58 protein-coding genes and 4 pseudogenes are annotated in these 57,671 nt (G+C 35.0%); 35 read left to right on the top strand and 27 right to left on the bottom strand.

What is annotated here, in order from left to right:
* A pseudogene (locus tag V179_RS28825) lies at positions 1-448 on the bottom strand (IS6 family transposase); the annotation flags it as partial.
* 117 nt (positions 449-565) lie between these two features.
* Between V179_RS28825 and V179_RS0125700 the strand changes: the two are divergent.
* From V179_RS0125700 to V179_RS0125720, 5 genes and pseudogenes are all read left to right on the top strand, one after another.
* Positions 566-1,147, top strand: coding sequence for a TetR/AcrR family transcriptional regulator (locus V179_RS0125700; protein ID WP_028394001.1), 582 nt, complete (start codon positions 566-568; stop codon positions 1,145-1,147).
* Between the two features lie 166 nt (positions 1,148-1,313).
* Positions 1,314-1,838: pseudogene (locus V179_RS0125705) on the top strand (fructose-bisphosphatase class III); the annotation flags it as partial.
* 41 nt (positions 1,839-1,879) lie between these two features.
* Positions 1,880-2,461: a histidine kinase dimerization/phospho-acceptor domain-containing protein gene (locus V179_RS0125710; protein WP_028394003.1), complete on the top strand. Its 582-nt coding sequence runs from the start codon at positions 1,880-1,882 to the stop codon at positions 2,459-2,461.
* 846 nt (positions 2,462-3,307) lie between these two features.
* On the top strand, positions 3,308-4,126 hold the full coding sequence (locus V179_RS0125715) for a purine-nucleoside phosphorylase (RefSeq protein WP_028394004.1): 819 nt from the start codon (positions 3,308-3,310) through the stop codon (positions 4,124-4,126).
* 53 nt (positions 4,127-4,179) lie between these two features.
* Entirely contained in the window at positions 4,180-5,436 is a 1,257-nt protein-coding gene (locus V179_RS0125720; RefSeq protein WP_028394005.1) for a nucleoside permease, read from the top strand.
* Positions 5,437-5,714: 278 nt separating this feature from the next.
* On the opposite strand, the gene V179_RS0125725 is transcribed toward V179_RS0125720, so the two are convergent.
* Positions 5,715-6,932 carry an ROK family transcriptional regulator gene (locus tag V179_RS0125725; RefSeq protein ID WP_028394006.1) on the bottom strand — a complete coding sequence of 406 codons (1,218 nt, stop codon included), beginning with the start codon at positions 6,930-6,932 and terminating at the stop codon, positions 5,715-5,717.
* Positions 6,933-7,269: 337 nt separating this feature from the next.
* Here V179_RS0125725 and V179_RS0125730 point away from each other — a divergent pair, with 337 nt between their 5' ends.
* The 5 genes from V179_RS0125730 (at position 7,270) to V179_RS0125750 (ending at position 12,667) form a co-directional block, all read left to right on the top strand.
* Positions 7,270-8,088, top strand: coding sequence for a purine-nucleoside phosphorylase (locus tag V179_RS0125730; protein WP_028394007.1), 819 nt, complete (start codon positions 7,270-7,272; stop codon positions 8,086-8,088).
* Between the two features lie 77 nt (positions 8,089-8,165).
* A complete protein-coding gene (locus tag V179_RS0125735) occupies positions 8,166-9,098 on the top strand; it encodes an EamA family transporter (protein WP_028394008.1) in 933 nt (310 codons plus the stop codon).
* A gap of 231 nt (positions 9,099-9,329) precedes the next feature.
* Positions 9,330-10,517 carry a phosphopentomutase gene (gene deoB / locus V179_RS0125740; RefSeq protein WP_028394009.1) on the top strand — a complete coding sequence of 396 codons (1,188 nt, stop codon included), beginning with the start codon at positions 9,330-9,332 and terminating at the stop codon, positions 10,515-10,517.
* Positions 10,518-10,546: 29 nt separating this feature from the next.
* Positions 10,547-11,179: a deoxyribose-phosphate aldolase gene (gene deoC / locus V179_RS0125745; RefSeq protein ID WP_028394010.1), complete on the top strand. Its 633-nt coding sequence runs from the start codon at positions 10,547-10,549 to the stop codon at positions 11,177-11,179.
* An 879-nt stretch (positions 11,180-12,058) separates the two neighbouring features.
* A complete protein-coding gene (locus V179_RS0125750; RefSeq protein ID WP_028394011.1) occupies positions 12,059-12,667 on the top strand; it encodes a recombinase family protein in 609 nt (202 codons plus the stop codon).
* A 938-nt stretch (positions 12,668-13,605) separates the two neighbouring features.
* On the opposite strand, the gene V179_RS31875 is transcribed toward V179_RS0125750, so the two are convergent.
* Positions 13,606-13,905, bottom strand: coding sequence for a hypothetical protein (locus V179_RS31875; protein WP_235179265.1), 300 nt, complete (start codon positions 13,903-13,905; stop codon positions 13,606-13,608).
* A gap of 917 nt (positions 13,906-14,822) precedes the next feature.
* Positions 14,823-15,914, bottom strand: a complete 1,092-nt coding sequence (locus V179_RS0125775; RefSeq protein ID WP_028394013.1) for a carbohydrate kinase — start codon at positions 15,912-15,914, stop codon at positions 14,823-14,825.
* Positions 15,915-16,193: 279 nt separating this feature from the next.
* On the opposite strand from V179_RS0125775, the gene V179_RS0125780 reads away from it, so the two are divergent.
* The 5 genes from V179_RS0125780 (at position 16,194) to V179_RS0125800 (ending at position 21,759) form a co-directional block, all read left to right on the top strand.
* A complete protein-coding gene (locus V179_RS0125780; RefSeq protein WP_028394014.1) occupies positions 16,194-17,102 on the top strand; it encodes an EamA family transporter in 909 nt (302 codons plus the stop codon).
* Between the two features lie 368 nt (positions 17,103-17,470).
* The gene (locus V179_RS0125785) at positions 17,471-18,565 is read left to right on the top strand and encodes a carbohydrate kinase (RefSeq protein WP_028394015.1); all 1,095 of its coding nucleotides are present in this window, start codon (positions 17,471-17,473) and stop codon (positions 18,563-18,565) included.
* Complete coding sequence (locus tag V179_RS0125790) at positions 18,566-19,483, top strand: pseudouridine-5'-phosphate glycosidase (protein WP_028394016.1); 918 nt, start codon at positions 18,566-18,568, stop codon at positions 19,481-19,483.
* 139 nt (positions 19,484-19,622) lie between these two features.
* Positions 19,623-20,804: a NupC/NupG family nucleoside CNT transporter gene (locus V179_RS0125795; protein ID WP_028394017.1), complete on the top strand. Its 1,182-nt coding sequence runs from the start codon at positions 19,623-19,625 to the stop codon at positions 20,802-20,804.
* Positions 20,805-20,829: 25 nt separating this feature from the next.
* On the top strand, positions 20,830-21,759 hold the full coding sequence (locus tag V179_RS0125800) for a nucleoside hydrolase (protein WP_028394018.1): 930 nt from the start codon (positions 20,830-20,832) through the stop codon (positions 21,757-21,759).
* A gap of 487 nt (positions 21,760-22,246) precedes the next feature.
* Here the strand turns inward: V179_RS0125800 and V179_RS29405 are convergent, their stop codons facing one another.
* Positions 22,247-22,489: a metallophosphoesterase family protein gene (locus tag V179_RS29405; RefSeq protein ID WP_028394019.1), complete on the bottom strand. Its 243-nt coding sequence runs from the start codon at positions 22,487-22,489 to the stop codon at positions 22,247-22,249.
* A 634-nt stretch (positions 22,490-23,123) separates the two neighbouring features.
* Here V179_RS29405 and V179_RS0125815 point away from each other — a divergent pair.
* Positions 23,124-23,396, top strand: a complete 273-nt coding sequence (locus V179_RS0125815; protein ID WP_028394021.1) for an HU family DNA-binding protein — start codon at positions 23,124-23,126, stop codon at positions 23,394-23,396.
* A gap of 147 nt (positions 23,397-23,543) precedes the next feature.
* Here V179_RS0125815 and V179_RS0125820 read toward each other — a convergent pair whose 3' ends face one another.
* Complete coding sequence (locus V179_RS0125820) at positions 23,544-24,344, bottom strand: DeoR/GlpR family DNA-binding transcription regulator (protein WP_028394022.1); 801 nt, start codon at positions 24,342-24,344, stop codon at positions 23,544-23,546.
* Between the two features lie 717 nt (positions 24,345-25,061).
* On the opposite strand from V179_RS0125820, the gene V179_RS28840 reads away from it, so the two are divergent.
* From V179_RS28840 to sigH, 4 genes are all read left to right on the top strand, one after another.
* Positions 25,062-26,276 carry a metallophosphoesterase family protein gene (locus tag V179_RS28840; protein WP_034302689.1) on the top strand — a complete coding sequence of 405 codons (1,215 nt, stop codon included), beginning with the start codon at positions 25,062-25,064 and terminating at the stop codon, positions 26,274-26,276.
* Between the two features lie 58 nt (positions 26,277-26,334).
* A complete protein-coding gene (locus tag V179_RS30350) occupies positions 26,335-26,511 on the top strand; it encodes a twin-arginine translocase TatA/TatE family subunit (protein WP_082625281.1) in 177 nt (58 codons plus the stop codon).
* 71 nt (positions 26,512-26,582) lie between these two features.
* Positions 26,583-27,335: a twin-arginine translocase subunit TatC gene (gene tatC, locus V179_RS28845; protein ID WP_034302692.1), complete on the top strand. Its 753-nt coding sequence runs from the start codon at positions 26,583-26,585 to the stop codon at positions 27,333-27,335.
* Positions 27,336-27,853: 518 nt separating this feature from the next.
* Positions 27,854-28,504: an RNA polymerase sporulation sigma factor SigH gene (gene sigH, locus V179_RS0125840; RefSeq protein WP_028394023.1), complete on the top strand. Its 651-nt coding sequence runs from the start codon at positions 27,854-27,856 to the stop codon at positions 28,502-28,504.
* 447 nt (positions 28,505-28,951) lie between these two features.
* Here the strand turns inward: sigH and V179_RS0125845 are convergent, their stop codons facing one another.
* The gene (locus tag V179_RS0125845; RefSeq protein WP_028394024.1) at positions 28,952-31,027 is read right to left on the bottom strand and encodes a helix-turn-helix domain-containing protein; all 2,076 of its coding nucleotides are present in this window, start codon (positions 31,025-31,027) and stop codon (positions 28,952-28,954) included.
* A 164-nt stretch (positions 31,028-31,191) separates the two neighbouring features.
* Here V179_RS0125845 and V179_RS0125850 point away from each other — a divergent pair, with 164 nt between their 5' ends.
* From V179_RS0125850 to V179_RS0125880, 6 genes are all read left to right on the top strand, one after another.
* Complete coding sequence (locus tag V179_RS0125850) at positions 31,192-32,427, top strand: MFS transporter (RefSeq protein ID WP_028394025.1); 1,236 nt, start codon at positions 31,192-31,194, stop codon at positions 32,425-32,427.
* A gap of 90 nt (positions 32,428-32,517) precedes the next feature.
* The gene (locus V179_RS0125855) at positions 32,518-33,942 is read left to right on the top strand and encodes an amidohydrolase (RefSeq protein WP_028394026.1); all 1,425 of its coding nucleotides are present in this window, start codon (positions 32,518-32,520) and stop codon (positions 33,940-33,942) included.
* Between the two features lie 383 nt (positions 33,943-34,325).
* Positions 34,326-35,006, top strand: coding sequence for an RHS repeat domain-containing protein (locus V179_RS29415; protein ID WP_235179266.1), 681 nt, complete (start codon positions 34,326-34,328; stop codon positions 35,004-35,006).
* Positions 34,997-35,254 (top strand): hypothetical protein, encoded by a 258-nt coding sequence (locus V179_RS0125865; RefSeq protein WP_028394028.1) that lies wholly within the window; start codon positions 34,997-34,999, stop codon positions 35,252-35,254. The genes V179_RS29415 and V179_RS0125865 overlap by 10 nt, the downstream gene beginning before the upstream one ends.
* A 332-nt stretch (positions 35,255-35,586) precedes the next feature.
* Positions 35,587-35,952, top strand: a complete 366-nt coding sequence (locus V179_RS0125870; RefSeq protein ID WP_152534830.1) for a hypothetical protein — start codon at positions 35,587-35,589, stop codon at positions 35,950-35,952.
* Positions 35,953-36,514: 562 nt separating this feature from the next.
* On the top strand, positions 36,515-37,318 hold the full coding sequence (locus V179_RS0125880) for a cell wall hydrolase (RefSeq protein ID WP_028394031.1): 804 nt from the start codon (positions 36,515-36,517) through the stop codon (positions 37,316-37,318).
* 520 nt (positions 37,319-37,838) lie between these two features.
* Here the strand turns inward: V179_RS0125880 and V179_RS0125885 are convergent.
* The 11 genes and pseudogenes from V179_RS0125885 to V179_RS0125945 form a co-directional block, all read right to left on the bottom strand.
* Positions 37,839-38,510: an SOS response-associated peptidase gene (locus V179_RS0125885; protein WP_028394032.1), complete on the bottom strand. Its 672-nt coding sequence runs from the start codon at positions 38,508-38,510 to the stop codon at positions 37,839-37,841.
* Positions 38,511-39,328: 818 nt separating this feature from the next.
* Positions 39,329-40,033 carry a purine-nucleoside phosphorylase gene (gene deoD / locus V179_RS0125895; protein ID WP_028394033.1) on the bottom strand — a complete coding sequence of 235 codons (705 nt, stop codon included), beginning with the start codon at positions 40,031-40,033 and terminating at the stop codon, positions 39,329-39,331.
* A 26-nt stretch (positions 40,034-40,059) separates the two neighbouring features.
* Entirely contained in the window at positions 40,060-40,719 is a 660-nt protein-coding gene (gene pnuC, locus V179_RS0125900; RefSeq protein WP_028394034.1) for a nicotinamide riboside transporter PnuC, read from the bottom strand.
* Between the two features lie 110 nt (positions 40,720-40,829).
* On the bottom strand, positions 40,830-41,510 hold the full coding sequence (locus V179_RS0125905; protein ID WP_028394035.1) for a Crp/Fnr family transcriptional regulator: 681 nt from the start codon (positions 41,508-41,510) through the stop codon (positions 40,830-40,832).
* A gap of 265 nt (positions 41,511-41,775) precedes the next feature.
* A pseudogene (locus V179_RS28855) lies at positions 41,776-42,018 on the bottom strand (transposase); the annotation flags it as partial.
* 108 nt (positions 42,019-42,126) lie between these two features.
* On the bottom strand, positions 42,127-42,339 hold the full coding sequence (locus V179_RS0125915) for a hypothetical protein (protein ID WP_028394036.1): 213 nt from the start codon (positions 42,337-42,339) through the stop codon (positions 42,127-42,129).
* 1,203 nt (positions 42,340-43,542) lie between these two features.
* On the bottom strand, positions 43,543-43,956 hold the full coding sequence (locus V179_RS0125925; protein ID WP_051405151.1) for a DUF6678 family protein: 414 nt from the start codon (positions 43,954-43,956) through the stop codon (positions 43,543-43,545).
* 233 nt (positions 43,957-44,189) lie between these two features.
* Positions 44,190-44,417, bottom strand: a complete 228-nt coding sequence (locus V179_RS0125930; protein WP_028394038.1) for a hypothetical protein — start codon at positions 44,415-44,417, stop codon at positions 44,190-44,192.
* Between the two features lie 200 nt (positions 44,418-44,617).
* Positions 44,618-44,773, bottom strand: a complete 156-nt coding sequence (locus V179_RS30885; protein ID WP_235179268.1) for a DUF4083 domain-containing protein — start codon at positions 44,771-44,773, stop codon at positions 44,618-44,620.
* Positions 44,774-44,976: 203 nt separating this feature from the next.
* The gene (locus V179_RS0125940) at positions 44,977-45,462 is read right to left on the bottom strand and encodes a DUF4825 domain-containing protein (protein ID WP_028394039.1); all 486 of its coding nucleotides are present in this window, start codon (positions 45,460-45,462) and stop codon (positions 44,977-44,979) included.
* A gap of 181 nt (positions 45,463-45,643) precedes the next feature.
* A complete protein-coding gene (locus tag V179_RS0125945) occupies positions 45,644-46,219 on the bottom strand; it encodes a hypothetical protein (RefSeq protein WP_028394040.1) in 576 nt (191 codons plus the stop codon).
* Between the two features lie 190 nt (positions 46,220-46,409).
* On the opposite strand from V179_RS0125945, the gene V179_RS0125950 reads away from it, so the two are divergent.
* The 3 genes and pseudogenes from V179_RS0125950 to V179_RS32600 all read left to right on the top strand — a co-directional run.
* Positions 46,410-46,691, top strand: coding sequence for a helix-turn-helix domain-containing protein (locus V179_RS0125950; protein ID WP_028394041.1), 282 nt, complete (start codon positions 46,410-46,412; stop codon positions 46,689-46,691).
* A gap of 53 nt (positions 46,692-46,744) precedes the next feature.
* Entirely contained in the window at positions 46,745-47,053 is a 309-nt protein-coding gene (locus V179_RS30890; protein ID WP_028394042.1) for an IS3 family transposase, read from the top strand.
* A gap of 20 nt (positions 47,054-47,073) precedes the next feature.
* A pseudogene (locus V179_RS32600) lies at positions 47,074-47,553 on the top strand (IS3 family transposase); the annotation flags it as partial.
* 120 nt (positions 47,554-47,673) lie between these two features.
* Here the strand turns inward: V179_RS32600 and V179_RS31160 are convergent.
* Both V179_RS31160 and V179_RS0125965 read right to left on the bottom strand, forming a co-directional pair.
* Positions 47,674-47,838 carry a hypothetical protein gene (locus V179_RS31160; protein WP_154664028.1) on the bottom strand — a complete coding sequence of 55 codons (165 nt, stop codon included), beginning with the start codon at positions 47,836-47,838 and terminating at the stop codon, positions 47,674-47,676.
* Between the two features lie 157 nt (positions 47,839-47,995).
* On the bottom strand, positions 47,996-48,385 hold the full coding sequence (locus tag V179_RS0125965) for a hypothetical protein (protein ID WP_028394043.1): 390 nt from the start codon (positions 48,383-48,385) through the stop codon (positions 47,996-47,998).
* A 128-nt stretch (positions 48,386-48,513) separates the two neighbouring features.
* Here V179_RS0125965 and V179_RS30355 point away from each other — a divergent pair, with 128 nt between their 5' ends.
* Positions 48,514-49,122, top strand: a complete 609-nt coding sequence (locus V179_RS30355) for a TetR/AcrR family transcriptional regulator (protein WP_028394044.1) — start codon at positions 48,514-48,516, stop codon at positions 49,120-49,122.
* A 148-nt stretch (positions 49,123-49,270) separates the two neighbouring features.
* Here the strand turns inward: V179_RS30355 and V179_RS0125975 are convergent, their stop codons facing one another.
* Entirely contained in the window at positions 49,271-49,738 is a 468-nt protein-coding gene (locus tag V179_RS0125975) for a thioredoxin family protein (RefSeq protein WP_028394045.1), read from the bottom strand.
* 141 nt (positions 49,739-49,879) lie between these two features.
* On the opposite strand from V179_RS0125975, the gene V179_RS0125980 reads away from it, so the two are divergent.
* Entirely contained in the window at positions 49,880-50,533 is a 654-nt protein-coding gene (locus tag V179_RS0125980) for a hypothetical protein (protein ID WP_028394046.1), read from the top strand.
* A gap of 39 nt (positions 50,534-50,572) precedes the next feature.
* On the opposite strand, the gene V179_RS0125985 is transcribed toward V179_RS0125980, so the two are convergent.
* The 3 genes from V179_RS0125985 to V179_RS0125995 form a co-directional block, all read right to left on the bottom strand.
* Positions 50,573-50,932: a hypothetical protein gene (locus V179_RS0125985; RefSeq protein WP_028394047.1), complete on the bottom strand. Its 360-nt coding sequence runs from the start codon at positions 50,930-50,932 to the stop codon at positions 50,573-50,575.
* A 313-nt stretch (positions 50,933-51,245) separates the two neighbouring features.
* Positions 51,246-51,803 (bottom strand): GNAT family N-acetyltransferase, encoded by a 558-nt coding sequence (locus tag V179_RS0125990; RefSeq protein ID WP_028394048.1) that lies wholly within the window; start codon positions 51,801-51,803, stop codon positions 51,246-51,248.
* A 285-nt stretch (positions 51,804-52,088) separates the two neighbouring features.
* Complete coding sequence (locus V179_RS0125995) at positions 52,089-52,550, bottom strand: GNAT family N-acetyltransferase (RefSeq protein WP_028394049.1); 462 nt, start codon at positions 52,548-52,550, stop codon at positions 52,089-52,091.
* Between the two features lie 566 nt (positions 52,551-53,116).
* Between V179_RS0125995 and V179_RS0126000 the strand changes: the two genes are divergently transcribed.
* The 3 genes from V179_RS0126000 (at position 53,117) to V179_RS0126010 (ending at position 55,437) form a co-directional block, all read left to right on the top strand.
* Positions 53,117-53,698, top strand: a complete 582-nt coding sequence (locus V179_RS0126000) for a TetR/AcrR family transcriptional regulator (protein ID WP_028394050.1) — start codon at positions 53,117-53,119, stop codon at positions 53,696-53,698.
* Between the two features lie 25 nt (positions 53,699-53,723).
* Positions 53,724-54,926, top strand: a complete 1,203-nt coding sequence (locus V179_RS0126005; protein WP_028394051.1) for an MFS transporter — start codon at positions 53,724-53,726, stop codon at positions 54,924-54,926.
* Between the two features lie 250 nt (positions 54,927-55,176).
* Complete coding sequence (locus V179_RS0126010; protein WP_028394052.1) at positions 55,177-55,437, top strand: hypothetical protein; 261 nt, start codon at positions 55,177-55,179, stop codon at positions 55,435-55,437.
* A gap of 86 nt (positions 55,438-55,523) precedes the next feature.
* Here V179_RS0126010 and V179_RS0126015 read toward each other — a convergent pair whose 3' ends face one another.
* Both V179_RS0126015 and V179_RS0126020 read right to left on the bottom strand, forming a co-directional pair.
* Positions 55,524-56,048, bottom strand: a complete 525-nt coding sequence (locus tag V179_RS0126015) for a DUF3916 domain-containing protein (RefSeq protein WP_028394053.1) — start codon at positions 56,046-56,048, stop codon at positions 55,524-55,526.
* A gap of 84 nt (positions 56,049-56,132) precedes the next feature.
* Positions 56,133-56,384, bottom strand: coding sequence for a DUF1871 family protein (locus tag V179_RS0126020; RefSeq protein ID WP_028394054.1), 252 nt, complete (start codon positions 56,382-56,384; stop codon positions 56,133-56,135).
* A gap of 580 nt (positions 56,385-56,964) precedes the next feature.
* Between V179_RS0126020 and V179_RS30360 the strand changes: the two genes are divergently transcribed.
* A complete protein-coding gene (locus V179_RS30360; protein ID WP_084552497.1) occupies positions 56,965-57,117 on the top strand; it encodes a YjcZ family sporulation protein in 153 nt (50 codons plus the stop codon).
* Positions 57,118-57,330: 213 nt separating this feature from the next.
* Here the strand turns inward: V179_RS30360 and V179_RS0126035 are convergent, their stop codons facing one another.
* Positions 57,331-57,585, bottom strand: coding sequence for a hypothetical protein (locus V179_RS0126035; RefSeq protein WP_084552498.1), 255 nt, complete (start codon positions 57,583-57,585; stop codon positions 57,331-57,333).
* Positions 57,586-57,671: the final 86 nt, after the last annotated feature.

Consider the following 57,671-nt stretch of genomic DNA (forward strand, 5'->3'; position numbering starts at 1 on the left):
CACTGGATAAGCCGGATTTTTATACACCGTAATGACGCAAGGTTTGAGGCACATGGGAAGGAGCCAAGGATTTCTTGAAAAAGCGCTTAGCTGATTTCGCATCTCTAGTATTGCTTAGGTAAAAATCAATCGTGTTCCCTTCAGAATCTACTGCACGATATAAATACATCCACTGTCCTTTTACTTTTATGTAAATTTCGTCCACCCTCCAGGAGTCATTGGTTCTCCTTAAATATGGACGAATGCGTTTATCAAGTTCTGGTCCATATTGATGAACCCAGCGCATAATCGTAGTATGTGCTATGCATATTCCACGCTCTTCCATCATCTCTACGAGATTACGAAGACTCAGACTATACCGGAGGTACCAGCGTACTACATGTAAGATAACTTCGGGTTCGTAATGTTTCCACTTAAATTCTGTTGGCTTTTTTATACGGATACACATCCTTTTTAGATTGATAACATCAGTATGTCCAAGCTTCCTAGATTTTTTGCACCAGAACCACATTTTGTTTTATATTCGACACAATAAAGGCAAACCAACCGTTAGGGTGATGATCAAATGAGAGCTGATAAAATAAAACAAGTCGCAATGGATCTTTTTGCTAAAAAGGGTTATGAAGGAACTTCTTTGGTTGATATAGCCGAAGCAGTGGGGATAAAGAAACCCTCAATTTATGGCCATTATAGTGGGAAAGATGAACTTTTTCTTCAGATCGTAAAGGATGTTTTTGATGAGGAAACCAAGAATATGTATCACTTTTTTGAAGAAAACGCTAAACTTCCATTGGAGAGCAAGCTTTATCGGATTCTTTATCAATATAAAGACCGATATGGAGAAGATGAACGCTTAAGATTCTTGGTTAGAATGTTATTTTTTCCTCCCGCACATTTACAAGAGGAAGTTGTGACAGTATATGTATATCCATTCTTGGATTGCTGGGAAAACCAACTTGTTGGATTGTTCAAGCAGGCTGCTTTGGAAAATCAAATCAGTCAAATTGATCCTAAATTAGCGGCATCCGCATTTATGGGGGTAATGGATGCGGTAATGGTGGAAATTGTATACAGTGATCCTGTGCGATTCTTGAAGCGACTAAATGCTTCTTGGCCTATGTATTGGCTCGCATTAAAGCCTAAATGAAAGTCTTTTTGCACCAGAACCGTTTTTTGTGAGGCTGAGAGGGTCAATAAGTCTGATGTGATTCATTTGGCATTAACCGACTTTCTAGAAAAATATGAAATGTGACAAAGAAACAAAAAGGATTGGGTATCTAAGAGGGTACCCAATTCTTTTCGTTTACAGATAATATTCATCACTCTTTGGAAAAAGAGAAATGACAACCTTTGAGAGGTACTTTATTAAGGATAAGGAAACCCATAGAGAGAGAAAGAACCCATACTACTATTTACGTGAAAATGAGGACATTTGCCGTAAAATTCTAACTGAATTTGATCTCAGTCCTGATCAAGGTCATATTATAAACGGCCATACACCAGTTAAAGAAATTAATGGTGAAAATCCAATTAAGGCAAATGGGAAAATGATTGTCATCGATGGAGGTTTTTCAAAAGCTTATCAATCAACAACAGGTATAGCTGGATACACTCTACTAGACAATTCCTTCGGCATGCAATTGATCGCCCATAAACACTTTAATTCAAAAGATGATATTCTATGTAACGGAACGGATGTATTATCAGTAAAAAGATTGGTGGATAAAGAATTAGAGAGAAAAAAGGTTAGAGAAACGAACTTTGGTGAGGAATTATTAAAGGAAATCTATATTTTAAATAGTCTGAGAGAATATCGTTATATGAAAGGACATCAGTAATTTCCCCTCAAGTGAGTTAAAAAAGAGAACAGCTAGTCTGTATGAATCTGGTATTTCCGCTAGTTAGAAAAGTGAGAAAAAAGACTGAAAAAACTACAGGTCATCAGCTCAAAGGAAAACATTTATCGGTGCTGCCTCTTAAATATGATCAAAAGGATTTCCTATCTTTACACACCTTACATACGGACCTTCCTGGAGAAGAGAAGGAGACTTATATTATTGATGCAGAAGGACAGAAGCATATTGTCAAAGTAGTGACCTCCAAATTTTATAATGAACGACGAGAAAGTATTGGTATTATCACCGTGCTGCAGGATATTTCACAACTCAAATTATTGGAGGAACATGTCAAGCAAAGCGAAAGACTTGCCTTAATCGGACAGGTTACAACCGGTATCGCCCATGAACTAAAGAACCCTCTTGCTGTATTGGCCAGCTCTGCTGAGTTATTAAAGAAGGTGTTAGAAGGACAGCCCAAATCTGAAATGGCCGATATGCTGGCAAGCGATATTTATGAAGAAATCAAGCGGATGAGCGGCATTGTCAGTGAATTTCTATCTTTTTCCAAAACGAAAAATGAGGAAGAGAAATGGATTGAGATGGATCGATTGGTGGACAATTAATCAATCCTTATTTCAAAGCTACATAAAAAACCTTCTTTGGGCGGCAGCACTACAGCCTGTAAGAAAGGGAAAATCGCCCTTTCTAACATTCTGTAGGTTCCTGTTCCGTTTACCTTCGGCCGTACCCCACGAGCCGAAAACCTAAAACCAAGTAAACAGCTTTTGGGGGCATCGAACCCCAAAAAGCTAACCGGTTTTGTAACCGGTGCTAAAGACTAAACTAGCTGCAACTGCAGCTAGTTAGTCTTTAGCTTTTTTTATGCCCAGACCATGCTTTCCTTCTTTGTTCTCCTAATTGTAATCGTTTGCTCCATAAGGCCAGTCAAGGGATGCTTCGCTATTCTCCGCAAAGTTTGTGAACTTTTTTAAGAAAAGCGCTTAATAACGGGACAAGGTTTCTTTCTTTACCGTTGTTATTTCGCATAATCCTGACGCTACCCCTCGAAGGAACAGTTACTAATCATGAATCCTTTAATAAGAGTATTGCTAAGAATAATAGGAATATCCTGTTTCAATATACAAATATTTTTATAATCCCATATTTTATCTTTATAATCGTTTTTATGCCATAATCAACGTTAATAGTTTTTGTATATATATGAAAAAAGTCTATGTAAAATACCCCTTAATACGTTTATTGAAACGTTTTACATCTATTATTCTGGATAACTTTTTATCAAAATGAATTTTATTCTATTTACAATTGCTATAAAATCTATTAAACTTCTATTGACGAAGTGTTAAGAAATATTATTTTTACAAAAAGTATTCATACATAACATTTTGTCTATCATCAAATTAAATTTAAGTAACACTTTTTATTTCATTCAAGGAGGAATTATAGTAATGCATAATTTACAAGATATTTTAGAAGCTAGGGAATTCATTTTGAGTAAGACAGATTATCGTCCTGCGATTGGTATGATTTTAGGATCAGGATTAGGAAATCTTGCTGATGAAATTGAAAACCCTTTCAAGATTCCTTATAGTGAGATTCCTCACTTTGCAAAATCTGAAGCAATTGGCCATGCAAACGAATTGGTAATTGGAGAATTAAAGGGAAAGACAGTTGTAGCTATGAAAGGACGCTTCCATTATTATGAGGGATATACTTTAGATGAAGTAACTTTTCCAGTACGTGTAATGAAGGCACTTGGCGTTGAAAAATTACTAATTACAAATGCATGTGGCGCCATCAACACTTCATTCCAACCTGGGGATTTAATGTTAATCACAGATCACTTAAATCTTGTAGCAAACAACCCATTAATCGGACCAAATAACGACGAACTGGGCACACGTTTTCCAGATGTCTCTGAAGTTTACAACAAAGAATTACGCAATATCGTATTAGAAGTTGCGAAAGAACAAAACATTACCTTACAACAAGGTGTTTATGCTTGGTGGAGTGGACCAGCTTACGAAACTCCAGCTGAAATTCGCATGATTCGTACATTAGGAGCAGATGCTGTAGGTATGTCAACAGTCCCAGAAGCTCTTGTAGCTATTCATGGAAATATGAAAGTACTTGGTATTTCCTGCTTAACAAATATGGCATGTGGAATTTTAGATCAGCCATTAAGTCATGATGAAGTCATTGAAGTGGCTGCTATGGTAAAAGAGAAATTTATCAAATTAGTAAAAGAAACGATTGCAAGAATGTAGGACAATGTATTTTTGCGCTGTGCTTTTGCACATCATCTTAGGAGGAAGTAGAAATGACGATAAAATCACGGCTTAGAATCATGGTTTTTCTTCAATATTTCATTTGGGGAGCTTGGCTTGTTACACTCGGCTCTTATATGATTAATACTTTGAATTTTACTGGAGCACAAGTCGGGCTCGTTTATAGTACAAAAGGACTTGCTGCGCTACTTATGCCAAGTATTGCAGGGATTATTGCGGATCGCTGGGTAAAAGCAAATAGATTATATGGAATCTTTCATTTTCTTGGAGCGATCGCTTTATTCCTGGCCGCACAAGCTTCAGACCCTACGTACATGTTTTGGGTAATGTTCTTTAATGCAATGGTTTACATGCCAACCCAGTCTTTATCTAACGTAATTTCTTACGCTTCTTTAGAAAAAGCAGGACTCGATACAGTAAAAGACTTCCCGCCTGTTCGTGTTTTTGGAACAGTTGGTTTTATTGCCGCAATGTGGGCGATTAGCCTTCTAAGAATTGAATTAAGCAGCATCCAATTATACGTTGCTTCTGGTGCTTCTCTCTTGCTTGCGCTGTATTCATTAACCCTTCCTGACTGTCCACCATCAAAGGTGAAGAAGGATAAGTCATGGGTGAGTCTTTTAGGGCTAGATGCTTTCGTACTATTTAAACAAAAGAGAATGGCTATCTTTTTTCTATTTGCGATGTTATTAGGAGCTGTGCTGCAGATTACCAATACATTTGGAAACCCATTTTTACATGACTTTGGGTTGAATCCTGAGTTCAAGGATAGTTTTGTTGTTAAATACCCATCTATTTTATTATCAATGTCACAGTTTTCAGAAGTATTCTTTATCATTCTTATTCCATTTTTCTTGCGTAAATATGGAATAAAAAAGGTCATGTTAATCAGTATGATCGCATGGACATTACGTTTTGTATTCTTCGCTTATGGAGATCCATCTTCTGAAGGATTTATCTTATTACTATTATCAATGATCGTGTACGGTTGCGCATTTGATTTCTTTAATATTTCTGGCTCGATTTTCGTAGAAAAAGAAGTAGACCCTCGAATTCGTGCAAGCGCGCAAGGCTTATTCATGACAATGGTTAACGGAGTTGGTGCCTATGTAGGCGCAATTGTAAGTGGAAAAGTCGTGGATTATTTTACAGTAGACGGTATAAAGGATTGGCAGAGTATCTGGTTAGTTTTTGCAGCGTATGCGCTCGTTCTCGCAATTGTTTTTGCGGTAAGCTTTAAATACAAACATGATCCTAATGAAATGAAGAATGTTAAGGTAAGTGCTTAATAGTAGTTTTTATCATGTTGTTTCAGATATCTGGAATCGTTTTATGGCGTGAACCTATGTATGATAACAATTCTTAAAATATCAAGTTCCAAAACAATGCATCTTTTTTATAAACGGTTCCATTTTGAAAGCGGAAACACCGAAACAGGAAATTGTTACTCGCTGGTGCAAAATTATCATAATCCAAAAAAGTACGGCTAAAATAGTATATTTCAGCCGTACTTTTTTTGTAGTTATAAGAATATGAGACAAATTCTCTTATAATACCCTATCAATATTCATGGAAGTATCTCTTCAGTGAAATAATCTAACACCATACATCCAGCTCCCTGAGCTACAATATTGTATGCTGCAGTTGATTTAATAATCTGGACACGGCTATTGGGATAATAATTCATTCGCTTTTTTGCTGTTTCAGAGGCCACTTCGTAGAAGAGCGGTTTTGGTACTAGGGTTCCTCCGCAAATTACTATATCAGGGCGTAAAAGGAAAATTAGATTAGTAAGGCCGATGCCAAAATAATAAGCTGCTTCCTTCACTATCTCTAGACAAAGCGGATCTTCCCTCTCTAGGGCATCTAAAATATGGTGAAAATCTATATCTTCCACATCATTAACCTTTTCTTGAAGAAGAGAGATTTTACCACGTTTCATCCGACGGATTACTTCGTTACGAATGGCCGGCAGGCTACTGTATGCCTGCAGACAGCCGTATGATCCGCATGAACAACGTTGTCCATGTATATCGACTATAATGTGCCCAAAAGCATCTTCTATTTCGTTTTTATTACTAATCAATCTGCCTTGGAGGATAATGCCGCAGCGAATTCCTATATCACTGGAGACAAAAACTAGATTATCCGTTTCTTTCCAATAGTTATTACGGTATTCAGCTAACGCTGCCAAATTTGTTCCATTATCTAAACATACGAGGGTATTATTTTTTTGTTTTAAATAGTTGACAATGTTTAGGTTTTTCCAACCCTCTGCAGGGAACACATGAGGATTTATGATAACTCCTTGTTCTTGATCAATTGGATCAAGAACTCCGATGCCAATTCCAAGAAATTTTTCCCTTTGAATTTTATGTTTAGCCAGTAGCTCATCGACGCATCGCGACACAAAATTTAAAGTGTACTCTCCCGTACATTGTGAATCCATCTTTAATTTTTCTACGCCCAGGATACCTAAATTTAGATCGAGGAGCAACACTGTCGTGTATAAACTGGTAATTTCTACTCCAATTAAATAATAAGTGTCAGGCTTGATAACGTACATCAAGGGTTTTCGTCCACCACTTGATTCTCCACTTCCACTATCGTATATAAGTCCTTCCTGTACAAGTTCGTCTAGTAAACGTGAACAAGTCGTATGTTTGTATCCAGTCAGTTCAGATAGTGTATTTATCCTCACAGGTCCTAACTTACGAATTAAACTATATAAAAGTTTTAGGCTTTTCGCCTTTGGCGATGTTAAGCCAACAAATTGCCTTAGCATAGATTTCCTCCAAAACATAATTTTAATAAATCACCAATATATTAATATTTTACCCGATTTATTAAAAAAGAAGAAGCTAGGTCTACTATTCTTTTTGTTAAATATGTAAAAAGAACTGTTTTTTTTACTGTTTTTAATGTTAATTAAGATTATTATTGATATCTTTTTACCAAAATGAATTTTATTCTATTTACAATAGCTATAAAATCAATTAAACTTTTATTGACGAAGTGTTAAGAAACATCAATTTTTACAGAAGGTATTGCATGATTTAACAGTTTGTCTATTAGCAAATTAAGTTTAGATACGTTTATATTCATTCAAGGAGGAATTAGTAATGCACAAAGTACAAGACATCTTAGAAGCTAGAGATTTCATTATGAGTAAGACAGATTATCGTCCTATGATTGGAATGATTTTAGGCTCAGGCTTAGGAACTCTTGCTGATGAAATCGAAAACCCTTTCAAAATTCCTTATAGTGAGATTCCTCACTTTGCAAAATCTGAAGCAATTGGCCATGCAAACGAATTGGTAATTGGAGAATTAAAGGGAAAGACTGTAGTAGCCATGAAGGGTCGTTTCCATTATTATGAGGGATTTACTTTAGATGAAGTAACTTTCCCAGTACGTGTAATGAAGGCACTTGGCGTTGAAAAATTAATTATTACAAACGCATGTGGCGCCATCAATACTTCATTTCAACCTGGGGATTTAATGTTAATCACAGATCACTTAAATCTTGTAGCAAACAACCCATTAATCGGACCAAATAACGAAGAACTGGGCACACGTTTTCCAGATGTCTCTGAAGTTTACAACAAAGAATTACGCAATCTTGCTTCTAAGGTAGCTGAAAAACAAAATATTACCTTACAACAAGGTGTTTATGCTTGGTGGAGTGGACCAGCTTACGAAACTCCAGCTGAAATTCGCATGATTCGTACATTAGGAGCAGATGCTGTAGGTATGTCAACAGTCCCAGAAGCTCTTGTAGCTATTCATGGAAATATGAAAGTACTTGGTATTTCCTGCTTAACAAATATGGCATGTGGAATTTTAGATCAGCCATTAAGTCATGATGAAGTCATTGAAGTGGCAGGTAGAGTTAGAGCAACATTTGTTGAATTAGTTAAGGGCATTTTAAAAGAAATGTAATAGAGAGAAAAGAAGTAAAGGGTGTTTTACCTCTCTTTACTTCTTTTAAAACTACACTAGAAAAATGAGGTGAGGTTTTGAAAGGTATCATTTACATCATATTAGGAGCCTGTAGCTACGGAGTATTGTCCACTTTTGTAAAGTTAGCTTATAAAGACGGATTTATAGTTAATGATGTTGTTGGAATACAGATGTTCATAGGGGCACTACTGTTATGGGGAGGAGTGCTTTTGGGTAGTAAAAAGCGTACAATCACACATAAGTACTTAAAGCCGAATAAAAAAGAAATTCTGCTGCTGACTGTTGTTGGATCTACAACAGGATTAACAGGAATGTTTTACTATCTTGCCCTCCAATACATTTCTGCTTCATTAGCAATTGTACTTCTGTTTCAATTTACATGGATGGGAGTTTTAATAGAAGCTCTTATAAATCGTAAGATTCCGGGGAAGGGAAAAATACTCTCATTAATTCCCTTATTTATAGGGACACTTAGCGCTACCAATATATTTACAACTGGATTAAGCAGCGTTCATTGGCTCGGATTTTTATATGGGTTCCTAGCAGCTGTGTCGTATACTATCTTTATTCTTCTTAGTGGAAAGGTTGCTGTGCAAGCAAACCCTGTTACAAAAACAGCACTTATGATTTCGGGTGGTTTTGTAATTTGTGCGCTCATCTTACCACCCACGTTTTTTACAAATGGAAAATTACTAATAGAATTAGCTTTGAAGTTTGGCTTTGCCTTAGCTTTTTTTGGCCCATTTTTTTCAACCTTAATGTTTTCCAAAGGAGTTCCACTAATAGGAGCTGGATTAGCATCTATCTTAGGAGCTATGGAGCTTCCTACAGCAATTTTAATGTCTGCAGTTGTATTAAAAGAACATGTAGGAACTTCTCAATATGTAGGTATACTCCTAATTTTAGTTGGTATAGCGTTTCCGGAATTATGGAGAAAAGGTTCCTCTCATATAGGATCTCTTAAGTTTAAAAAAATGAAAGCAGGGTAAGGTCAATTATTTTGATATAAAAAAATAATCAACTCTTTGTTTACCATTATGAAATAAAAACTTATCTCTTTAAGTATAGATTAGGCAAATGTTGTCGTACCACTAAAAAAGGTTAAGGTTTACATTAGATAAAAAATATAATGAAGTTAATCATTTTTATAAAGTAGATAGAACAGAATGTACGTATCAAACTACTATACATTACTTTCATGAAAAAAGGAGTCCTTCAAAATGAAAACTACTTTAGATTTTAAACGTATATTTTTAATTGTAATGGATTCTGTGGGAATTGGTGAAGCTTCGGATGCTGAGGATTTCCGGGATGAAGGCGCTCATACTTTATTGCACATAGCAGAGGAAATGAACGGGTTGAATATGCCTAATATCGCGAAGTTAGGTTTGAGTAATATCGAAGAAATTCCAGGTATAGAAAAGGCAGAAAATCCATTAGCTTACCATACAAAAATGCAAGAGTCTTCAAATGGTAAGGATACGATGACAGGACACTGGGAGATTATGGGTCTTAATGTTGAAACACCATTCCGTGTGTTCCCAGATGGTTTCCCAGATGCGTTAATTCAAGAGCTTGAAGAAAAAACAGGTCGTAAAGTAATCGGTAATAAACCAGCTAGCGGAACAGGAATTCTAGATGAGCTTGGCGAAGAACATATGAAAACAGGTGCATTAATTGTATACACATCTGCTGATTCTGTTATCCAAATTGCAGCGCATGAAGAAATTGTTTCTCTTGAAGAGCTGTATAAGATTTGTAAAATTGCACGTGAAATGACATTGCGTGAAGAATATATGTTAGGTAGAGTAATCGCGCGTCCATTCTTAGGAGAGCCAGGAAACTTTACAAGAACAGCAAATCGTCATGACTACGCATTAAAGCCATACGAAAGAACGGTAATGAACGAATTAAAAGATTCAGGCTATGATGTATTAGCAATTGGTAAAATTTCAGATATTTATGATGGAGAAGGTGTAACGAAATCTCTCCGTACAGTGTCTAATATGGATGGTATGGATAAGCTTATGGAAACAATCCATACAGATTTTACTGGCTTAAGCTTTTTAAATCTTGTAGATTTTGATGCTTTATTTGGTCACCGAAGAGATCCTATTGGTTACGGAAAAGCGTTAGAAGAGTTCGACGCTAGACTTACAGAAGTGCTAAAAGAATTAAAAGATGATGATTTATTAATGATTACGGCTGATCACGGAAATGATCCAATTCATCACGGAACGGATCATACACGTGAATATGTTCCATTACTTATATATAGTAAGAAAATAAAAGAACCAAAAGAACTTCCAGTAAGCAAAACTTTTTCAGACATTGGAGCAACTATTGCAGATAATTTCAACGTGGTACTACCTAAGTTTGGGAACAGTTTATTATCAAAGTTAAATTAATGCTTTTTTAAATTAAGGAGGAATATTAAATGAATTACAATAAAATAATTGATCATACAATTTTAAAAGCTGATACAACAAAAACGGCTGTAGAAAAGACATTACGTGAAGCATTAGATCATGACTTCGCATCTGTATGTATTAATCCATATTGGGTTCCATTAGCGGCTGAAGTATTGAAAGGTTCTGATGTAAAAGTATGTACAGTAATCGGATTTCCATTAGGGGCTAATACTACTAATACAAAAGTATTTGAAACAAGAGATGCAATAGCAAATGGTGCTAATGAAATTGATATGGTAATTAACATAGGTGAATTAAAAGCGGGTAATTACGATGTAGTCCAAAAAGATATTGAAGCGGTTGTGGAAGAATCAAAAGGTAAAGCGCTTGTTAAAGTAATTATAGAAACTTGTCTATTAACAAAAGAAGAGATTGAAAAAGTAAGTTACATTGTACGTGATTCTGGTGCTGATTTTATTAAAACATCTACAGGCTTTTCAACAGGTGGTGCAACTGTAGAGGGTGTAGCCTTAATGAGAAAACATGTAGGTGAAAATGTAGGTGTTAAAGCTTCTGGCGGTGTTAGAACTCCGGAGATTATGAAAGCAATGGTAGAAGCAGGAGCAACTCGTATTGGTACAAGTAACGGCGTATATTAAATGAAGACAAGTGGGTGAAGCTAATATAAAGTAGTTTATATCCCAACAATATTAATATTAGAAATAAAGTTGGTAATTAAATCAAGTAAACACGAAATGGTATAATCACTTCGTGTTTACTTGATTATTTTTATGGAAATAAAATAAGCGTTACACTCTTCTATAGTATGTAAATCCTTTAAGTCCAAGTATCCTAAATCACGTATACATACATCGTTCGGTTGAAGGGACGTTAAACAAATAGAGCCATTTTATACTAGTATAGGCAAATCCATATAAAAAAATAATTGGAAAAATAAAATTAGCAAGTTCAGAAGCTATCAAAATGGTTTATAGTAACACCAAACAATCTTAGATTTCTTAATGCAGGAACCATAATATAATAAGCTCAATAGCTTCTTACTAACGATCCGTTTTTTAGAAGAAAAGCACCTGGGTACCAAGAAGGTGCCGATTTTATATTGTTGAGTGAATATTCTAGTGAGGAACAAATGTTTCATTGTGCGGTTTAATTAAGGTTAGAATGTGTGATATTCTCATGTAAAACCCTACAATCTATGGGCGGCATGATGTAACCTTACTGTTTTATATGAACGTAGTGGAGTATTAAGTTCCACCTTCAAATTTAACAAAATATGTACAGTTAAGAATTTATGTATCAATTTGGTTTATATTTATAATTGATATTATAAGTTCCTATATTTTTAACGTTCATAAAAGTACACTTTTACGAACGGGTTATTTTTACTATAATTCAGCTGTTTTTTACGTTCGTAAAACATCTAAAAATATTTACGAACGTTCACTCATTTTCATATACTTTTATGAACGTTTTTTAGTAGAATAATAGAAAATGGAATGAAAATGAGGTAGATACAGATGGATGATCGAAAGTTTGGATACATAAGAGTTAGCAGCAAGGATCAAAATGAGGGACGACAACTCGAAGCTATGAAAGAAAAGGGGATAGGCGAACGAGATATTTTTATGGACAAACAAAGTGGCAAGGATTTCAATCGAACCCAATATCAGTTGCTTAAACGAATGTTGAGAAAAGGAGACGTGCTATATATCCATTCCTTGGATCGCTTTGGCCGGAACAAAGCAGAGATTCTTCAGGAGTGGAATGATATCACAAAAAATATTCAGGCGGATATCGTGGTCATGGATATGCCGTTGTTGGATACTACACAGTATAAAGATAGTCTAGGTACATTCATTGCGGATTTAGTTCTGCAAATTCTTTCCTGGATGGCGGAGGAAGAACGGGACCGCATCCGGAAACGGCAACGTGAAGGAATTGATATGGCATTGAAAAATGGTGTACCCTTCGGCCGACCGAAAGCTCAAATAACGGAAGAATTTAAAGAAGTCTATGAGTTTTGGAAAGTAGGAGAGATAACAGCCGTAAAAGCCATGGCGAAATTGGGCGTTAAAAAGACAACTTTTTATAAGCTGGTAAAGGAATATGAAGAAGACTTTCAATAGTACACTATATAATGGAAGAAACTCGTCAAAAAAGTAACTTTTTCCACGGGAGAAAGGGGAGTCGGGTGTATTTTTAATGAACCAGAAGTGGCTCGGCATTATTACCGAGTTAATACCCGAAGAGGAATGGTTCAAGTTAAAATTGCGATAGATGGCTTCTTCAACTAAAGGGTGCTTGTGCGGCCGAGCCTAGGTCGTATCATATAGCGGGTGGGATTCCCGTCGAGAAAGAACTAGCCATTCACTCGTAGCGAGTCTTGGAGGGCTAATGGTAACATTAGCCTTTAAGCGTAGACAGTTAGGTGGCGGGCCGAAAGCCAAATGGTTGAAGGGATTGAGCTCCATAATGTTAGTAAATCGAGAGGGCTGATGCCTTAAGCACAGCAGAAAGCTATATTTTATCCATCGTTAAAGGCAAGAAGGATAAAACCTCTCTGGAGTCAGAGACCTTGGCACGTCACACATTGATATGATACGGCAACTCGGGAGTTCCTACCGGTCTTTTCTTCTTATAGAAGAGTATGGTGTACAAGCGATAATAAGCAAGGAAGCCAAATGCCGTTGTAGGGAGTCGGATAGCAGCGTAGTACCAATGAAGTTGGGTAATGCCGATGGAGGAAAGGCTGCTATCAAGTTATCACCCTTACTAGGGACACATTTACTACACGCAGAGGTAGGGATAATAAATGGAAACAAAACTATTAAGGATAGCAGAATTAGCAAAATCTGAACGGAAGAGATTAGCTATATTTTGTGAATGGTGACTAGGAGGAGCCGTGTGCGTAAATAGCGCAAGCACGGTTCTGTGAGGGGGGAGGAACACAATCTACCGCAAGGTAGAGAGGTTCCCTTCTACTCGACTAGTGAAAAAAAAGACAGTCTTTTTGACGATCCTTTTTTGGTGAGATTAACACAAATACATTTTTGTAAAGTGCCTGCTACTTATTTATAGAGTTATTATTGCTCTCATCATGATTTTTGGAAGCTGTTTTGTCATCGACTTCAGCCCCCTCTACAATCTGGTTACCAATAGCACCGCCTGAAACACCGCCTATTACAGTACCAATTAGTCCAAATTGAGCACCTATCATAGCACCCGCAACGGCTCCATTAAGAGTTCCTGCTGTTGCTGCTTCACCAAAGTCACTCGTACCTTGATTAGCATTACTACCAGCTCGATTGTTGCCACTTTCTTCTACATTTCCACCAAAGTTATTGCGTTCGTTACTCTGATTCATCTATTCACTTCCTTGTTTATTAATGGGGAATATGCTAATGATGAAAGCACACCATCCTAAACATATACTACCCAGCTGAAGTAGTTTTACTCACTATATGTTGGTTCAAGATATGGTTGTTTTATCGGCAGCCATTTTTTCTTGTTCAACTAACGGGTGCTTAGTTAAGTAAGAATTAAGAAATCGTTATCATGTTTCAGTTCTTCCATTAAAGTGCCATTTAAGAATCTCAAGCAAAATTGAATAATTATTGTAATGCTAGTGTGGTGTTTGTGAAATTTTGGCGAAAAGAGGGTCTCAAAAGTCTATCTGAACGATACCAAACTTTACGTCACATTTAATTTGAACCGCCGTATACCGAATGGTACGTACGATGATGTGAGAGGTCGGGGGTTAGTCACCCCTCTCCTACTCGATTGATTAAATTCACAAATCTCATTCGAAAGATTTGGAAAGGAGGGCGGGGCGCTCGTCACGTTGGGTGTTTGCACCAAACCTAAAGAAACGGTCATATTTTTACTCCAAATCCCGATTTTAAGGATTGTCCAAGGCACGTTTCAGAAAATTTTGTTACACCATAGTATTCCACGGACGGTACTCATACGTAAGAAAAGGAGAGCAATCACAGTGATCAGCTCTCCTTTTTAGTATTTTGTGAGGGAAAAATCAATACTATTAGCAACTAGATAAAGTGGATGGTGAATGAGAAGTCTTTGAATAGGAGTTAAATGATGATTGGCTACAGTCATTCGAGGTTTTTAACGAGTGTTTTCATATCCAGAAAAGTTGATAGATTTTTATAGAAGAAACTAGTTAAAAAAGGGCATCCGCTTAGGAAGAGGCAGATGCTTTTTCAACGAAGTAATTCCTTCTACGTAATGAAAAGGAGGTATTTCTACGGTGAAAAGGTGAATTCATTACGAAAAATCCTTTACTATTTCATGAATTTTTTCAGGTTTCAAAAAGGAGGAGATTGATTCTTCGGTTTGAAGGGTAAGTGAAGCACCAGCAAGACCTAATTGGCAAGCACTAAAAAGCGATTCTTCGTTTAATATTCCATAGATTGCACATGAAGCAAATGCTTCCCCCGCCCCTGTGACATCAACAACATCCGTTTTAAAAGGAGGCAAGTGTCCAGATTCCTCAGTAGAAAAATAATAGCCCCCCTGATTACCAAGTGTGATAATAATTTTTTTGACGCCACGCTGGCTAATTATTTCACAAGCTAATTGACAATCCTCGATTGAGTCGATTTTTATGTCAGCAAGTATTTCTGCCTCTTCTCGGTTAGGTAGAATCATTTCTACACCGTCAAGACGTAATGGAAGTTTTCGTGCTTTGGCTGTTGATACCGGATCAATGTACATCGGAATGTTTTCATCACGGCAGCGATTAATTAAATAATCGAGGCATTTCTTAGGGATATTCATATCCAAAAAAACAGCTTGAGCGGAAACAATATAGGACCATTTTTCCTCAAACATGGATGTTGTCATTTTTTCATAAATATTCATATCAGCCATAGAGACAATACTTTCACCATTTATATCTAATAAGGTGGTAAAAGTCCCTGTTCGTTCTGTTGGTAACACCCATACTTGACTAACATCGACTCCTTGACTTTTCGTTTCATTCAGTATCCAATTACCTTCTTTGTCATCCCCTACGCAAGTCATAAGAGTAGTGCTACAACCAAGTCGACTTAAATTCCCGGCAAAGTTGCGTGCTACACCACCACAAGTTTCAGTAATTTTTACTGGATTAGATGAATATAAACGCACCTCCTGATTTGATCGTGCTTTCCGGTCTGTGTTTGCCCCTCCGATACAGACGATCGACGATTCTTCTTGGAGAATATAGGCACGTCCCTTGATTTCCCCGCGTCTTGTCAGGTTAGCGATATAATTGGCGACTGCAGGTCGTGATAAACCAACTTTACTTGATAATTCTTGCTGTGAAATGTAAGGATTCATTTTTATGTAATGTAAAATTTGTTTCTCTTTATCCATAGCACAACCTCCCCCCCTTATTGAACTTTAGTTTATTATATAAACAAATGTTTGTAAATGTGTATTTGCAAATAGAGTAATAATAATTTTACCTTCTGCCTGTTTACACAGATTGAAGAAAGTTTTACAGACAAATGATAGGTTAAACTATAATAACCAAAAAAAAGAGATTGTAAATACGTCTATCTTTGAATTATATTGAAGACTATGATTTTTTGAAGGTTTTCTAAAAATCATAGTCATAATTGAGCGGATAATAAACATGTAGGAGGAAATATAATGATGAAAACGTATTTGTACCCTTTGTTGGTCGTTATAGCAGCTAGTAGTTATGGTGTCGTTTCAACGATCATAAAACTAGCCATGCGCAGTGGTTTTTCAGTTTCTGAAGCAGTGACAAGTCAATTCTTCTTTGGTTTTTGTATCGCGGTGTTTATTTTCATTGTTACAAATCGAACAAAATTAAGCTTTAATGGGATTAAAATTCTGATCTTTGCTGGTGTTTTTACAGGGTTGACTAATATTTTATATGGTCGTTCTTTGAACTATTTACCTGCTTCTTTGGCCGTTGTACTGTTGTTTCAATTTACATGGATCGGCATGTTGATTTCTTGTATAACCAAACGCCAATTTCCCAGTCGAATTGAAACGATATCTTTACTAATCTTGGTCATTGGGACGATACCAGCGGCTGGTTTAATAGATGTTGATGTATCTCAAATACCTTTTCAAGGATGGTTATGGGGGTTAGCAGCAGCACTTTGTTATTCCTTATTTTTATTTGTTAACGGGAAGGCCACAACAAATATGAATACCTCTAATCGTTTAGTATTGGTTTCATTCTTTGCTTTGATGATGTCCGTTGTTTTTCAATCACCGGAAGTGATTTGGAATGGCACTTTGTTTAGCGGGGGACTTTGGATGTATGGGTTGGCATTAGGGTTATTTGGGATGATTATTCCGGTATACTTATTCACGATTGCAATTCCTAAAGTTGGATTAGGTATGTCATCCATATTGGGTGCTATTGAATTGCCAATCGCTGTTATGGTGTCCGTCATCTTGTTAAGTGAACATGTTACTACACTGCAAATAGTTGGGATTGTAACCATTCTTCTCGGAATGACCTTACCAACAATGCTTAATAGTAATATATTGTTAATTAAAACCAAAGTTAAGCAACATTAGTACTAAGTAAAACTTACATGGTGTTGAATTTAAAAAAACATATTAGTAGGTGTTTGCATTTCCGTTATACGAAATAAAAACCACACTGATAAGTTGGCATTTTCAACATCATGTCATTGCTAATAAAAATATTATTTTAAGATGATTGACAATTTGAAAAGTAAGCGTATACTAAACACATGTTGGTTATGAAAACAATTGTTTTTTGATGTTTCAACCGACAAGTTGGCATCTTTAAACCATGTCATTGTTAATAAAAATATCATTTAAAAGATGATTGACAATTTGAAAAGTAAGCGTATACTAAACACATGTTGGTTATGCAAACAATTGTTTTGGAGAAGAGAGGTGTAAAAATGGCTATTGATATTAATGAAAATGAAGAGATGATTTTAGGTATGATTCGAGAAAATCCATTTATCTCTCAACAGGAGTTATCAGAAATTTTAGGTTTATCAAAATCATCGATTGCTAATATTATCTCTGGATTAATCAAGAAAGAGTATGTCTTTGGCAAGGCTTATGTTTTGAATGAAACAGCTCCTATTGTTTGCATAGGTGGAGCTAACGTGGATAGGAAATTCTATACCAAAAGTAAAATAACGAATGAAACGTCTAATCCAGTGAAGTCTTCTAGATCAGTTGGAGGAGTCGCGAGAAATATTGCTGAAAACTTAGGTAGATTAGGTGAGGATGTAACATTAATTTCAGCAAGTGGACATGATTCAGAGTGGCAAGAAATTTATGATTTATCATCTCCTTTCATGAATTTAGAACATGTTTATCAAGGTGACAATTTGACGACAGGATCTTATACAGCCGTTTTAGATATGAAGGGGGATTTATCCATTGCATTAGCAGACATGGACGTTTTTGAGAATATTACCCCTGAGTTGTTAATCAAAAATACTAATATACTAAAAAAAGCAAAATGTATCGTAACGGATTTAAATTGCCCAAGTGAAACGATTGATTTTCTGTGCTTTTTCGCATCGAAACATGATATTCCATTAGTCATTATTCCTGTTTCATCTCCAAAAATGGATAGGCTTCCAAAATCTTTGAATGCAGTAAGTTGGCTTATCGTAAATAAAGATGAAACAGAAACGTTTATGAATATTAATATCAGTGATGAAGAAAGTTGGAAAAACTCAGTTGAAAAATGGCTTGAGTTAGGTGTCAAAAATGTGATTGTAACGAATGGCTCAAAAGGTGTCATGACAGGTAGTCAAAATGGAGAGGTTCATTATTTTCCAGCTATCGAAACACCGATGGTTGTTGATGTAACAGGTGCAGGCGATTCATTTTGTTCAGCTGTAATTTATTCCTGGCTACAGAAAAAGGAAATCGATTACATCGTCAAATCTGGCTTGGTCAATGCCCATAAAACGATTATGTCAAAGTATACAGTTAGACAAGAATTATCAAAAAAACAATTTATCTTAGATATGGAGGCAATTTAAATGAAAAACTATATTGAATTATCACAAGAGGTACAACAAGCAAAAGCAGAAGGAAAAGCAATCGTTGCATTAGAGTCTACTATTATTTCTCACGGTATGCCGTATCCACAAAACGTAAAAATGGCTCGTGAAGTTGAACAAATTGTTCGTGATAACGGTGCTGTTCCAGCAACTATTGCCATCATTGATGGAAAAATTAAAATTGGTTTAACAGATGAGGAATTAGAATTATTCGGTAAAAGTTCAGGTGTTGCTAAAGTATCAAGACGTGACTTAGCTCATATTGTTGCTACAAAACAACTTGGTGCTACGACTGTTGCAACAACAATGATTTGCGCAGATTTAGCAGACATCAAAATCTTCGTAACTGGTGGTATTGGTGGAGTTCATAAAGGTGCAGAAACGACGATGGACATCTCTGCTGACCTTGATGAATTAGCTCAAACGGATGTAGCTGTCATTTGTGCTGGAGCTAAATCAATCCTAGATTTAGGACTTACTCTTGAATACCTTGAAACAAAAGGGGTTCCTGTAATTGGATATGAAACAGAAGTTTTACCAGCATTCTACACAAGAAGTAGTGAACATAAATTAAATATCTCTACGGATTCAATCGACGTAATTGCAGAAACATTAAAAACGAAATGGGAATTAAACCTTAATGGTGGAGCAGTAATCGCTAACCCAATTCCTAAAGAACATGCTATGGATGAAGACTATATCAATGGAATAATTGCTCAAGCAATCAAAGAAGCAGAAGAAAACAATATTATTGGTAAAGATAGTACACCATTCTTGCTTGGAAAAATAAAAGATTTAACGAATGGTACAAGCCTTGTGGCCAATATTGAATTAGTAAAACACAATGCTAAAGTAGGAAGCCAAATTGCAGTTAGTTTCAATAACCAAACTAAATAAATAATAAACAGAGTTCGTCATTAGTTTAGACTTAACTTCTATAAAGTTAGCTGTCTTAGATTCTTATTAGCAACTAAACTTTATAGAAGTTGTTTTTCTTAAACTATGAAAACGCTACCATAAAAAGGGAGTGAAACATATGAAATTTATTTTCTTACTTACAGGACTTTTACTTGTTTTTGTTGTTGGTTTTTTAGTAAGTAACAATAGAAAACAAATAAAGTATAAACGTATTCTGATCATGTTGGCTGTGCAAATTATTTCCGTGTACTTCATGATGCATACGAGTATTGGGTTAATTGCGATTACTAAAGTAGGCGGGTTCTTTGAGAAATTAATGAAAATCGCTAATTCAGGAATCGAATTTGTATTTGGAAATTTGGTGAATGAAGGTGGATTTACATTTTTCCTTTCCGTGTTATTACCGCTTGTTTTCATATCCGTATTAATAGGGATACTAAATTATATAAAAGTATTACCGTTCGTGATCAAATATATCGGCTTGTTTTTAAGTAAAATAACAGGAATGGGTAAACTAGAAAGCTATTTTGCTGTATCTACAGCTGCACTTGGACAACCAGAAGTGTTCTTAACGATTATTAAACAAATTCCGCTTCTATCTCCAAAAAGACTTTATACGATTTGTACGTCAGCAATGAGTGCAATCAGTATGGCGATGGTTGGGTCTTATATGACCATGTTAGAGCCTAAATATGTGGTAACGGCAGTAGTATTGAATATTTTTAGTGCACTCATCATTGCTAATATTATTAATCCATATGATTTAGCTGATGATGAAGATTTAATTCAAATTGAAGAAAAAGAAAGACTTCCATTCTTCCAAATGATTGGTGAAAGTGTAATGGATGGCTTTAAAATTGTTATTATTGTTGCTGCTATGCTACTAGGATTTATTTCCTTGATGGAATTGATTAATGTTGTCTTTGTAGGCGTATTTCATGTTTCTTTCCAGACAGTTATTGGCCATATTTTTGCACCAATTGCTTTCTTAATGGGTGTTCCATGGGCAGATGCTGTACAAGCAGGTGGAATTATGGCGACAAAACTAATTACGAATGAATTTGTTGCCATGTTAAATTTCGGCGATATTTCCAGCCATCTTTCTAATAAAACGATTGCTATTGTATCTGTTTATTTAGTTAGTTTTGCAAACTTTGGGACTGTCGGTATTGTAGCTGGTTCAATCAAGTCAATCAGTGAAAAACAAGGGAATTATGTTGCAAAATATTCTTTAAAATTATTGTTAGGTGCGACATTAGCATCTGTCATTTCAGGAACAATAATAGGTATTGTAATGTAAACATATAAACTAGGAGTGAATGATGATGACGACAAGAAAAATTATTATGGATTGTGATCCAGGACATGATGACGCAATTGCGATTATTTTAGCAGCAGCAAGACCAGAATTGGAAATTTTGGCGATTACAACTGTTTCCGGAAATGCAGAGATTGAAAAAACGACGATGAATGCATTAAAAGTTTGTGATTTAGTTTCACGACCGGATGTTGTGGTTTCAAAAGGGGCAAGCGAACCATTGATTCGAATCAGAGAAACCGCACCTGGTATTCATGGCGATTCAGGTTTAGACGGTCCAGAATTGCCCGAACCTTCTCGTAGTTGGAGTGAGGAGCATGGAGTTGATACGATCATAAGACTGGTAAAAGAATCAAAAGTGCCTGTTACTATCCTTCCAACAGGACCATTAACAAATATTGCTCTAGCTTTAACAAAAGCACCAGAAATTAAGGATAATATAGAAGAAATTGTTCTTATGGGTGGAGGAACATTTGGTAACTGGACACCAACGGCTGAATTTAATATTTGGGCGGATCCAGAAGCTGCCAAAAAAGTATTTGATAGTGGGCTTCCAATCGTCGTTATGGGGCTAGATATCACGCATCAAGCTTTGGCAACAAAAGAAGTAATCGATCAAGTGAATCAAATTGATAATAATGTAGCAAAAATAGTAGGTGAATTATTGGTATTTTTTGCCTCTACTTATAAAGAGATGTTTGATTTTGATGGGGCACCTGTACACGATGTATTAACTGTAGCTTATTGTGTTGCACCAGAATTGTTTAAGACGAAAGATGTAAACGTTACCGTGGAAACGAAAGGTGAGTTTACTGCAGGAACCACATTAGTTGATCTACACGGAGTCACTGGTAGAGAAGTGAATGCTAAATTTGGATTAGAACTTGATGTAGAAGGTTTTTGGAAACTAATGATTGAAGCGCTTAAAAAATACTAAGGAACACGGGGACAGGCACCTCGTCCCGATTTTTTAGGATTGATACCAGATGTGTTTTTCGAAAATTTTGTTACTCAAAATATTCCAAGAATAATAATATTTATATGTAAGGGAGAGCGGTCATAGTGATCAGCTCTCCTTTTTAGTATTTTGTAAGGTTTAACCAATACTACTAATATAGTAGTCGTTAAACCTTACCGAAATCCCCAATTATCATTTTAGGCGAGAAGACACTCACTTCAATTTTATGCAGGGCAACACTCTAAATAAGTGGAAATGAATCGCCTTTTTCGGATTGGATGATAAGGGTGTTGTTTATAAGGACAGATTTGTTAAGACGGTTAGGGGTATGTGCACTCAACAATACATCAATTCCTTTAACTTAAGAGGCAATCTTGACTTCAATAGGGAATCCTAAGTGTGAAAGAACCACTATGAGATTGACTTTATCACACTACATAACTTATCAATTTGCGAAGGCAACTCCTCATTCCCAAGTGTAAAGTTGATGCCAAAGGAGAAGTGGAGGCATTGTCTTATCTACAATATGACAAGCAATCCCAATCACGCCGATTTTCAAGCCTGCTCTCTCGATTACAGTATGTGTTGGGAAAACAGGATGTTTGCTACCCTCAGCGTAACAGTTATTCGCCAACAATGGGTAATCAAGTAATGTTGATAGTTTTTTAAAATGGTTTGGACTATAGGTAAACTCCCAGTGAGCAGTCATACCGTCGATCCCCATCGGTTTAGGATAAGGATAAGGGACTCACCCATGGTTGCAATAGCTGATAAGTTCCGTGAAAAGTGTCACTATTATCTAAGAACAGTACCCCACCAAAATTCTCTGCCCGAGCTTTATTAAAAGAGGCAATTCGAGCATATCCACCGACATTTCTAAAGAGGGCCTCACCTTTACCTTCAAGGAACATCTCAGGATGAAGATCCAAGTAAGCGTGAGTGTCGTTCATCTGTAAAATGGTCAAATGATTTATTCCACTTATAAATAACCTTCCTTCATAATTAATAAAACGTTTTGGTGTGATCCATCCTCTACAAGACGTCCATTGATTATTATTCCCGTTTAAGACGTATTTATTAGGGAAGTAGGCGTCTCTATACCGCCTATATCTCAGTAAAAGTTATGCCAGGATATCCAGCCAGATTTTGACGCTCGTACTTAATATAAGTAAGTTTACATAATACTCCTTATCGGAATTTGCAAAGAGGGAATCCAATAATGACAGAAATATAGCTACCTATTATATTCTCTAGCTTTACAAGTGACAGACACACCGAACGTATGTTATGTTTAGGGAGAAATACTACATACTTTTTAGAATAAAGGACGAGGTGTTTGAACGATGAACAAAACGGATCTAGTGAATGCTGTGGCAACACAAGCAGAACTAACAAAAGAAGACGCTAAAAAAGCAGTGGATGCATGGATTGAAACGATCTCTACTACGCTTGCTAAAGAGGAAAAGATCCAATTAGTTGGATTTGGAACATTTGAAGTGCGCGACCGGGCAGCTCGTACAGGTAGAAACCCACAAACAGGAGAAGAAATACAAATTGCAGCTTCCAAAGTTCCTGCTTTTAAACCAGGTAAGGAATTAAAAGAAGCTGTTAAATAGCATGAATAGCTCGTTATGATAGTGTAAAAATACTCTGGGGATGAGTACTCTCCAGAGTATTTTCTATTTAAATAAGTATCATTTCTGTTTTTTTCAATAGATATGAATTTGAAAAAAGTTTAATCATCTTCAAGATGAACATGGTAATCAATTTTCATACATATTACCTACTTTTATCCATTTTAGGTTTCTAACCATAGCATCTTTAGACCAATCAGCGGGCATTTCTTGATCTGTAATAACACAATCAATTGATGAGAATGACCCTATATCAAAAAGAGCTTTCTGATTAATTTTGGAAGAATCAGTTACAACATAAACACTTCTTGATCTTTTCATCATAATAGTAGATGCAGTTGCTTCATCAATATCGAAATCACATATTCCATCTTTGCTTATTCCTCCACATGAAATAAACGCTTTATCAAAATAAAAGTGTTCTAATAAATGATTGGTTAATGGTCCACTGATTGAACGTTGCAGTGGATTAGTTGTTCCTCCAAGGACGATTACTTTGCCATCAAATAGTTGGTTTTCTAATCGATTATTTAAGATTTCGGCTGCTGCTAATGAGTTGGTCACAATCGTGATATTTTTTACATTTTTAATTGAACTCGCAATATGTAAGGTTGTTGATCCAACATCTAGTGCAACTGTTTCTCCATCCATAATGAAAGTTGCGGCAGATTCCCCTATCATTTTTTTTTGATGATGAGAGATGCCGATTTTTTTATTAAAATGAGGTTCTTTAATCAAACCAAAATAATGAATAGCCCCGCCGTGAATTCTGCGTAATTTCTTTTTCTCCTCAAGCGCACTTAAATCTTTTCGAATCGTTTCTGGTGTTACGTTTAATTTTATTGCTAAATCTACTACATTAATTTTATTTTTTAGCTCAAGTTCTCTAGTTATTACTCTATATCTTTCTGTAATTAAATACTTATCCATATAATCTTCCCAAGGCCTCCATCATTTTGATTTGTTTTGTTTTCATATATTATAAGAAATGAAAATAAAAATAAGACTAAGGAAAAATTAAGTTTTGTAAATTATTCAAAAATGGAAAGTAAAACAATATCAAAAAGCATCTTTTTAATCTATCTTATCTACTATAAAGTGAAACTTCACTCAGTGGGGGTTTCTTCATCCCCCACTGAGTGTTAGTTGCAGCCCACAGGAAAAGGAAGGCTTCGGAAGCTTATACATCGCACGAAGGAAAAGCGGTAGCTTTTACGAGGATGTGGGTTACACAGACGTTGCCACAGGACGTGGCGGTCTTAGTCTATGTTCCTTTAATTGGGCCTTGACGGATAGTTAACCTCCACTTATCCTCATCGATCTCTCTAAGTCTTTTCGTTAAGGGTTTTACTGCCCTTTAATCTGCGATAAATAATCTAAATGTTTTCTTAGAAAGGCATTTTTGTGTCGTTTGCTTTGGTTTATTTGTTTTCTGTTTTTTCTTTGCTTTTTTTACTTTCCTTTCTAGCATAATTAATAATCTATCAATATTTTTATTCTATGATGTAAAGGTAGATTACGGGGATAATGGCGGCAGTTCTTAAATAATGATTGCTTATACTTGAAATTGTTTAATGCTTTTCCCCTATTTTTACTCTTTTCGATTGCTAGGCTCTATTAATTTTAAAAAATTTGGAGGTAATTTTCATGAGTAATCAGGATCTAAACAAAGGGTTAGACAGAAGGGAGTTTATGAAAATAGGAGGAATGAGTACGCTTGCGTTAACACTTGCGTCAACTGGTTTGCCGGGAGATTTATTTACTAACAATGTACATGCTGAAGAATTTGAAAATGCTAAGCTTCAATTTAACTCAGATGGAAAGTTTAAAGTTGTACAATTTAACGACACTCAAGATGATGAACGAATTGATCGCAGGACAATTGAACTTATGGAGAAAGTTCTTGACTCAGAGAAGCCGGATTTTGTTGTTCTTAACGGTGACAATATTGCAGGCGGCTGTGATACGGAACTAGAGATGAAACAAGCCTTAAATAATGTAGCTCAACCAATGGAAAAAAGAGGAATAAAATGGGCAGTTACCTTTGGAAATCATGATGAAGATTCTTCTACCATGAGTGGAATGTATGAGAATGACATGCTGAAGTTCTATATGAAGTACAAAAATAATATGAATGAACCTGGAGAAAAGGGCATTACTGGAACAGGAAACATGAACCTCTTAATAAGAAAATCAAAAGGCAATAAAGCCGCATTTAACCTCTGGCTTCTTGATAGCGGAAGATATGCACCAGCACAAATAGCTGGACAAGATTTTAAAGGATATCCTACTTGGGACTGGCTTCGTTTTAATCAAGTTAATTGGTATTATGAGAAATCCAAAAAACTTGAGAAGCAGTACGGTTATAAAGTACCTTCACTCGTGTTCATTCATATTCCTCTTTGGGAACATCGTTTTATGTGGTATGGAAGTGTTGATAGCAGAACACAAGCTAACCATGATCTTGCAGCGACGAAACATAATATAGTAGGAGAAAGAAATGAAGATGAATGTCCAGGACCGGTTAACGGAGGTTTGTTTTCAGCCATGTTAGAGAGAGGCGACGTTAAGGGTGTTTTCTGCGGACATGATCATATAAACACTTATTGTGGCAACTATTATGGAATTTTGCTTGGGTATGCTGGTAACACAGGTTTTGGAACGTACGGTCTTTCTGGTGCTGAAAGAAACAGACTTCGTGGAGCGAGAGTTTTCAATTTGGATGAAAATAAAGAAGGTGTTCTTGTAGAAACCCATATGGTTTTCGCTAAGGACTATGGAATTGATTTAACAGCGAACGATCAAAGTATGGATCCTTTACCATTAAATAATGAAGAAAAGGAAAAAGCAGTGAAAGGATAAATACAGTTCATCTTATCGGTCTCTATCGTATAAAAATATTTTTAATGGAGGTAACAACATGTTACAAAATATAGGAGTACCTGGCCTAATTTTAATATTAATTATTGCTCTCATCATATTTGGACCATCTAAGTTACCTGAAATTGGGCGTGCATTTGGTAATACATTAAGAGAATTTAAAAGCTCAGCAAAGGATTTAATGTCAGAGGAAAAAGATAGTGGTCATTCTAAGTAAGCGTGTCGAAGATGTAAGTTCAAAGCTTACATCTTCCTCTTATTTCTAAAAGGAAGAAGGAAAAGCCCTATATGAAAAATCATGAGTTAACGTTTGTGAATCATCTTGGGGAATTAAGGAAGCGATTAATCATTACATTACTCGCTTTTATCGTTTTTTTATTTGGATCATTCATGTTTGTGCAGGAAATTTATGAGTGGCTTATCCGTGATCTTAATCGTGATTTAGCAGTATTAGGACCATCTGAAATCCTATGGGTTTATTTTATGATTTCAGGAGTGAGTGCGTTCGCACTTACCATCCCAATTGCTGCACATCAAACGTGGTTATTTGTAAAACCAGGACTAACGAAAAAAGAACGAAAAATAACATTAGCCTACATTCCTGGATTGTTTACTTTGTTTATTACAGGGCTTTCATTCGGTTATTTTGTCGTGTATCCAATTGTTCTTAACTTTTTATTATCCTTATCTAAAGGCACGTTTGAAACCATGTTTACAGCCGAAAAGTATTTTAAATTCATGATAAACTTAACTCTGCCGTTTGGATTATTATTTGAAATACCGCTCATTGCCATGTTCCTTACCTCAATTGGTGTCATTAATCCAATACTTCTAGCTAAAGCTAGAAAGATGTCTTACTTTTTACTAACCCTTTTAGCTATTTTCATAACTCCACCTGATATTTTGTCGGATATATTGGTTATCGTACCACTATTCGTTTTATATGAATTTAGTGTTACATTGTCTAAAATCGTATATCGAAAAAAAATCAAAAAACAACAAACAGATAATAATATTATTCCGCTGAAAAAAACATCATAAACAATTAAAAAGACAGCTGGTATTTCAATAATGTCAACGGTATTTACAACTCATAGCTGCTAGAGTATGCATATGCGGGGTATAGTTATAAGTCAGTTTTGCCGAAGGGCAAGGCTGGCTTATTTAGACATGAGGGCTACATATAATGGGCTAAATACACAACGTGTGCAAATATTTAAAACCACCTATTAAATTAATTAGTAGGTGGTCTTTACATTTTTTAAGGAAAAGTTAACAGTGATATTATCTCTTAAAGCTGATATATTTCTATGAATCTAAGGAATGGGAATTGCTATTTAATAAACAGGTCTACATAAGACTTGAATCGACAGCGTTTTCATTTATTATACATTAAAATACTAATTTGATAGATGGTTGACCAAAAAAACAATAAAAACGATTTATTCAACGGATTTCTATAATGAATACATAATTACTAGATAAATTATTCTATATAGAAAAGAAATATATCAATTAATTAAGTAATAGATTCAGTAAAGTTTGTCGGAGGGATATCAGTGAGTGTAAATATCGAGGTAAATCAAATTGTTGAAAATTATGCTAATTTAGAAGATAAAGTATTGGTAAAGATGGTTCATAGTGGTGATAACGAAGCACTGGCATTCTTAATTAATAAATACCAGTACTTCGTTCAGATGAAAACACGTCCATACTTTTTGATTGGTGCAGATAAAGAGGATCTAGATCAAGAGGGAATGATTGGTCTATATAAAGCTATTCGTGACTTTAAAGACGACATGATGACCTCGTTTAAAGCGTTTGCAGATCTTTGTATCACAAGACAAATCATAACGGCGATCAAAATGGCTAATCGTCAAAAGCATGGTCCTCTAAATGCTTATATATCTCGGGACAAGCCACTATACGATAATGAATCAAACTATACGCTCATGGATATGATTTCTGAACAAGAAATAATGAATCCGGAAGTATTAATCATAAACAAAGAAAACTCTGATGATATAGATCAAAAAATATCAAAATTGCTTAGTGAGTTAGAAAGAAGAGCGTTGGACCTTTATATTAAAGGACATTCATATGTGGAAATTTCTGAAGAATTGAACACACATGAAAAGTCGATTGATAATGCTCTCCAGCGAGAGAAAAGAAAACTTGAACAGATATTGAGGGAAAAAATCGTAATTTAAAAACTTAATTTTAAATTTTTAAGGAGGCACCGATTTATTGAAATGGAAGAGGAGTTGAGACACATAGAGTGTTGATGGTTAAATTGAATTGGAATTAGTTGGATCGCCGTATGAGGTGAAAGTCTCAGTACGGTGTGAAAAGGGAGTGATAACTTCGAACCCTTACCTATCTGTATAAGATGGATCACAGAAATGATCAATCTTTTTTATAAAAGAATGATTCACCGGGATATTTTTTTATAAAAGGATGATTCAGTTGAATATAGAAAAAGCATGATTTGATCAATCTTTTTTCAAAACACGCTTTTTCTATTTGCTCTTGTATCAAGGTTTATAGAGTTAATTTATTCAACCTTTATTTTAAAGCAACATTTCTCAAAAAACTTGACTCAATCACAGAACCTCACTCCATCTTATCCTAATCCTTTATTTTCTAGGATGAAAATTTCAGTACAAACTACTAAGATGACAGGCTAGAAGTAATTTAAGCCAATCACTAGAATCGTTTAGATCGACTTCCAATATTTCCTCAATTTTTCTTATCCGATGGTAGAGTGTATTTTGATGAATATGCAGACGTTCTGCTGTTTCGGGTATCGATCGATTAGCAGCAATGTATGTTCTTAGTGTCAAGTCCAAATTACTTGACTGGGCCTTAGGAGATTGTAGTGGTGTGAACACCTCTTGAATAAATTGTCTAATATCCTCCGTTTGCTGATTTATAAACAAACGGTTAATGCCAATATTATCATAATTGATAATGCCAGTAGTTCCACGATTTGAGATATAGGATAATGATTTATTCGCTTCTTTAAAACTCCTTGCAACATATTCAAGACCTTGGTAACCCCCCCCTATACCTCCCGTTAGGACTGGAGCATCCTTATTTGCCCACAGATTTCCTACATTTTCTAATTTTTGCATTGCATCTTCTTGTTGGGACTCAGAAGTGACATTAACGATGATGGTCACTTTATCCTGAAAACCAAATAGAAGATACTGAAATGATGCCAGTTCATTATGTAGAGTGGCAATTAGCTTTCTTTGGTATGTTTCACGTTTACCGACGACTTGTACCTTCCCACTCAGTTGCATGACTGTGACAAAAAGCGGTTTGTCTGGAGAAAGACCAAAATCTCTTGATTTAGAAGCAAGCAGATTCGGCTCCCTATAATGGAGAAGTTCATTAAAAAATTCATAACATTGTTTATAGTACATATCTGTCATGGAATAGACATTGACCATTTTTAGTGCAACTAAAGCACTCCCCTGCTCTAACACTACAGTATCAATAGGAGAGAGTAATCGCTGGAGCTCTACGACAAAGTAACCAATTGGAATCCCCTCATTAACAATTGGATACAAATGAACAGGAGTTTCATTAATCGTAACTCTTAATGTATCTACAGAATCCTCCCATCCATTTAATAAATCTGTATTCTTTAGCTTCTTTGAAAGTGGTGTGTAATGTGGGTACCATTCGTTTTTAGTTATATCAAAAAGAGAAACAGGGAGGTTGATCATCCGTTCAACTGTTTTAGCAATCATATTCAAATCAGAATCCTTTAAAGACAGTTTTGTAAAAACTTCGTGAATATGGTTCCGTTTAACCAAATACCCATTTGTTTCCTTTAATTTCGAATAAAGTCTTGCGTTGGTAATGGCAATTGCTGCCTGATCAGCAAAACCTTGCAACCGGCGTAAATCTGAGTTAGTCAACTTTCGTTTGTTGGTAATTTGATGGACAATTATCACACCAATCTTTTCCTCGTTCATTCTTACAGGAACAGCCATTACTATTGTATTAGTAATCACTGTAACTCCCATTGCAGCCAATAAACTTTTCATATTGTTTTCCTGAACATTAGTCATAGCTTCCAATCCTTGTTCAGTATTGAAGATACGACCTATTCCATCCTGGAATACCTTTCCTCCAACACCTTCACCTATGCTGGTCTTGAAATCATAAATAGTTGGTCCAAATCCAAAGCTTGCTTTTGGAGTAAGTTTTTGTGTCTCATCGTCATAAAGCATTAAAAATCCAAGGTCCACTGTTGGAATAGCAATCAATACGTTGTGCATGATGTTGTTTAACAGTTCCTCCAACTCGAGCATTGAAGTTAGCGAATGCAAACCCTCTAGCCATGCATCATTTTCATGCCAATATCGCTCTAATGTTTGTTGAAGTAGCAAATTACGGACTTTCAGCACAAAATAATCACACTCGATTTCAGATAACGTCCTATCGGAATGTAAACAGGCACGGACTAAAGTTGATTCAGGTACTTCCGTTGCAAACTCAAACAATTGGCTTCTTGTCTGAGGATTGTAGCAAGTAGAATAGTTATTCCTTTCTATATCGGTTGAATACGGCCATAAATCTTCATTTGAAAAAAGGGTTTCCTCATGATCGATAAATAGGCCGTTATATAAGTGGATCCACTCTTCTGTGCAAGACAACGTCCAAACATGGTAAGTCAAAGCACCATCAAATCCACGCATTGTAATCTCATTCTGTTCCATACGATTCACCCCTTAACTAATTGTACAATTCTCCATTTATCTTCCTATATATTGTAGAGATTTACAATAATATTCAGAAAGTAATGTAAGTTTAGACAATGACAATAATGGCTTGTTTATTTATAGTTAATCTACACACATTTTAAAAAAAGGTAGGTTTTACAATGAATGAAAGCGTTAACAATTCAAGAAGTAAAATGATTTTATTAGTTCTCTATTTTGGATGGATTATATCGTACATTGACAGAACTGTTATAAGTCTTGCAATTGTACAGATTGGAGAAGATTTAACACTTGATGCATCAAAATTAGGGATTGTACTAAGTGCCTTCTTCATGGGATATGCACTAATGCAGATTCCAGGTGGCTGGCTTGCAGACCGTTTTGGATCGCGAAAAGTCATCGTTGTAGCTGTTGTGGCCTGGTCGATATTTACTGCATTGTCTGGACTTGCTTGGTCTCTTACTTCGTTACTTCTTATTCGGTTTCTTTTTGGGCTTGGTGAAGGGGGATATCCTGCAGCAAGTACGAAAGCAATATCTGATTATTTTCCTGCTGATAAAAGGACGAAAGCTCAATCCACAATGATGTCTTCAAATGCATTTGGTGCTGCTCTTGCGCCGATTCTTTGTGCTCCACTATTAGTTGCATTTGGTTGGCGGAACGTGTTTTTATTCGTCGGTCTATTAGGTGTTGTTTTTGTGGTCTGGTTTCTTCTATCCACTAGGCAAGCAGGGACTTACTCTAATTCTGGGGTAGCAGTGAAGCCTAGTAGAAAAGAATATGCACAGTTGCTCCGCAATTCTTATTTATGGAAAGTTCTATTAATCTTCTTTTTTGTTAATGTTACAAACTGGGGTCTTCTTTCCTGGATGCCTTCATACTTAATGCAGGGACTTGGAATCGATCTTAAATCAGTTGGGTTATTCAGTGCGATTCCTACCTTATTTCTGACAATAGGGATGATTATTAGTGGAAGAATCATTAATAAGATTGGTTCAAAGGCAAAATATGGAGTAATAACTGGAATTATTATTACAGGGGCTTCTCTTTATTTAATGTCACTTGCATCCGGTGTTTTTCAGGTCATTATGTATCAAAGCATTGCTTTTACTTTTATGTCATTTGTCATGAGTTTTGTCTTTACAGTGCCACATCGGGTTATGGAACAGAAAGTAGTGGGTACCGCATTTGGCATCATAAATTTTGGAGGACAGGCTGCAGGTATTATTTCCCCTATGATTATGGGGGCCCTTATCGCTTCGACAGGGTCTTACAAAGCCGCGTTCATTTTCTTAACAGTATGCTGCCTAGTCGCTGCAGTTGTCGCTTGTTTCTTACCATTATCTAAAAAGAGCCAAACAGCAACAGATTATTCTGCTGTAGAAAAAGCAAATTGAGGGATTGGTCGCAGGATTGAATGAATCACTAGGCTGTTTTAAACATTGAACTTTAACAGAGTCAATAATTAAAGAAAAGGGGATGAAGAAATGGGCAAATCGAACATTACTAAGTGGATGGATGAGAATGAAGCTAAATTTACAGACTTGGCCAAACAAATTTGGTCAAATCCTGAATTAGGCTATAATGAAACGTTTGCATCTACCTTGCAAATTAAGACTCTAGAAGAAGCAGGATTTGAGGTTACTGCTGGGATTGGTGATGTGCCAACCGCTTTTGTTGCACAATACGGTAAAGGAAAACCAGTCATAGGGATTCTCGGCGAATTTGATGCCCTACCAGGATTATCCCAAGACATCACTCCAAATTATAACCCAATCGTTCCAAATGGCCCAGGACATGGTTGTGGTCACAACTTGCTTGGAACTGCTGGGGTAAATGCTGTGATTGCTCTTAAGGAAAGAATGGAATCAGAAATGCTACCAGGGACGATTCGATACTATGGGTGCCCTGCTGAAGAACTGCTATCCGGAAAAACTTTTATGGCAAGAGCTGGCGTATTTGATGATTTAGATTGCGCCCTTACATGGCACCCTGGAACGATCAATACGACAGCAAATTTTCGATTTCAGGCATTAACGGCAATCGAATTTTATTTCTCTGGGAGAACTGCCCATGCAGGTGCTGCTCCACATCTTGGACGCAGTGCACTAGATGCCGTTGAGTTAATGAATGTCGGTGCTAACTATTTACGGGAGCATGTTCTAGATGGTTCTCGCATCCACTATCAGATTACAAACGGGGGAATGGCACCCAATGTCGTACCTGATAAGGCTAGTGTTTATTATTTCTTGCGTGGAGCAGACCGTAAACAGGTGGAGGAATTAGAGGAAAGGTTAATAAAAGTTGCTCAAGGGGCAGCTATGATGACAGAGACCTCGGTACACTGGGAAATCAAATCTGGATGCTATGAAACACTCCCAAACGAAACTCTGAATGAGCTTATGTATAGGCAAGCAGAAGCAGCAGAACCATTCACTTTTACTCAAGAGGAAGAGACATTTGCTGAAGAACTCCTTCAAACGGTTGAGCCATCTGTGTTGGCAGGAGCGAAAACTCATCTTATGAGTAAGGATGCAAGTAAAACGCTCGATACAGACTTTTACCACAACATGGATCATTTCGGTTTAACCATTGGTGGATCATCCGATGTAGGAGATGTATCTTGGATTGTTCCCATGGGGCAAATTATGACTACTTGCGCACCACTAGGGGTTCAATTCCATACTTGGCAGGCTACAGCCTCATTTGGTTCATCGATTGGGCTGAAGGGAATGCATTATGCAGCAAAAATAATGGCATTAACTGCTTATGAATTGCTGCTCGATCAAGATGGAATTCTTGAAAAAGCAAAAGCTGAATTTAAGACAAGTACAAATGGAGTAGTTTACATACCAGGTATACCTGCTACTGTTAAACCACCAGTATCAAAAACAGAAACAATTCCTGTTTAGGCAACATGAAATAATGATTATTAGAGTGAGCAAAAGATTAATTTAATTGTCAGTTTACATTTGTGCAGGGATAAACGATTCGGACATGTGTGAAGAACGGTCTAGCATAGAGGCTACATATAATGGGATAACCTTTACTTAAATTGGTTGCCCCTTTATTAGTAGCTTTTTTTGTGACCTATCATGAAGGATGATATGGTAATCAAGTGATAGTAGAGGAAAAACCTTCTATTATTATGATGGAGATAAAGTACTTTATGAAGAAAATGCTAATTTTGATGTAGTAAAAGCTTATTCTTGATGATAATAATTATCCATTAACTATGACTTATAAAGGAGAAATCTATTACTATCTAACTAATTATCATGGGGATGTATTGGGATTGACAGATAGTAATGGTAATATTGTTGCAACATATAAATATGATGCATGGGGAAATATACTTTCTCAAAGTGGAGAAATGGCAGAAGTTAATCCATATCGATATGCAGGGTATCGTTTTGATGGAGATACAAAACTATATTATTTAATGGCAAGATACTATAACCCTGAAAATGGAGTGTTTTTGTCTCTTGATCCAGTGAGAGGGAGTTTAAGTAATCCTATCACGTTGAATGGGTATAACTATGCAAATAATATTCCAGTTATGCTAGTTGATCCAACTGGCGAAAAAGCTATATCTGCACGTTTAAAATATGCGTTTAAGGAAGGATTAAAAGCAGTTTTTGAACAATATGTAGGTATATCGTTAGCCAAAACAATTGTAGAAAAAGTTTTTTCGTTTGTACTAGGTGCTGGAACCATATATAAATTTGCAAAGCTTGAAAAAGCTTCTCATTTATCTTATAAAAGTGTCGTGTCTCAATTTTCTAATCCAAGCAATGCTAAAAAAATAATAAAAATCGCCAAAAGGGAAATGTTGAAGAGATTATCAAAAAGAGCCATAACTATGTTAGCTGGTGGGGTTGGAGGAGTGATACTTGCCGATTTGTGGGCGTTTGGATGGGCTGCCGGAGAAGCGTACTACACTTACGGAAAAAAGAAGGTGAAATCATGGATTTAATTTCTTCTCCTGCATTTGCATTTCTTGCAATTGCTTTGATTGCTTATATTACAGTGAAAAAAATTCGTGCTAGAGTATTTCCAATAATGCTACCCCCTATTATTGCATTATTAGTATGGGAGCTATCTTTTAAAATTTGTAGTTATTTTAATTTAAATATATCCTATGCTTTTCAAATAATCATAGGTTTGACATTAGCGCTTATTACTTACCTATTATTAAATTTCTTATTTAAAAAGAAACAATAAAGTAAGGCGGAAATCAAACTACGCATATCAACAAGAAGCATCTTCAAGGGGTGTGAATGTAAAATACATGGTTAAGAACGGGAAAACATGTAGGCTACATATAATGGGTTAACCTTAACTACTATTGGTTGCCCTTTATGGGTAGCCTTTTTTGTGGTCTACATAAGGTTTATGTAGAATTTTATATTAATAAATTGAGAGCAGGATCAGTGAAGAATGGACCTATTAAAAGGGTAAATTGACTCTTTGGGTGCATTATCAGCAAACTTGTGTTTGTTGATCCCGATGGAACGTTTGCTCGGAACTTAGTGGGCGCTGTGTTAGGTGCGTTTGTGAATGCGGTAATTTATTTTGCTAACTTAGTTTTTAAATATGGCTTTAAGAACTACAAAAAGCATATCTCTGGAAGAGCTCTTACTATAACAATGCTTAGAGGAGCGGTTGCAGGGTCAATTGGTATTGGTATAGTGAGATACTGGCAAAAAATAGGAGTGCTTGATAAGGTTGGTGTTCTAATTATGAGCTTTCACCTAGCACCTGCAGCATATTTTTTCAGTAATTTAGGTGGGAAGTACAGTAGACGTGGCTTTATAGAAAAACAATTTTTATCTCTTTTCAGTCCGAATAAAAGCATTATATATGGTACTATTGTACCGAAACTAAAAGAAATTATTAAAAAATATAAAAAAAGAAAATAAGGAGATATTATGTCAGATTTTTTTTATGAAATAATAATTATCGCATTTTGTGTAGCCGCGCTATATATTAGTTTAATTGAATTTAGAAAAAGTAAGTTCTTTCACAATGATAAATACAAAGTTTTTTGGAGTATAACTCCGTTTCCTCCGTTATTTAATTATTGGCTGATCAAGATTTTTCTTCTTACCAGTAGCTTGTTTGTATTATATTCAATTTGGTAATCTGCTCCACGATACTGATAGTTCACTCAATTCATTGCCAGTCATTTCAGCTATATCGTTAGCCATACTATTAAAAAAATTGGAAGTCTAAACCTGGTAGAGCTCCTACATCCAACTATAAAAACGTCGGCATAACAGAAAAAAGCTCCTCGAAAGTTAATTAGCAATATTACCGTCATGTATTTAGTAAATTGTCAAGTCGACCGTAAATGTTGTAACATTACCATCTGCTATGTAAGAATTTTAATCGAATTAGAACAAATGTAACCCATATTTTTCATGGAACCCTAAATTTCTATGCTAAGGTAATAGCAGGTTAGGTTTTTCAGGAGGTATTTTTATGAAAAAGACAAGCGTGAAAAAATGGGTAGTTACTTCTGTAGCATCTTTAGCATTTCTAGTAGCACAAGGAACAGCAGATGCAGCACCACATAAAGTGGTGAAAGGAGATACTTTATGGGGACTTGGTAAACAGAACGGGATAACAGTTGATGGATTAAAAAAAGCAAATAATCGTCAAAATGATATCATATATGTTGGTGAAACATTAACAATTCCTGATCATACAGGAGTAGCACAAGCTAGCATTTTTTCTATACATAAGGTGATAACGGGAGATACTTTATTTAGCATTGCAAAACAAAATGGAGTAACAGTGGAAGGACTAAAAGCAACGAATCAGTTACAAAATGATACTATTTATATTGGACAAACGTTAACGATCGGAAGCAGGGCTTCTTCACCTCAAGCACAGCCGGATCAGTCCTCTGCTATTTCAGTTGAAGATAAAGACTTACTGTCAAGATTAGTAGAGGCAGAAGCGAAAGGTGAGCTATATCAAGGGAAAGTGGCAGTAGCTACAGTTGTGTTAAATCGCTTAGCATCTCCCAAATTCCCAAATTCTATTCATGATGTAATTTATCAGCCTCTCCCAAACGGAAAATACGAATTTTCACCTGTTGGAAATGGTGCTATTAATCATCCTGCATCTGAAGAATCAAAACGAGCAGTGAATGAAGCGCTATCTAATCCCAATCATGTAAATGACGCTCTGTTTTTCTACAATCCGAAAATAGCAGACAATCATTGGGTGGGAACACAACAAGTAACAGCCGTTATTGGCAACCATGTATTCGCCAAGTAAATACTCATAATTAGGTTCTAGCGCAAACCTCGAATTTTATCAAAATATAAAAATAAGAGAAATAAACGGAGTATGTATTCTAAGGGTTATAAATAGGTTGCGATTATATTTTAGGTATTCAAGAATCGCGATTGTGGAATAAAATTTACTATATTGTTTTATCTTTTTGTATTAATGAAGTATTTCACATGGGAAATTAAACAACTATATTTTTACCCCCGTCCTAAATTTAGAACGGGGGTATGCTTGTTTGAGCATTTAAAATTAAATAACTTTATTGTCAGTTTACATTTGTGTCAGGGATAAACGATTCGGACATGCACTGTTCTGTGAAGAACGGGCAAGCATGGAGGCTACATATAATGGGTTACCCTTCACTAATATTGGCTACTCTTTATAAGTAGCCTTTTTTTGTGGACTATTATGATGGATTATGTAGAATTTGGTGTTAATAAATAGAGAGCAGGATTAGTGAAGGATTGACCTATTAAAAGAAAAAATTGACTCTCTGGGTGAACGCTCAGTATATTTGTTGAATTAAATTAGGAGAATTGTTCTTTGGTGTATTAACATCGGATGATACTTCAAAAGCTTCCATTTGGAGTGCGTCAAATGGTTTAAGGAACTGTTGCAGATAGTCGGTATCATGTATAGAAGGATCTAACCATACTTTCTCATCCTCGGGCTTAAGAATAACAGGCATTCTGTCATGAATGGAGGACATCAGCTCATTAGGCGTTGTAGTGATAACGGAACAGGAATAAATCGGTCTTCCTTCAGGTGTTTTCCACGATTCCCATAACCCTGCCATAGCAAATGGTTCATCTGTCTTAAGTTTGATTCGCATGGGAATTTTACGTTCGGGTGTTTTCTTCCACTCATAGAAAGAGTCAGCAAGTATTAAACAACGTTTCTTTTTATATGCATTCTTAAAACTTGGTTTCTCAGCGATCGTCTCAGCCCTAGCGTTGATCATTTTGTAACCAATCTTTTCATCTTTAGCCCAGAAAGGAATTAATCCCCAACGAAGGTAGCCTAAACGATTCTTTGTTCCGTCATTGATTACTGACAAAACAGAGTGTGAAGGAGCGATATTATAACTGAATTGATACTCGTCATTAAATGGAGCATTTATGTCAAAACGGTCCATTATTTCTTCTATGTCAGTGAATAGAGTATATCGTCCACACATAGTATCACCTACTTGTTAGTTTAATTAGGTTGATTCTAGCAGATGATCCTTTTAGTGACAAATCAGCGTTCCAGAATTCCAATATTTCTATATGGTTGATTGGATAATATGCATTTTATTATTGTGGTTTTGAAATAAATAAAAAAGGTAATGTATAAACGGCGGCAGCACTACAGCCTGTAAGAAAGGGAAAAGCGTCCTTTCTAACAGGCTATACGTGTCGCTTCGGTATTAAATGGTCCGATAACCACGGTCTGTACCATTACGGTTCCCGCCATACCGAACGAGCCGAACAGCTAAAGAGCAAAGAGATAAAGACGAAAGGAATGCAGCCATCCGGCTGCTTCTTATTTTATTTTTCCCTTTTGCCTTCCGAATCGTAAAACAGCGCAAGCTTTCTTAGCTTTCAACCGGTAAGGACACCCGAACCTTACAGGATGAATGCTAAGAAGCCTAGTCAATCGGTCAAGGGGCACAAAACTTTTTTATTAATAAACGCTACGCAACATAAAAAATTTTTTGAGTTCAGACCGCCCTTGACCCATTGCTATGCGTGTTTTTCGTTCTACTTGCAAAAGGGGAAAATTAATCCCCCCTTTGGGGAACAAACTTCGCTTCGAAAGACAAAAAGATTTAAATTCTTCATTAAAATTTTGTTTCATCTTACAGACACTCCTTCTATAAGCACATTTTATTAACTTAACTTAGTCGTGTCCACAAGACTATACTAGCACCACCCTTTTGTACACCTATAGTTTGGATAGTATATGTTTAAAAAAGCTCTGCAAAGAATAATCTTTACAGAGCTCTTATTTCTTTTATTTAATAGCTGTTTCTAACGCAACTTCAATCATATCTGTAAGTGCCTTTTCACGTTCTTCCGATGTAATCGTTTCTTTCGTAATACTGTGATCAGTAACCGTTAGTATCGCTAAAGCATTTGCTTTATACTTCGCTGCAACAGTGTATAATGCAGCCGTTTCCATATCACCAGTTAACACTTGATATGCCGTTAACGCATCCAATGGCTCCGGTGTACGATCGTAGAAATGGTCATCCGTTCGGACAAGACCTACTTTGACAGGTTTTTGTAATTTAACACTCATATCATGTGCATTTTGTAATAAGTTAAAGTTTGCAAGCGGTGCATACGAGTAATTCCCAAATAAGTGTTTATACATATTTGAATTTGTACAAGCTCCCATTGCTAGTACCAAATCCATCTGTTTCACATCTGGATGACTTGAACCACTTGAACCAATCCGAATCAAATTCTTAACACCATAGTTTACGATTAATTCCGTCGTATAAATCGACATAGTCGGCATGCCCATTCCAGTTCCTTGGACTGAAATTCGTTTTCCTTTGTAAAAGCCTGTATATCCAAGCATTCCACGAACAGTATTATAACAAAATGCATCTTCTAAATATGTTTCAGTAATGAACTTTGCACGTAACGGATCACCAGGTAATAAGACTGTATCCGCAATTTCTCCAACAGCTGCTTCTATATGAAAACTCACTTTTTGCACTCTCACTCTCTAGTTGATTAAGCCGCTTCAACCGTTTTTTCTTTTTGTTCATTATCGTAATAATTACGTCTCCACTCTAAATAACCATCAAAGCTTATACACATATTTATCACCTTCAGAACCATTAATACATATAATCCTGATATTGCATAAACAACTAGCATCATCACACCCATAGCAAGCCATAATAACCAATTTTCTAATATTTTCTTACTTAATAAATATTGTGCTACAAGACCCATTACAGCAATTAGAGAATCTAAATATGGACTACTAGCATCTGTATAATTCACTTGGAAATATGACCAAATTAATGTTCCAATCAAAATAACTGATACCCCAAGAACGATTCCCTTCTTGGATAATTTCGTAGTTGGTGTAACATCTTCCTCACCTTTATTCTTCACCCAGTAGTACCACCCATACACATTGAAACCTAACTGTACAATTGAAAGAACAACCATCGCATAAAGACCACTATCAAAGTATATATATGCAAACGTTGCTACAGCAATCAATCCAAAAAGGAAACTAACTAACTTTTGTCTAGCCAATAACCAAACATTTATAACACCCATTACAGAACCAAATATCTCAACATAAGAAGAATCTAAAAATAGCCCAGAACCAATACATGCTGCTACAGCAATAACGACAAACAAAGGATGTTTAATCATCTATTTCACTCCTATAGTAATGATTTGTACTGAGCTTTTTACAATAAATAAACCACAACATGGAAACCTTTTCATTGAATTTTAATAAAATAATATAATTATGAAATCATTTAAGACTTTCCTTTCAACTCTTCATGACGTAAATTAGCAATATTGCGAATTACCATACCACTATTCTTCATCTCAATTATTTCTTTATCCTTCAAGTCCAACAGTATCCGATTTATACTCCTTTGTGTGACAGCAAGCTGTTGACTAAGTTGTTGTTTATCAATGTGAATAACGACTCCATCCGTACTACTTGGTTGTAAGCGTTGTAATAAATATTTACAGACTCTATGATGAAGAGAATACAATTTACTATCTTCATCTTTTTTAATAATACGATGTGCTGCTCCTACTATTTTACGAATAAATTGTTGATTGAAGTTTTGATCTAATTGTAACCATGTTAAGAAATGTTCCCGCTTTACTGTAATTAACGAAACATCTGTGATACTTTTTACATTACTCATGAAAGGAGTTTGATTAAAAATTTCAATTTCCCCTATCATATCTCCTACACTATATGTGGATTGAACATACGTCTTTCCGTTATCACCAATTACATAAATATCAGCAAGCCCTTCAGCCAATATACTAAACGAATTCTGGATTTCACCTTGCCTATAAATAATGCGATTTCTTTCAAATTCTTGCACTTTCATTTGTCTCAAAATCTCATAGGGACATTGCTTCAACATTAAGTACAGTTGCTCATTGTTTTCCATGTAGTTGTTTAATCGTTGCATTTCTGTAAGCTCACCTCAAGTATATAATTATCAGTACTCTTCGTTCTAGGACACTGGTCCATAACATCTTTTTTATTCGCCCTAAAAAAATACTATTTTTCTAACTTATAAGACACATGTCTCACTATAATATAATCGTGATATCCTTTGATGAAATTTATTATAACCAAACCTTATCACCTACAAAACAAGAGAATATATTTCTAATAAATAAGACCACTGCACAATGTGAAGTGACCCCCAAAAATTAGACAATGTTATTTCATTAGGCAGCTTGTTGGGCATGGGTTCGGTATTGAACCGGACTCATGCCTTTTAATTTTGCCTTAATTCGTTGATTGTTATAATACTTTATGTATTTCTCCAGTTCTAGTTTAAAATGTTCCACACTCTCAATTTCTTTGAAATATAGAAACTCTGATTTCATAATGCCAAAGAAATTCTCCATAACGGAATTATCGTAACAGTTGCCTTTACGAGACATGATTTGTGTAATACCTCGCTCTTTATTGCTACAAAAGAGGTACCAGTACATATAAGACGGGTTATATGTACTCTGTTCTTTTCAAAAGTCTCTGTTAAAGTTTTTTCTTAACCCTAATAAAAAAGTACCCGATTAATCGGATACATACTTAAGGATTCCTTGTAAATAAACGGAGTATTCTCGCTGCACATACTCTCTTAATTTAATTTTTCCTTCTCTCTCTAATTCTTTAACCAATTCTTCAATCTTATTTTCATCTTCTTTAGTATTATTGGGAATTTCTAGTGAAAATAAATTACCTTGATGGGCACTCTGAAGCCTTTTTAATAGTTTCTCTTTATTCATTGAGGCATCCCCTTTTATCAAACTCTTAGAAAAAATAAAAACCTAAATGTTGCTCTAAATATATTATATCCAATTAAACTTATAAGAGAAGACAAAATGAGAGTTTAATCTTGATATCAATGAGAATCTGTTACATGTCCATTTTATGATTATCGCTACTTGAGTTATGTAATACCATTACTAGCAGACGTGCAAGATTGTTATTTATCCTTATTGCCACTGTCAAGAATCCGTTGTTCTTTACGATTAAGAGCAAGGGTACCTGGTGAAAGTAAATCTTAATTATGACTGACTAAACTCCCTTGCTCAATATCAATATATTTCCCATCATATTCATTTGTGATGCTTCGATTAGTCTTGAGGGGTAGTGAGTAAATCGGGTGCTTTACAAAAGGGATTATTTACCTAAGAACAATGTAAAGAGGTGATAGTCGGGGGATATTTTACAAATGTTTTTTGGTTCTCATACTTGCATAAGTAGTAAGTACTCTTAGACATCTAACCAGAAGCTTATAGTCGATTTTGCTTTATTACAAAAAAAACAGACAATTTAGTAGTTAACTTCCTACAAATTGTCTGATTCGTCGTTTATTTTATGCCCACGCACTTCTTTTGCTACAGCTTTTGCAGCTTCTTCTTTTGTATCAAAAATACGCCATTGATTGTTAATCATTGTAAATACCATTTTTACACCATCCTTTATCGTCTTTTTGCTCTTTTCTATTTCGTTTCTATGGTTATATTATGCAATTTGAAGCTTTTTTAGTCAAAGTCAATGAAAACGCAACCATTTACCATGAAAGCGAGAACATTACCCATGAAAACGCAATTAATTTGATTATTCTTAAAATTCCGTTGTATATCTCTTGTTTTCGTGTATTTTTAAAATAAAAAGACATTTAACATAAAGTGTCCCGGATTAATCTAAAAAAATATATTACACGTTGTAGCTATTTTTCAAAATCTATTGCTCCATTATGCGCACAGATTTGTAAAGTTTGTAGAAATCATTGTTTACAACACCTTAATTTTAAGTCGCAATATTAGGTTTAAAAAGTATGCATACTTTATACAAAACTAGTTACCATAATCACCATTATCGGTATTAAAAAAGGATCTTCAACCGAAGATCCTTTTACCTGCTTGTTAAATTAAAGCACCAGTTTGTTTAGATACACGATTTCACAAAGAAATACATTTTGTCTAACTAAAAATATCTGTACTCCTTATGTAACCATATATTCGGATTATACTGTCTTCATTAACAAAAGGAATTTTAAGTTTATTGAGCAATTGAATGAATTCGTCTGTGTAATCTGATACTTCAGGTTCCAACAGCCGTCCCTTAGACCATGTAAATTTCAGATTTACTCTAATCCATTCTACGGCAAAAAAAGGTTCAAGCCCTTCTTCCCAATCTCCCGTATACCAATTTTCTTCTCCAAAATCTTCAGGATTAGCGTAATCATTATCTAAAAACTTTATCTGGAAAGAAGGGGTTATTGGGAATTCCTCCATAACAGCTGATTGTAATCCTCTCCATTTCGTATTATTCATTACGGAACTTAACTGTCGTTCATTTATCACTTGCTGAACCTTAATCTTGTAGTCTTCCACTTAAATAATATCCTCCCTGTTTTGCTAAACTGCACCTATAGCTTAAGTACAATTGTTCACAAACATAATTTTCTTAAGATTCTTCCTCCATTAAATGGCCCTTTAGTTGAATAATGATTTAAAGTATCACATGAATACTCTATACAAATCTAGTTAACATAAAGTCAAAAGGATCTTCGGTTGGAAGATCCTTTTAGCTGTTTGTAACTAACGCACTAAGTTAGTATTGATCGTTAATCAATTATTTCAAATTTGCAAGAAAAGGAGTAATTAAAAACCCCGAAATCCCTTTCTACTAAGGGATAGCCACCTTTACCATAGCACCCATCACTTAACGCTTTAATTTCTTGGTAATTAAAATAATAGTTAGATACCATTAAAAAAGCTAAAGCTATTACTACAAATGTTAAGGGTAGAACAACTAAAAGTCGTTGCTTGATAGTTAATTTTTTAAGTTTCACTGATATCACACCTCTATATATTAACTAATCTAACATAATATCCCTTTATCCTGCATCCTTTAGTTGAACAAGATCCCCCAATTAATATGCATACTCTATACAAATCTAGTTAACATAAAGTCTCTTATCGGCAATGACAAAAGGATCTTCGATTGAAGATCCTTTTAGTTGCTTATACGATCAATTTATTAGTTCTTTTTTTATATTGAGTCCAATTTTTCTTCAATACGGTTTAATTGTTCTCTTTTCTTTTTTGAAGAACGCCAAAATAATAATAGGATTATTATAAAAAATATTGGAACTCCTAAAGCAAATAATTGAAAAATAATATCGCCAATATTTATTCCTGGATTCATTTTTTCTCCTCTTCCATATCATCTTATCCCTTTTATTTTATCATTTTTTATGCAGTTAAATTGCTACTTTATTTCAAGACATGAATACTCTATACAAATCTACTTAACATAAAGTGACTTATCGGTACTGAAAAAGGATCTTCGGCTGGAAGATCCTTTTAGCTGCTTATTGAACTAAACCATTTACTTGAGGAAGAAGTACTCTATTTTTTAAAAAACTGATTCACTTTACTTTCATCTTCTAAATATTTTTTTGTGAGTTTTGTTAGGTCTTCTTCACTCGTATATTCACTTAATTTTTTTCCGTACCAACTTTCTAAGTCTTCTTTTGTTATTTTATATTCTTGGTCATCAAAATTAAATGTAATCCATTTTGCATTTTTGACTAATGTAAATATAAATGTAGCATTGTATATTGCCGTTTCTTTGTAGTTTTTTTCTATTTCTTCTGCATCCATATTTGTATAATTCAAAATCATTCCATAAGGCTCTTCTTTGGTTTTAAGTTCAAACCCATTAAAATATTCACCCAATGGTAATTGCCTTACAATGCTCCTTACTGCACTATTATCGCCTACATATGAATCTTTAAATTGAAATATATCCTCATTTACATTACTTGAATTACATCCGTTTAAGGAAAGTAATATCAATAACGAAAAGAAGAAAAATTTTGTTATTTTCTTCACTTCTTATCCTCCTTAAATTCAGTATCTAATATTCTAACTTTACTACAAAAAATACCAATTACTTATTAAGTTATTCTGCAACAAATGAACAAGATCCTTTAGAATCACATGTATAATCTATACAAAACTAGAAAAAAGGATTGGGTACCTCTTAGATATCCAATCCTTTTTGTTTCTTTGGTCACTTTTCATATTTTTCTAGAAAGTCGGCTAATGCTAAATGCAACACATCAGACTTATTGATCCTCTCGGCTTCACAAAACTCATCTAAACGTTTACCAATGACACGATCAATAACAATAGTCTTTCTTGTTTTGTCACTTTGTGGCAACTGTTTGACGCGGTCATAAAGACTTGGTGTAGTTGGGGTAACCTCTTGCCATGATTTAAGCATTTCCTTAATCATATGGATTTCATCTTGGGTGAACTGCTCATGAACAATAGGTGAATGATTCGTGAATTCCTTATTACTCTCTGCGAACTTCTGATTACTTCGTGTGAAAGGTGTATGAACTTTAGGTGAACTCGATTTCACATAATCAAAAATACTTTTATCAAGGGGTTCTTCACCTTCTCCAATAAAAAACCAACCCTTTTTACCAGTGTTTCTAAATTCATATCCAGCCTCTTTTAATGCATTTCTAAATGGTTTTTCACTTATGCCAGGTATTTGTTTAGCCACATCGCCTGTCTTTACTCCTTCTTGTGCCAATACGTCTAAAATGCTTCGTATGGATGCTTTTTGATCTACACTCACTGATTGTTCACCCTCATTTCACTCAAACTCATATATGTATTATTCAATGTGAAATACGTATGACCTTCAAGTAAGTTAACATAATCACCCTTATAGGCAATGAAAAAAAGGATCTTCGGCTTGTTATTATCCCCTTATAGTAGACAGTAAAAAGAAAGGATTGTACTGTCTTCTATGGAGGGGATTTTTTATGGGAAAAATTAGAACAACCTATAGAAAAGAAATTAAGCTAAAAGCGATTAATTTATACCAAAAGAAAGATATGGGTATTAGATCAATTTCCAAAGAGTTAGGGATTGGATATACAACTGTGCAAAGGTGGATAGCTCACTATAAAAGAGAAGGAATTCAGGGGTTAGAGGAAAAGAGAGGAACATATCGTAGCCCACTGAAAGGTGGACTTAAAAAAGACTATTTAAAAAAGCTCTTAACTGCGAAAAGGGGGATGATACCGGAAAAGAAAAATCAATAGAATACAAAATAATTCATGAACTTAAAAATCAATTTACAATCATCATGTTATGTATGATAGCAGGTGTTTCAAAGAGTGGCTATTACAAATGGCTAAAACGCCAAGAAAACCCAACAGATAAGGATTTGGATGATCAATCAATCGTAACTAAGATTATGGAATGCCAACAAGATCCTGATATTAATTGGAGCTGCGGTTACCGAAGAGTTAAAACTTGGCTTAAAAAGACGTATGGTTTGAAAGTTAATCATAAGAGAATTTATCGTTTAATGAAAGCGAATGGAATTCAAGCGAAGATACGGAAAAGAAGTGGAAGCACTTTGGACGAAAAGAAAAATATGCCGTTTCAGAGAACCATTTAAACAGAGAATTTTCAGCTACACGCCCAAATGAAAAATGGGTAACAGATATAACCTATCTCCTATTTAACGGAAAGAAAATCTATTTATCTACGATACTAGACCTATACAGCAATGAGATTATTTCATATAAAATAAGTGAAAGAAATGACCTTAAACTAGTAGCTGATACTGTAAAAGAGGCCGTAAAAAAAAGAGATGTAAAAGGGCTCCTATTACATAGCGATCAAGGATTCCAGTACATCTCAATAAGATATAACCAACTATTAAAAAGATACAATATTAAGCAAAGTATGTCTAGAAAAGGGAATTGTTTAGATAACGCATGTATGGAGAGTTTTTTTAGTCACTTTAAAGCTGAATGTTTTTACCGTTACCAATTTGAGACCTCAAAAGAGGTTAAGGCAGCAGTAAAAAATTATATTAAGTTTTATAACAATAAACGATTTCAAAAAAAATTAAATAACCTCAGCCCTACTGAATATAGAGCTAAGGCTGCCTAATAAGTGAACCTTCTTATTAATTGTCTACTTGACGGGGATAAGACCAGCTGGAAAATCCTTTTAGCTACTTGTTCAATTTAAGCGTCCTTCTCCTGAATAGAATAAAGTTGATTTCACATGTTATTCTTTTTCTTTAGCTTTTTTAGTGGTAAATAACCAACCACCTACACCACCCATACTTATTCCAAAAATTAACGATGAGGCTATATTGTCAAATACTAAAAAGCCAACAACTGACATCATGACTATACATAAAAAGACTCCAAACCAACTTATTTTACTCATTTATATTCCTCCTCAATCTTCAATAATATGGCCCTTAGTTGAAAAGGTTTTCTAAGGAACACATAAATACTCTATACAAAACTAGTTAACATAATGAAGCATTATCGGCATGTCAAAAAGGATCTTCATCGGAAGATTCTTTTATGCTGCTTGTTATTTATCTCTTTTTAGTTGTTATAGTTCCCGTTCCTCGGACCCAATAGCCGTCATGAGGTTTAGAGATAATAAAATAAACTGGTATTGATTTGTTATGCCCATATAATGTGACAGTTCCACCGCATTCTTTTATTTTCTTCTTTTCCAATAGCGTGTCAAACCCCCGTGTAACATTGTGTTTTACTAAAACTGTCATGTAATGGCCTTTTCTACATTTGACAGAATTAAACTTAAACACTACGTCATCATTTGTTTTAATGGTCCGATCTTTGCTTCTAAGTGTGGTATCAAAATCATAAACAAAGGTGGTATAATAAGCCAAAGCACTAGCAACAGGTATAAAAAGCAAAACAAAAACGAAGGGTAGAATAAATAGCCACTTCTTTTTCATTCTTTTTGTTCCTCCTTTAAGGAATATTTTCTAAGTACTAACTAGTCGGTACTTGTTAATAATTATATGTTGGTAATATATTCTGAATAATGAAAATATACTTTTTTCCAAAAAAGGGGGATTTTATGATGAATTATTTTCAAAAGCAATCAGAAGACACCATTAACAAATTAATGCGATCAGGAATTGAATTGTTTTCTAAGCAAGGCTATTCTAGTACAAGCGTTGATCAGATTGTAAAACACGCTGGTTACTCTAAAGGTGCTTTCTATACTCATTTTTCAAGTAAAGAAGAATTCATGCTAAAGTTGATAAAAGAAGGTATAGATTTTTATTTTGAAGATCTAAAGGAAGCACTGAATAAAAAAGATCAAGATTTACTAAATAAATTTAAAGAATACTCTATGCGTTTGGTGAACGAGTCCTATGAAAAGGGGTCTTCTCCTATGCTTTTACAAGGATGTATGATTTCGAATGAATTACCTCAAATAAAAGAAAGGCTTATTCTCCAAATGGAGGAATGGAGGTCTTTTCTTACACATTTTTTTCAGGAAATGAAGAACGAAGGTATTATCGGAAGTCCATTGGATGCCAGAACTTTAGCGATAGCAAGCATGGCTCTTTTTAATGGATTTAATTTACAACACTTTGTTGACAACCGAATTCAAATACAGGACATGCTAGGTGTTTTTGTTGAACTGCTTCAAATTCAGGAATCTAATAAAAAAGGGGAATAAGAGCATTATTTCTGAACGATAACTTATGTATACTCTATACAAATTGTTTTAATAAAATTTACACATATAAATCTAGTCAACATAGGCGTTGTTTTAGGAAATTGAAAGGAATGAAGAGAGATAAATATTTATCTCTCTCTTAATTTACTTATTGAACAGTATTATTAAAGAATTTTTCAAAATCTCTTTTAGTGTTTTCACCAACAAGACGTGAAATTTCTTTTCCTTTTTTATAATGAATTATAGTAGGTGTTCCTTCAATAGAAAATTCGTTCCATCCATTTTCAAATTCAAGTAAGTTTAATTTTTTTAAATCTATATCTATCTGTTCAGCCATCGGAACAATAACAGGAGTTACTCTTTGACAATGGACACATTCAGGCGAATAAAAATATACAACAATATCATCTTCATTATTTATTTTTTCTTTAAGGTCTTTTGGTAAGATTTGATTATCATATAAAGGATCATCTAGTTGATTAATAGTACTTTTCTTTAAAATTTCTTTTTCATATGGGTTATTTACTAATTCTTTTTTACCCTGGTAATAGTTTGCAAAAGCTAATGCTCCAAAAGAAACAATACTTATTACCAGAAAAATGATTACTTTTTTCATTAAATTCGTCACTGCTCCTTTTATCTAAAAGAATCTAATCTTTTTCTGTTAACATATATATAATAATGTTTGAGTTATTTTTTGATGTTTCTAAAACCTATAAGATGTAAATTAAAATAAATACATAAAGGGGAATATAAAATGAAGCAACTATTTTCTCTCCTCATGATTGTAGGTGTCAGTATATTTATATTTGCTTGTTCCAGTCAAACAAAATCAGAATTAGAAATGAAATCTGATAATGAAAAAGATTCCATAGAGTCTAAACCAAATGTAGAAGTTAAAACTTATAAAGAACCATTAACTCAAGTAGGAGAAAATGCATCACATCCATTTGGAGTGTTTGTCTTGAATCAATTAAGTAAACCAAATATGAAGATTACAGCAGGTCCACTCTATATCCAAGTAGAACGCATTAAAATTGTACAGAGTACAGATGTAAGTGATATTGGGAAATATAACTTGAAAGAAAAAGGTTTGAATACTGGGAAAATGAATATTATTCAATTAACAACCACCTTAGAAAACACTTCAGATCAACCACTTTATTTAGAAAAGGGTCCCATAAAAACACTCGTATTAAGCAATGGAGAACAAGTAAATGTAAATAAAATGAACGTAGACCCGAAAGATTTGAGTTTGAAAGCCAAAGAAAAAACCGAGTTTACGTTAATCTGTTTTCTTTCCCAAGATCCTAAAAACCTAAAATATGTTAAGGTGATAACTGACATAGTGAGAGAACAAGTAACAAAGAAGGAAGTAAGTCCTTTAAAGACTGTAGAGATCAAAATGTAAAAAACAGCCTCAATGAGGCTGTTTTTTATTATTTTACGATTAAAATGAACAATAGCTAACGACTGGTTTAGATGAGCCAGTATAAATAAAATAATCAGGAGCATAACCCCAGTCCCACTGCCCACCGTAACCATTATCATCTACCCAGTTCCAAATTTTTGATCCTTTGTAAGATTCACCGTTAACATAACAATACAACCAAAGTTTTTTCCCATCTGGAATATTTTTTTGAGTTCGTTTACCATTTATTGTTGGAGTAGTTCGAAGGTCTAAACCTGCACCACCAGTTTTTTGAACTGGATAAAGCCCACTAGCAGCATGCGTTACCGTTTGATTTGCCAATAAAAGAAAACCAGCCATTACCACTGAAGCAATTGAGAATGCTAATTTTTTAAACATGTGTTACCTAACCTCCTATATAATTTTGATTTTATTTGGAGATCCCAGTTAATGGATATGAGGGATCTACCAAAATCCCTAGGCCCCATGAAATACAACAAAAATCGTGATAATACAATGAATCATAAATAAATCAATTAATACCAACTAGTCAGTATTAATTGATTTATTATATGATGAGGAATGTGAAAAGATAATTAAATATTCATTTTTTTTAAAAAGGGGTATTTTATGCAAATTCTTCTTTCACTAAAGCTCCCCGTTAGCACAAGTACAAATTTTCACAATCTAACTTTTTAAATAAATACATTTTCTACTTCTTCGTAAAGTATGCCATTGAGATTAAATCATAATAAATATCCTCATTCACTTTTATAGCCTTTACTTTACGACCTTCCTCAACAAAGCCAACCTTTGCGTATAAAGAGATTGCATTCGTATTTTCAGCAAACACTTCTAGGCAAACTTTTTCAATTAAAGGATTTTCTTTTGCCCAAACCAACAATAAAGTTAGCATAGCTTTACCAACCCCTTGATTTCTATATTTGTCTGCAACACTCATACCAAATGAACCTTGATGTTGTATTCGCTTTTTATGACCATTATGGAAGTCTAAAATCCCGATAATATCGCTTTGATATTCTGCTATTATTGCTAACTTGCCATTGTCATCAAAAATCTGTTTTAAGAAATTTTTTTGTCGTTCATAGGATACTTTGAATTCAGCTTCCGTAGTAAGTAAAAAAGGAGCTTCGCTAATAATGGTTTGATTAAACCTCAATACCTTCTCCGCATCTTCAGGTAATGCCGTTCTTATTGTGCATGGTTCCCCATTTTTATTTACGAAGTTCTTCGGTTGAATGAGCCCCATAGAAAACCACTCCCCCATTTGTTTTTATATAATTTCTTTCGCTCTATGCGAATTTCCTTTTTTCATTAACCAGCTCCGTTACCCTGCTCCAATAAATACAGACAGTCACAACCTTTTCGACTTCTGAAGAAGCCTGGTAGCTGCATAAAAAAGGGGGGATGCAAATTCTTCTTTCACTGATTTGGGATGGTAAGAAGCAATTTCCTCAATTAAAGAATGCGTAGCATTAAGTAAAAAAGCGTATCTGCTTATTTTAGATACGCCACCGATAGTTTAAAAAAATTATTAAAGCTTCAACTTTAAACCTTCATGCGTTGCTTTAAAACCTAACCGTTCATAAAACCTTAATGCATCTGGTCTTTTTTTATCAGTTGTCAGTTGTACTAAATGACAACCACGTTCTTCTGCACGTTGAATTGCCCATTTTATAAGTTCAGTACCTACACCCTTTCCTCTTACAGAAGCTGATGTTCTCACTCCTTCGATAGTAGCTCTCCATCCACCTTGATGTGTTATATAAGGTGTAAAAGTAATTTGCTGTACCCCAATCACTTCATTGCCGTCACAAGCCACTATTAACTCGTTATTAGGGTCAGATGTAATAGCCTCAAATGCTTTTATGTAACTATTAGGGAGTGGATGCTCATAAAGCTCACGTTTACTTCCCAAAACATCATCAGCAAGCATTGCAACAATACTATCTAAATCTTTTTTAGTAGCCATTCTAAACCTTATTTCTGTCTCCAATCAAATCCCCCCTCCTATTAGTAAACCTTTTATTAATTTCTAGGCTAACTGAATTCACAACATAAGTTAATTGTAATTATTTTATGATATTCAATAAGTTTTACTTATTTATGGATATTCTTATTCAACTATTCTGCTTCTTTAGTTGAATAGGGAGTTTCTCTGAATGTATGATTTTGTATGCTTTCGTACATTAAAAAGAGGACCTTAAGGTACTTAACATAATCACCCTTATAGGTACTGAAAAAAGGATTTTCCGGTCGAAGATCCTTTTAGCTGCTTGTTTAATTAAAGCACCCGATTGTTGAAGATCTTTATACTTACCTTGCTGCAAATACTTTTCTATAAACTAAAAATGATTTAAGGTCTGTACTTATTTGCTTATGCTACCTCTTATAATTTGTAATTATATAAGTCGAAAACTGACATAATAATTTGTATTACAATATTTATTTAACATTAACAGATTAAAATTTTTTTATATCTAAATATATTCTCCTCTTGTTTATATTTATTTAATTTGCTAATATAACTGACGAACGTTCGTAAAATTCGAGGTGATATTAGTGAAAAGTAATGAAATTAAAGAGGCTGCTCTAAAATATTTTACCATTCATGGTTATGAAGGAGCATCCCTTGCTCAAATAGCTGAAGAGGTCGGCATGAAAAAGCAATCCATTTACGCCCATTTTAAAGGAAAGGATGATCTTTTTCTGCAAGTTTTACGTGATGCGAAAGAGACAGAGCTATCTTCAAAACTCCAATATTTCAGTAAAGTTGATTCAAGTAATCCTGAAAAAGATTTGTACGAATTTCTACAATTGGTCATCGATCTTTTCCAAAAAAATGAGCAGTTAAAGTTTTGGCTGCGTATGTCTTTTTTTCCGCCATCCCATCTTGAAAAAGTAATCGAACAGGAAGTCATAGATATCGAAGAAAAGATGCAGGCGATACTGGAAAGTAAATTTCAGGATTGGATCAATGCAAAATTAATTATTGGAGATGCAGCAATAACGCCGACCTTTGCATTCTTAGGCATAGTCGATTCCATTTTGTTGGAGCTTGTATACGGCAATGATGAGAAACGGCTGCAGGCAAAATTAGCAGCCTCTTGGACAGTATTTTGGAGAGGTATCTCACATCAATGATACATATAGAAAGAGGAGATAATACATGATGAAACCAATTAAAGAACAAAAGACTTTATTAATTATTCTTCTAAGCAATATATTCATTGCATTTCTAGGAATTGGACTCATCATCCCCGTTATGCCGTCTTTTATGAATAGCATGCATTTATCAGGAAGTACGATGGGCTATCTTGTTGCCGTATTTGCGGTAGCACAACTGCTTATGTCACCATTCGCAGGTCGCTTTGTTGACCGTTATGGCAGAAAGAAAATCATCATCATCGGCTTATTCCTTTTTGGTATTTCAGAACTTATCTTTGGTTTAGGCACGAACATATCAGTGTTTTATCTATCAAGGATCCTAGGGGGATTTAGTGCCGCCTTTATTATGCCGGGTGTTTCTGCATATGTTGCAGATATTACATCAGTTCAGGAACGGCCAAAAGCGATGGGCTATCTTTCTGCCGCCATTAGCACTGGCTTTATTATAGGACCTGGTATCGGTGGCTTTATTGCAGAATATGGTATACGCTTGCCCTTCTTCTTTGCGGCAGCCATTGCTTTTTTAGCATGCATTTCATCAATATTTATTTTAAAAGAGCCGCTTACAAAGGAACAGCTTGCAGAAATTTCTGCTAATACAAAGCAAACAAACTTTATTGGCGATTTAAAAAGATCACTAAATCCGCTTTACTTTATTGCATTTATCATTGTATTTGTACTCGCTTTCGGTTTATCAGCATATGAAACTGTTTTTAGCCTATTTTCGGATCATAAGTTCGGCTTCACGCCGAAGGACATTGCAGTTATTATTACAATAAGCTCAATATTCGGCGTTGTTGTGCAAGTATTTATGTTTGGAAAAATGGTAGATCTACTCGGTGAAAAGAAACTAATCCAATTATGTTTAATTATAGGTGCAATATTAGCGATCGCGTCCACCGTGATCTCTAGCTTTTTGGCAGTGTTGGCGGTAGCTTGCTTCATCTTCCTTGCATTTGACTTGCTTCGTCCGGCATTAACAACATATTTATCAAAAAACGCCGGGAAAGAACAAGGATTTGTTGCTGGAATGAACTCTACTTATACGAGTTTAGGTACTATCGTCGGGCCAGCCATGGGCGGAATACTATTTGACGTAAACATCCACTATCCATATCTTTTCGCTGCCGTAATTATGGTCATTGGCCTCGGTATTACAGTCATGTGGAAAGAAAACCAATTGACAGAAAGCTTAGCGCAATAATTAGAAAGACACGAGGCGCCTGTGGAACAATAAAAGTCCCAGATTGAACAAGGTTTCCAAGGTTCGTATGCATACTCTATACAAATCTAGTTAACATAGAGTCAATTATCGGCAATGAAAAAAGAATCTTCAGTTGAAGATCCTTTTTTGCTGCTTATTGAATTAAAGCTATCCGTTAGTTCCAGAACTATGGATAGTATAATCATAGGAAATACATATCATTTTTGTTATTATTTAATGGGTGATTATATTGAATTTACTTACTCGCTCTTTTATTTTCTCCTTGATTACAAATTTAGCATTATTAATTGTTAAATTTGTATTAGCTTTTATATTAACAGCTATGTATCAACCTGATATGGTATCAAAGGGAGAAGAAGTATACTATCTTCAAAGTGAAGTAGTGATAGGTGGAAATTTTATCTCTTCCTACATTACAGAATTTATTGTTGGCTTTATCGTTGTAATGCTGGTTTATTTGTTGGGTTATAAGCTGAAGTTGATTAAGTGAAAAGCGAAGTATTTGGACTTCGTTTTTTTGTTTGAACCTTTTCTTATTGCACTAAAGGGTGCATCGTTAGTTGAAGAACAAAAGTTTTAGATTAACTCACCTATAAGCCATATCTCTCCACCGAAAATTTCTTCATCAACCAATTCAACATCCTTTATTTCTTCTTTTATTCCCTTTATTTTTAACCCAGCTGGTATAGTTAAGCCCCATTCTTTTGCTAAGTTTCGATTCTCATTCAAAGTAATCCACCTTGTATAACTATCTTCTTCAAAAAGGAATCCTTCATCATCATTTTTCACCGAAAAAATTTCGATTTTTGTTGACCACCAATAATGAAGATCAATCATTAACATAACCCTTACATCCTGATTATCCTTTGGTTTTTTATCAATAAGATGATTTGTCCTAATAATTAATTCTTGTAAGCACAGTCTACGAACTTTAAAAGGAGTTTTCACAGAATTAATCCAATAAGAACCTTGATGAGGAAGGTGAATTTCCCAGTAATCGTTAGAGAAATCATCTGGAAAATCCATGGTTAATTTATTTAACTCCCTTTTGAAATTGCGAATTTTCCTTTTCAATCCTCTAACTTTTTTTCTTTCATTCATTTTCTAACTCTCCTATTTGCAAACTTATATACATACATATCCTCTTTGTTTAGAAGATAATCCTTCTTGTACTAATCTGCTTCGTTAATTGAATAAGCGAAGTATTTTTGGGGCTACCACAAAACATTCTTTCTCTTTTTTAAAATCGGTATCAAACGCTTTGTTAAAAATTTGGTTAATTTCTATTGCTAATTCTTTAGGACCATTAACAATTTCTAAAACCTCAACAATACCTTGTATTTCAACCTCATATTCATCATCTGGACAGCCTGATTTAAGAAAGTTTTGAGGGTCCCATTCATCAATAACATCCTTGACAATACTTAATTTATTCATCAATTATTACCCCTTGAAAAAGAATATAACTATATTATACTGCAATGCTTCTTTAAGTAACCTGCCCCGTTTAATAAGCTAGATTAAAAAACTCCTCTTATTTTATTAAGAAGAGTTTACATAATCACGCTTTCAGAAAGTAACCATACCAAAACCCCCTCGAGTACCAAGGGGGTTAACGTCTTTTATTTTTATTGTTTATGCATGATTTTATATATCGTTGGTACATCAGCATTTTCGACTTCTGAAGAAACCTCTCAATTGCATAAAAAATGCTAGTTTTAAACTAATAAAAAAGGACATTTCATCTAATCCCTCTCCCTGGTATCGGCCCCACCTACGCCAGATACTATGACGGCCACACATGCCATCCAACCCATTATCATTATAATAGAAAGCGCTTACATATTCAATTATTAATAGAACACAAGTTTCGACATAAAAATGGAAATCTATATCAAAGTACATTTTAGGTCTTTGATTCATACATATTTGTGTCACTTTATTAGTTTCAAGCATACTATAAATTAGCCCATGTAAGTAGCAATTACTCCTTTAAAACAAAAGGAGATGTTTGTATATGTCAGGTTGTGTAGATGGCGGTTTTGGTTTTGGTGGCGGTTTTGCCTTTATAGTGGTTTTGTTTATCCTCTTAATCATCGTCGGCTGTAGTTGTGTCGGTGGATTTGGCGGCGGCTATGGCTACGGGGGCGGTTATGGAGGCTTCTGCTAATAAGTAACAAAAAGGACGACCATCATAGGCCGTCCTTCTTTAAATTTAAAATGGTTATTAAATGAGGAATGCTGACTATCAAGACCATGTTTATAGTAAATGGGTTTCTTTCTCTTTGTTCATCCAGATAATAAAAAAAGGAGCTCTTGATCGGCTCCTGGGATTTAAATAAAGCATCCGTAACATTATTTAATAAGGCTAACAAGATCCATCTCAGTAATGCCCACAATGTCCACAATGTCCATGATGGTATGGGTATCCACCATATCCATAATGGGACGGATAACCGCCATATCCCATTCCGTAAGCAGGATAACCGCCATATCCCATTCCGTAAGCAGGATAACCACCATATCCATGATGATATGGGTACCCACCATATCCATGGTGGTACGGGTAACCACCATATCCCATTCCGTAAGATGGATAACCGCCGTAGCCATAACTTCCAACGATTTGTCTTTCCATTTTATATCTCCTCCTCAAATTGTTTCAAAAATAGTGTATGTGTCCATATTCAATGAGGAGTAGACAGTTGCCTATTTGTAAAGGTT

It is taken from the genome of Bacillus cihuensis (assembly GCF_000504145.1).
Lineage (GTDB): Bacteria > Bacillota > Bacilli > Bacillales > DSM-1321 > Peribacillus > Peribacillus huizhouensis.

What these genes read in the sequence shown, in the direction of transcription:
- V179_RS0125700 (WP_028394001.1), top strand. Translation starts at nt 566, where the DNA reads ATGAGAGCTGATAAAATAAAACAAGTCGCAATGGATCTTTTTGCTAAA.
- V179_RS0125710 (WP_028394003.1), top strand. Translation starts at nt 1,880, where the DNA reads ATGAATCTGGTATTTCCGCTAGTTAGAAAAGTGAGAAAAAAGACTGAA.
- V179_RS0125715 (WP_028394004.1), top strand. Translation starts at nt 3,308, where the DNA reads ATGCATAATTTACAAGATATTTTAGAAGCTAGGGAATTCATTTTGAGT.
- V179_RS0125720 (WP_028394005.1), top strand. Translation starts at nt 4,180, where the DNA reads ATGACGATAAAATCACGGCTTAGAATCATGGTTTTTCTTCAATATTTC.
- V179_RS0125725 (WP_028394006.1), bottom strand. Translation starts at nt 6,932, where the DNA reads ATGCTAAGGCAATTTGTTGGCTTAACATCGCCAAAGGCGAAAAGCCTA.
- V179_RS0125730 (WP_028394007.1), top strand. Translation starts at nt 7,270, where the DNA reads ATGCACAAAGTACAAGACATCTTAGAAGCTAGAGATTTCATTATGAGT.
- deoB (WP_028394009.1), top strand. Translation starts at nt 9,330, where the DNA reads ATGAAAACTACTTTAGATTTTAAACGTATATTTTTAATTGTAATGGAT.
- deoC (WP_028394010.1), top strand. Translation starts at nt 10,547, where the DNA reads ATGAATTACAATAAAATAATTGATCATACAATTTTAAAAGCTGATACA.
- V179_RS0125750 (WP_028394011.1), top strand. Translation starts at nt 12,059, where the DNA reads ATGGATGATCGAAAGTTTGGATACATAAGAGTTAGCAGCAAGGATCAA.
- V179_RS31875 (WP_235179265.1), bottom strand. Translation starts at nt 13,905, where the DNA reads ATGAATCAGAGTAACGAACGCAATAACTTTGGTGGAAATGTAGAAGAA.
- V179_RS0125775 (WP_028394013.1), bottom strand. Translation starts at nt 15,914, where the DNA reads ATGGATAAAGAGAAACAAATTTTACATTACATAAAAATGAATCCTTAC.
- V179_RS0125780 (WP_028394014.1), top strand. Translation starts at nt 16,194, where the DNA reads ATGATGAAAACGTATTTGTACCCTTTGTTGGTCGTTATAGCAGCTAGT.
- V179_RS0125790 (WP_028394016.1), top strand. Translation starts at nt 18,566, where the DNA reads ATGAAAAACTATATTGAATTATCACAAGAGGTACAACAAGCAAAAGCA.
- V179_RS0125795 (WP_028394017.1), top strand. Translation starts at nt 19,623, where the DNA reads ATGAAATTTATTTTCTTACTTACAGGACTTTTACTTGTTTTTGTTGTT.
- V179_RS0125800 (WP_028394018.1), top strand. Translation starts at nt 20,830, where the DNA reads ATGACGACAAGAAAAATTATTATGGATTGTGATCCAGGACATGATGAC.
- V179_RS29405 (WP_028394019.1), bottom strand. Translation starts at nt 22,489, where the DNA reads ATGACTGCTCACTGGGAGTTTACCTATAGTCCAAACCATTTTAAAAAA.
- V179_RS0125815 (WP_028394021.1), top strand. Translation starts at nt 23,124, where the DNA reads ATGAACAAAACGGATCTAGTGAATGCTGTGGCAACACAAGCAGAACTA.
- V179_RS0125820 (WP_028394022.1), bottom strand. Translation starts at nt 24,344, where the DNA reads ATGGATAAGTATTTAATTACAGAAAGATATAGAGTAATAACTAGAGAA.
- V179_RS28840 (WP_034302689.1), top strand. Translation starts at nt 25,062, where the DNA reads ATGAGTAATCAGGATCTAAACAAAGGGTTAGACAGAAGGGAGTTTATG.
- V179_RS30350 (WP_082625281.1), top strand. Translation starts at nt 26,335, where the DNA reads ATGTTACAAAATATAGGAGTACCTGGCCTAATTTTAATATTAATTATT.
- tatC (WP_034302692.1), top strand. Translation starts at nt 26,583, where the DNA reads ATGAAAAATCATGAGTTAACGTTTGTGAATCATCTTGGGGAATTAAGG.
- V179_RS0125845 (WP_028394024.1), bottom strand. Translation starts at nt 31,027, where the DNA reads ATGGAACAGAATGAGATTACAATGCGTGGATTTGATGGTGCTTTGACT.
- V179_RS0125850 (WP_028394025.1), top strand. Translation starts at nt 31,192, where the DNA reads ATGAATGAAAGCGTTAACAATTCAAGAAGTAAAATGATTTTATTAGTT.
- V179_RS0125855 (WP_028394026.1), top strand. Translation starts at nt 32,518, where the DNA reads ATGGGCAAATCGAACATTACTAAGTGGATGGATGAGAATGAAGCTAAA.
- V179_RS0125865 (WP_028394028.1), top strand. Translation starts at nt 34,997, where the DNA reads ATGGATTTAATTTCTTCTCCTGCATTTGCATTTCTTGCAATTGCTTTG.
- V179_RS0125880 (WP_028394031.1), top strand. Translation starts at nt 36,515, where the DNA reads ATGAAAAAGACAAGCGTGAAAAAATGGGTAGTTACTTCTGTAGCATCT.
- V179_RS0125885 (WP_028394032.1), bottom strand. Translation starts at nt 38,510, where the DNA reads ATGTGTGGACGATATACTCTATTCACTGACATAGAAGAAATAATGGAC.
- pnuC (WP_028394034.1), bottom strand. Translation starts at nt 40,719, where the DNA reads ATGATTAAACATCCTTTGTTTGTCGTTATTGCTGTAGCAGCATGTATT.
- V179_RS0125905 (WP_028394035.1), bottom strand. Translation starts at nt 41,510, where the DNA reads ATGCAACGATTAAACAACTACATGGAAAACAATGAGCAACTGTACTTA.
- V179_RS0125915 (WP_028394036.1), bottom strand. Translation starts at nt 42,339, where the DNA reads ATGAATAAAGAGAAACTATTAAAAAGGCTTCAGAGTGCCCATCAAGGT.
- V179_RS30885 (WP_235179268.1), bottom strand. Translation starts at nt 44,773, where the DNA reads ATGAATCCAGGAATAAATATTGGCGATATTATTTTTCAATTATTTGCT.
- V179_RS0125950 (WP_028394041.1), top strand. Translation starts at nt 46,410, where the DNA reads ATGGGAAAAATTAGAACAACCTATAGAAAAGAAATTAAGCTAAAAGCG.
- V179_RS30890 (WP_028394042.1), top strand. Translation starts at nt 46,745, where the DNA reads ATGATAGCAGGTGTTTCAAAGAGTGGCTATTACAAATGGCTAAAACGC.
- V179_RS31160 (WP_154664028.1), bottom strand. Translation starts at nt 47,838, where the DNA reads ATGAGTAAAATAAGTTGGTTTGGAGTCTTTTTATGTATAGTCATGATG.
- V179_RS0125965 (WP_028394043.1), bottom strand. Translation starts at nt 48,385, where the DNA reads ATGAAAAAGAAGTGGCTATTTATTCTACCCTTCGTTTTTGTTTTGCTT.
- V179_RS30355 (WP_028394044.1), top strand. Translation starts at nt 48,514, where the DNA reads ATGAATTATTTTCAAAAGCAATCAGAAGACACCATTAACAAATTAATG.
- V179_RS0125975 (WP_028394045.1), bottom strand. Translation starts at nt 49,738, where the DNA reads ATGAAAAAAGTAATCATTTTTCTGGTAATAAGTATTGTTTCTTTTGGA.
- V179_RS0125980 (WP_028394046.1), top strand. Translation starts at nt 49,880, where the DNA reads ATGAAGCAACTATTTTCTCTCCTCATGATTGTAGGTGTCAGTATATTT.
- V179_RS0125985 (WP_028394047.1), bottom strand. Translation starts at nt 50,932, where the DNA reads ATGTTTAAAAAATTAGCATTCTCAATTGCTTCAGTGGTAATGGCTGGT.
- V179_RS0125990 (WP_028394048.1), bottom strand. Translation starts at nt 51,803, where the DNA reads ATGGGGCTCATTCAACCGAAGAACTTCGTAAATAAAAATGGGGAACCA.
- V179_RS0126005 (WP_028394051.1), top strand. Translation starts at nt 53,724, where the DNA reads ATGATGAAACCAATTAAAGAACAAAAGACTTTATTAATTATTCTTCTA.
- V179_RS0126015 (WP_028394053.1), bottom strand. Translation starts at nt 56,048, where the DNA reads ATGAATGAAAGAAAAAAAGTTAGAGGATTGAAAAGGAAAATTCGCAAT.
- V179_RS0126020 (WP_028394054.1), bottom strand. Translation starts at nt 56,384, where the DNA reads ATGAATAAATTAAGTATTGTCAAGGATGTTATTGATGAATGGGACCCT.
- V179_RS30360 (WP_084552497.1), top strand. Translation starts at nt 56,965, where the DNA reads ATGTCAGGTTGTGTAGATGGCGGTTTTGGTTTTGGTGGCGGTTTTGCC.
- V179_RS0126035 (WP_084552498.1), bottom strand. Translation starts at nt 57,585, where the DNA reads ATGGAAAGACAAATCGTTGGAAGTTATGGCTACGGCGGTTATCCATCT.